Source organism: Flammeovirga agarivorans (assembly GCF_012641475.1).
GTDB classification, from domain to species: domain Bacteria; phylum Bacteroidota; class Bacteroidia; order Cytophagales; family Flammeovirgaceae; genus Flammeovirga; species Flammeovirga agarivorans.
On sequence record NZ_JABAIL010000006.1, the window covers coordinates 346,028 to 403,698 of the forward strand.

Genomic DNA, 57,671 nt, shown 5'->3' on the forward strand with positions numbered 1-57,671 from the left:
ATACATTACAGTAAGATGTACACTTATAGATGATTTTACCCCCTTTTAAAAACTAAAAAAGAGCCTCTTTTTCATTGTTGAACCTTGATATTTGATGTGTAAATGGAATTAAATGTTCTTTTTACATTTTAGTTTTTTGTACGAACTATCATTTTTTTATGAAACAGATATTATTACTTTTTTGCTCATTAATACTGGCTTACACAAGCTTTGCTCAGAGCCCAGTGACCATTACTTACTCCTTCGATAATCGTTTTGATGGACAAACTACAGGACTTTCTTCTTCCAATATTATCTACCCACAAAGGGCTATTATTGGTGGTACAAAATTGAATAAAATTGGTACTGTTATAGATGATACTGATAGGGTAGTTGCTCAAACAGTAATCGATAATAACAATGCAACGAATTACAAGACGACCTTTTTTAGGTTTGATATTCATACTGCAAGTGGTGTAAAATTCAAAATCAATAAAATAAGCGTTATCCAAAAATCTGAAATAGCTGGAGATCCAAATGCTATTGACGAAGAAGGGAATGGTGATACCTATAGATTTAGAATAGGTACAGCTTTAAATGGAGCAACACCAGATAATACAGATAGTAACCAATCTTCTGATAATATCTTGTTTTCTGATCAATACACAGAAACAGAGTATATTCCAGGTGAAGGATTTAATTATGCTCAGAATAAGGAATCGATCTCAGTGTATTTAACAGGTAGAGGGGAAAGAGTAGGAGGAAACCCAATTCCTGAGGAAGATGGGGGTGGCGTCTATGAAGATGACAAATTTAATTGGTTTGTAGATCAAGTAGTGATCGAAGGCGAATATGTTCAAGGTTTAAACTTGCCCAACTTTAAAGTGGAGTATGCCTTTAATCAAAACAACGGTGACAATACAGACCAAATGAAAGCTGTTTCTTCCAATCCTAATAAAATCAATGGAACGGAAGCCTACAGACAAAAAGGTTCATCTCAAAATAAAAAAGAAAATACTTTTACTTTAGTTTTGGCGGATAATGATAATAACTTAGGCTATAGCCCAACAAACCGCACAGGGCTTGCTTATTCTTTAGTGGCAAGTGATGGTTATAAGGCTATGATCCATAATTATCAATATAAAGTAGCTGGTTCAGGTGAATTTGGTTCGTCTAGAGCACACAGAACAGCTGTTTACAGAGATGCTACTAGAGATGGAGCAGGTATTAAAGTAGACAATAATCATTTTGAATTTGGTACTACTATTTTGGCTGGACTTGGTGTTTGGGGAGAAAGCGTTAAAGGGATTAACTATGCATCTGTTTTCTTTAAAGATAATTTTGTATTTGATGGAGAACATTCATTTCTAATTTCAGCGAATAGAACAGGAAATATAGACGGGACTTCTCAAAAAGAAAGAATTACTTTCGATCACTTAACGATTAGAGGTACAATAATTCCAACGAATGCTTATTCATTAGTACAAGAATTGCTAGCTGGTCAGGATTTATTTATCAATGCAGAGGTAGGCGAAGGAAAATACTCACAAGAAGCAATTGATAGGTATATCACAACTCTTCAAGCGGGTGTTGATTTTGCCTTTGATGAATCGAAAACTCCAGAAGAATTAGAAAGAAAGCGAGTAGAAATCGAAGCTTTGAATCAGGTATTTGTAAATAATTCGAAGCCAACAGCAAATGTTGCTTCATATACAACTAACATTAATGAAGATCTCTCTATTACATTGGAAGGGAGTGATTCTTCTGATGATAAAATATCATATATCATAATAGATCAATCAGGAAACGGTATTCTATCCGGTGATTTACCTCAGCTGACATATTCACCAAATACTGATTTCGAAGGTGAAGATACATTTACATTTAAAACATTTGATGGTATTGAATATAGTGATGTCGCAACAATTTCTGTAACTGTTGAAGGACTCCCCAATACGGCCCCAGTAGCGAATACCGGTACAGCAACAGTTACTTCAGGTGAGACGGTAGAAATTACATTGACAGGCAGTGATACAGACGAAGATATGCTTTCATATATTATAGTAAGTCAACCCGAAAATGGTATATTATCGGGTGAAGCTCCTAATGTTACATATACTCCTGATGCTGATTTTGTAGGCGAAGATACCTTTACATTTAAAGTAAATGATGGTACAGAAGATAGTGAAACAGTAACAGTTATAATCACAGTTGAAGCAGCAGCTCCTGTAAATACGGCCCCAGTAGCGAATACCGGTACAATTACAGTTACTTCTGGAGAGACGGTAGATATTACTTTAAGTGGCAGCGATGCAGACGAAGATATACTTTCATATATTATAGTAAGTCAACCAGAAAACGGTACATTATCGGGTGAAGCCCCTAATGTTACATATACACCTGATGCTGATTTTGTAGGCGAAGATACTTTTACATTTAAAGTAAATGATGGTACAGAAGATAGTGGCACAGCAACAGTTACAATCACTGTAGAGGCAGCAGCTCCTGTAAATACCGCCCCAGTAGCGAATGCTGTTACAGCAAAAGTTACTTCAGGAGAAACGGTAGATATTACTTTAAGCGGCAGTGATGCAGATGAAGATATACTTTCATATATGATCGTAAGTCAACCAGAAAACGGTACATTATCGGGTGAAGCCCCTAATGTTACGTATACACCTGATGCTGATTTTGTAGGCGAAGACACTTTTACCTTTAAAGTAAATGATGGTACAGAAGATAGTGGAACAGTAACAGTTACGATCACAGTAGAAGCTCCGCAGGTAACAAATATTGATGATCATCCTACCCCTTCATTATCACTTAAAACTACTCTTCATAAAGTAATCATTAGTGAGAATGCTCAGGAAAATCAACAAGTATTAATTTTAATTATGGACTTAACAGGTAATGTATTATTTGAAGAGACCGTAATTGTTGGAGCGAATTCAACTTTCGAACTTCCATTTAGATTCAAAAAGAACTTATTATACCTTTTAAGCATTAATGGTTCTAAGGATCGTCTGATGAATAAAGTCCTATTCCATTAATAAGAATCTATTGACGATATACTCATTTGTTGTTATATTAATTCGTGTAAAATCAGTTAAAGGCTAGGCATATTTGCTTAGCCTTTTTCTATTTTGATCGTATATATTTTCTTTGATGTACACATACAAAACATTTAAAATTGTATTATTGAAATGTAAAAAAACTGTTTAATAGTAAACATAATAATTGATATGAATTACAAGAGGTTATTTTTCGTCATACTTTCTATTTTTGGACTTAGTTCTTGTGAGTCTTACGAAGATTACCTTACTGACTTTGATTATTCAACAGTATACTTTCCCTACCAAAGACCTGTGAGAACATCCATTGTAGATAGTGAAGAGAAAATTCATGTAGGTGTAGTATTAGGAGGGGTGAGAGAAAACGAAAAGCGAATTATTTCTAAATTCGAAATACAACCTGAGTTATTAGAAAATACCCCATGGAAATTATTACCCAATGAATATTATACTTTAGGGCATGATTCAGAAATGATGATAGAACCAGGTTCCTTCCAAGGGTTAATTGAAGTAAAATTGAATGATTTATTCTATCAAGATACCCTTACTCTAGATAATTATTATGCATTACCATTTAAGATATTAAGTTCAACCGCTGATTCAATTATTGTTGGAGATACAGATAGGGGTGTAGCTTCAAGGGATTATATGATTCCAGTATTTAAATACATCAATACATTAGAAGGCAATTGGTATCATCAAGGAGAAGATATCATGTTTAATACAATTGGAGATACGCTTTATCATCAAGTATACAGGAACAAAGATCTAGTAAAAAATAAAGTGACCTTTTTCAAAACGGAATCTAGGTATGAAATCTCTACAAATACTGTAGGTGGTGCTGAAAATGGGGAAATAATACTCCACTTTGGAAACAATGAAGAAGTGATAATTTCTCCCACAGAGGTTTCAAATATTCAAGAAATCACAACCAATATGGCCCGCTATCAGCAAGATGGAAAAGTTTTATTTCTAGATTACAATTACCAAGATCTAGATGGTTATAGACATCAAGTAAAAGATACCCTAACATTCAGAAATCTTGATATAACATTAGAGTTATGGGAGGTAAGTGAATAGATTTACACTTTACAAATAACTTGATTCTCTCTATTATTTTAATGGAGAACTTAACTCCCATAATCTTAAATAATTCTCCTTGTTTACATATAATCATCCCATCTGATAAATACTATGATTAGAATAATTTATATGCTACACTGATATTAAAGGTATTTAGTGATTGAGGTTGATAGGGAGTATTGGATGTTCTTGCTTGGCAACTGTAATTTGCCATAAAGGAGAGTCTCTTCAATTGATATCCTAAACCGATCATCCAGCCTAAATACATGGAATTATCATTATTATATACCCCTGTTTGAATTTCGTTTTGTATTCTTCCATGAGATGTAGTGACACCAGTTCTAATAAAGAAGTCTTCATTTGGTAGAATAAATTTTATTCCCAAAGTATGATTAAATAAGTAAGACATCATTAGGTTGTTTCCTTGTGTATGTTTTGGTAATTCTACATCATTATATTTCCTTTTTCCTGATAACGATACTTTGTTGTCAAGAAATAAATAGGTTTTGTTAATTGAAAGGATTAGAAGAGGATAAGATAACTTGAAAAGTATTATGTAAAAATTGAACTGCACAATTACATATTTTTTTTTAAATTTAAATAAATATCAACTTTCAGTTAAAGCAAACTCCTTCAATTTTGAATAAAATATTATCATCAGTATTCTTTTTTTTATTATTTAATGTATCAGTGGCTCAAATAAATCTTCCATATTTCAATGATTTTGAAGAAGAAGATTCAATAACTTGGACTTCATATTCTCTACATGATGATATTAAGGTTTGGGAATTGGGTACACCTACTAGTTATATTTTAAATAAACATTCCTCTGGTGTTAAGGCATGGGGGACAAATATAAATGGAAGACCTACTACTACAGGAAGGTATTATTTAGAAACACCTGATTTCAATTTTTCTGATTCATCAAATTATGTATTAAGCTTTACTCATAGTTTTCATTTTTATGTTACTAATTGGGGTTATATCGAATATTCCATTAATGAAGGTGAAAGTTGGCAATTATTATTGGATGATTTAAGTGAAAAAAACCTTTGGATGTACAAACATTCTAATAATGGATATTATTATGGTTGGAGTGGTTTACAATCAGATAGAATCCATTCATCAGCCTATAATTGTACTTTTCTAAAAGGGGAAGATAAGGTGAGATTTCGTTTTGGAGTAAATATTTCACCTTCTAGTGAAGGGTGGTTAATTGATGATTTTAAAATATCAGAATTAGAAAGGAATTATGAAGGTAATAATCACCCTAATAATTATATTACTATTAATGATACTTCAATTATAGGGTCGTATTCTTTTGACTATCATGGATTAGTAGGAGATAATTCTTCTCGTAGAAAAGTAAATATTTATTTATCCACTGAAGAACGTTTTGATATCAATAAATCAATACTTTTAGCTGAAAGCAATTCGATAAAAAATTTAAAAAACAAATATAGTTTACCTGAAAAATTAAATGTAGGAAATTACTATCTACATGCATTCCTAATTCCTGATTCTATTGCATTTGAAACAAATGCAGATGATAATATATCTACAATGCCTTTCTCAGTTGATACTGTTTATTCATTACCTTATAAGGATGATTTTCAGAATAGTGATACATTTTGGAAATCTATGAATCAAAATTTTAAAGAGGATTCAGTTTGGTTTCATGGAGATCATGTATTAGGGTCAAAATATGTAGGTGCCAATTCACGCGAAAATATTATGTATACAGATATGACTTATTATTCCAAAAATGAGTCACTGAGTACGCTTGAGTCCCCATCATTTGATTTATCTGGGAAAGATCAAAAGATGGTAAGCATTTATTTTAATTATCAATCTGGAATCTTTGAAGATAAAGTTAGTTTAGGACTTAATATTAAAAAATCACCAACATATCCATATGAAGAATATAAATTTTCTTATAAGTTTGACAAGGGTTATAGTTTAGATTTAAAAAATAATAATGAATGGAACTATTTCTCAACTCTAATAGATTCCACATTTTATGGCGAAAACATAAAGTTTTATTTTAAATTATATAGAGCAAGTAATTACCCAAATTACATTTATGGTGATGTGGCTATTGATGACTTCTACGTAGGAAAACCATTAGCCGATTTATTGATCATTCCACAGAGTGAAATTTTTGCGTATAATAATGGAAGTACTCATCAAGTACAATTAATCTATAAAAACAATGGATTAGTAGATGCTGAAGGTTTTACAACAAATTTTTATTGGTCTGACGATGATAAACTTGACAATACTGATTCATTACTTTTTAGTTCTAGTATTGAAGGCTTATTAGCAAATGAAAATAAAATTGATACGTTATTAATTGATCTTCCTACCGATAGTATTGGGGTATATTATTTAATTTCTAAAATTGATCCTGATAATTTAGTAGAAGAGATTTGGGATCGAAATAATATCTTAGTCACTCCGGTACATATAAACGCTATACAAAAAACACCATATAGTATCGACTTTGAAAAAGAAACGGAAGGATGGTATCACACATCTTTATTTGGTAAAGATGATTGGGAACATGCCATGAGTACTGAAGGGGAACTAAAGTGGAATAAAGGAAAGGCATTGGTTACAAAACCAAATGGTCCAGTTTCATCTAATTCTGTTATGAGACTTTATACACCAACTTTTGATTTAAGTGAGATAGACAATCCTGTATTAGAGTTTGACTTATTGTATGATAATTACTCTAACACTATATACACTTATAATCAACCTCACTTAAACCTTAGCTATTCTACGGATAATGGTTTTACTTGGAACCTTCTTGATACAACTAATACTTCATTTAAAGGTTGGTATTATAAATCATATTTTAATTCTTCAAATGGTAAAGACTACCAAGATGGCTATAGTATTTCAAAAATACATTATCAAAATCAGGAGAGGTCATTTATAAATTCTAGAGATTATAAAACAAGGGATGCAATTAATGCTGAACAACAAATCTTAGACATAGCGTTCTTAAAAGGTAAAAGAAATGTAAAATTTCGTTATGATTTCATTACTCCAGAATTTTCATATAGTGAGGGAGCTTTAATTGATAATTTTAAAATCCAGGAAAAGTGGAAAAATTTAAAAGTGAGCACTAATAAGACATTATATCTTAGCCCTAAAACTGATCATATTGATTTAGAATTTAAAATTTTTAATGAAGGTAATTATATCACTGAAAAAACAGACATTAAATTTTATTTAGCTAAGGATAGTATTTTAAATAATTCGGCTCTTCAACTTGCCATTGAAATGGTCCCATTAATTAAACCAGGAAGCCAAGAATATTTTAATCTACAATTCCCTATTGAAGGAATTAATTTAGAAGACTATAGTTATATTATTTACTCTATTGATGATGGTAACCTTGTAAAGGAAACTAATGAAGATGATAATATTGGTGTATGGCCTTTGAACCTTTCTGGCATATTAGATTACCCATATTTTAATACATTTGAGGATACTGTTGTCAATGGTTGGACAGGTTATAGCATTTCATCATCAGGATATAAAAGTCATTTTAGGTTTAGAAATTTATTAGCTCCACATGAATATCGTCAACAATCTGGGCTTAGATCAGGAGTTATGTTTGCAGACCAAGTTAAAAGTGAGCAAAGTCTAACTTTTGTCCCAACAAATTATTTGGAAACACCTAATTTCAATTTCTCAGAAAAAAGTAAGATAATACTATCTTTTGAACTAGCATGTATGGGAGGACCTGAGATGGGTGGAGCTATTGAGTACTCTACCGATGGAGGGAAAAATTGGCAAAACCTTAATGATAAGAAAGGGACAGCATTAAATTGGTATAATATTAAAAAGATTGATGGTATCAATCAAGCAGGCTGGGGAGACTATCAATTCGAACTTTTACCAAGAAAAATAGATATCTCATTTTTAGGAGGAGAATCATCTGTAATGTTTAGATTTATCTATCGATCAAGTTGGAAATATTGGGGAGCACAGGTTGAAAAAGGAATTAAAATTGACAACTTTAAGGTGGAGGCTTTTGAACTTGATTATGAATTGGTAGCAGATACAGACATAATTGAGACTAATATTGAAAACCCTGAACTTGAACTCGAATATTCTATCTCTAATAATGGAAATATCTCTGGAGGATTAATTAATAGCTACTTTTATTGGTCATTAGATGATATACTAGATGAGAATGATAGTTTATTTTATATACAAGAAATAAATGATGTAAACGATCTTAAAGTTAATAACTTCGATATTACACTTAAATACCCTAGAGACTTAGATTCATTGATTTACTATTTATTTATCAAAATTGATGGTGATAATCAATATTTTGAATTGAATGAAGACAATAATTTACATAAAATAAAAGTAATTTTTGATGAATGTATAAACTACAGCATTGATGATGCCCCACAAGTCAAATTAATTTCACCAAGTGATGAATCTTTAGATATTAACTATAATATTATTAATAATACTTCAATAAATGGTGTCTCTACTAATACATCATTTTATTGGTCAGCAGATAGCATTTTTGATGAAAATGATACTTTAATAATCGATTTTCTCGAACAGGAGGTGAGTAGTTTTTCAGAAATCAATAAAACTATAACTATCCCAAACTTGAAAAATATCACGCAAGAGAAATATTATATATTTTATAAAATTGATGCAAGTGATCAACTTATTGAACAAAAAGAAAATGATAACATTGGATCAATTCAGATATTATATAAACTTCCTGATTTGACACTTTTAGATGATTCAAGGGATTTATTTATGAAATCTCATGAATCTTTTACTCTACCAGTTAGCATTTCGAATCAAGGTAAAGCAGATGGAAATAACGTAGATGTATCTGTATATATATCTTCTAATTTAAATTTTCACAAACGGTTAAAAATTGAAAATCTAAATTTTAATAGAGTAGAAGAAGGTGAAACAATTGATACAGTTTTAGTTATAGACCAACCTTTTGAATTACTTTATGACAAATACTACATTTTATATATTATAGATGAAGACAAAACAATACTAGAAAGTAATAATTTAAATAATATTGGTGTTGATACTATTCATGTAGAATATCCCAATATTATTCTTAATAAAGTTTCATCTGTTGATTCGATTTTAGGTGATAGTTTGTTGATTAATTATGAGATTTTTAATAAGTCAGACTTTCAATATGACTCAATAGATATTTCTTTTTTTAGTTCAAGGGATACACTTATTAACTCATATGAATTACCTCTCAAAAAAATAAATGTACAAATTAAATCAAATGAAGTTATTAGTGGTAAAGTGTCTATTCCAAGACCAATCTATGAAAATACAAGTTCATTTTACCTAAAAACTAAAGTGAATTACGATAATAAAATTTATGAAATAGATAAAGTAGATAATTATAAGTTTCTTAAATTAAATCTTGGTTATCCAAACTATAAATATATCAATGAAGTTATTGAAGTTTATCCCCAAGACATTAATAATCCTATTGATATTGACATACCGATAACAAATAATGGGCATTATATAGGTGACGATTCAATTGATATAAATATTTCATGGTCTGGATATAAGGATCAATATTATCATGATCTTAAACAGGATAAAATTTCTAGAATAGCAGTAAATGACACCACTATTTATCACCTAACATTCAACTATCCTGAATCAGGAAGGTCTAGTTACTATATTCGATATTCTTTGGATGAGAATAAAAGAATATTTGGAGATACTTTAACTGATAATCTTGGTTATATCAGAGTATATAAAGAATTAGTGAATTTTTATATAAGTGAATTTGAAGATATTACAGTTAAGAATAATCAAAATAGTATATCAATTCCATACACAGTGAATAGGGAGTATCATAATCCCTTCATCATGGATACTATTTCGACCCATTTTTATTTGTCTTTAGATTCAATTTACGATGATTCTGACCAACTTATTATAGCTAATGATAGAGTAAACTTTTTGCAATATAAATCGTCTCTATCTGATACTATAAATATTCAATTACCGACTTCTAGTATTGAAAATGATTATTACGTCATTTACAAAATAAATGACGATAATAATAGATTAGAATCAAATTATACTGATAACACTGGGTACATTAATATTGCTATTGAGTCTGTGTTAACATCACTTGATGATGCAAAGTATAACAGGAATCAAATATTTCTTTTTGATAGATATTTAAATATTAATCTTTATGAAAATGATCATCAAGGTTTATTTGATATTAAATTAATTAATGTAAGTGGACAGGAAGTATTTTCCATTTTAGATCAAGATCTAACTAGCCAAAGTGAATTTTTAATACCACAAAAAATACCTAATGGTATATATACAGTGATACTAAAAAACAATAGTACCAAGAAAATTCTTGTTGAGAAAATAGGCATTTTCTAATGATAGAAAATAAAATAATATTGATTATGTTAAATAGGGTTTAAATTCAAAAAACTTGTATTAGAAATCAACTGTTAACACCTATTACTATTTTATAGTATTGTTAGGTGATTATATATATAATAAGTTAGGGTCTTAATTTTGAGACATAGAATATTACTTACTGAACTATAGGATTACATCATTTGTCTTTTGCTAAATTAATGCAGAATTGGTAACTAAAAACTATCATTAAGTTACTTTAGTAAGCTCAGGTTTTAGGTTTACAAGATGTGATTATTCAAGATAATAAAATATGAAATACTCAATTTTTTTTATTCTTTTACTATTTGGATGCTCTAAAAATATAGAACCAAAAGATATTTTATTAAATGCTTTAACCAATACACAAAAACATCAAAACAGTAAATTTACAGTTACTATAGCTACTAAATATTTGGGAGATACTACGATTTATAGTGGTATTAAACAAAAAGGAACAATACTGAAAAATGAAAATGACTCAATAATCAATTATATTTTTGAAGCTGGAAATGATAAAGTAATAGGTATTGATACAGGAATTATTTCTATAGATTATTCTAAATCAAAAGCTGAGATCTTAAATAACAAACAGTATAAAGCTAAAAATGAAGATTATAGAAATGATATTTCAAGAACATATCCACCAATAACAGATAATGAGAAGATATTAAAAAGGGTGCTAGATTCTACAACTGTATTTACATTATTAGATTCAGGGAATTTTTATAGAGTTCTAACTAAAACTAATACTACTCTTGAAAACAAGAGTAATTCTCCCATTAAAATAAATAGTATCGAATATATATTTACAATAAATAAAGACAATAATATTATAGAAAAATATGAAGAAATTAGTAAAGCTAATTTTTTAGGAAAGCCTGATAAACAACATATTATAAAAGAAATATCTGATTATAGTTTTGATGAACTTGATAAAAAGTTATTTACATCACAAAATATTGAGGAGTTTATTACAATTTACACTAAAGATACTGATGAGATAATTGACTTAAGTATTAATGAAAATTATAAACTTGATTATAACTATCATAAAAAATATACTCTACTAGATTTTTCTTATTCTTCTTGTTACCCCTGTTTATTATCAATACCAATAATTTCAAATTTACATAATGACTTTAATAATGTTTTAGATATAGTTATGATTGATTTTGATGATAATGAAGAAAAAATCGATCAGCTAAAAAAAAATTATAAAATTCAATATAAAATACTGAATGATTCAACAAATGAAATAACTAACAATTATAATATTAAAGTCTTTCCAACTCTGTTATTATTAGACAAGGATGGAAATGTAATAAACCAGTATTATGGATATAGCGATGATTTATATGATGTAATATCCCAAAAGTTAATCTAATTTAACCTCCTATTTCTATGAGAATAAGTACTGTAGTTTAAGAGGATATTAGTATGTAAAACTCTTAATTATGATTAAGCCCCCTACTCCTTCTCAAAAATAATGTTTCTTTCAGAATCTTTTTTATAGATATTTTTTGCCTTAAGTCCTTTTTTCTTGTTTGGGCGGTAGTGATTATTATTGGGATTAAGGATACACTCGACTTGGTACTCAATCATTTTTTCAAATGGAAGTAGAAAGTCTGTAGTTTCGCATTGCTCTACATCGGCTTTATTAAGTAGGTTGAGTACTGTATGGACCGACTCAATTGTACTAAGACAAAGTGATTCAGGCTGTTGTTTAAGAATAAACTTTGATTTTATCTTATTGTCAAAACTTACTCTTGGTAAGGCTTGTAAATTTTTACTTAGTCTAAGCATTTTACGAGCACAAGGCCATGTACCATCAAGAATAAAAAGATGTGGAGCATCACCCAAAAAAGTATCGATTTCAGTACTGCTTCTTTCTGATAAATTGAAATTCTCTTTTCCTGGATAAAGTAAGAAAGAACTACTGGCTTCTTTCGTTAGAATTTCATTGACGCGTTTATTATTAGTAAAATCAACATCAACTATAATTTCTGAATTTTCAAGTTGAAGTTTTGTCATATGCCCTGTCCCATTTTTCTCTTTTCTATATTCCATAGGATGCATAAGAATGACAAAACGAGTCTTTGTTTGTAAAGGTTTTGTGTATTTACAAATACATGAGACAGAAGGTCTCATACATTTATAACATTTGACTCTAGGATTTTCTATATCAACGCGCAAAGTAAATATCTTTTTTTAATTGACCCTAACAGAACGATAAAGAATAAAAAGGCTAAACTTTATTACAGTTCAAAAGGTCATAAATTGAATTCGGCTGCTAACTTAATTATTTTCAAAGTTGAAGCAAAAGCTTTATTTGAAATATTTGTTTATTGGTGATGTACCAACGAAAAGTATTTTCCTTCGACTGTTTAATTTAACAAAAAAGCCAAAGGTTCTTCCTTCAGCTTTTTTGATTTCATCTGATGATGTATAAATGTTTACTTTTTAATGAACTTAATAGTACTCCCTTTTTCTATTTGTAACATATAGACTCCAGACGGAAGGTGGCTAATATTGACTGTTCTATCACTCCAACATTCCATCATTAATATACCCTGAAGATTGACAATATGTATTTGAGATGTTTTTTCTAGTCCTTGAATTGTCAATAGATCAGTAGCAGGATTTGGAAACACCTTAATAGTATTTTTTACATGATGAATATTCGTCACTGTAGATTTCCTCTCTTCCAAGTAGAGTGTGAAATTTGGTATATTAATATCATTAGAGGCGATCGAAAATACACCTACATTATTTGTGTTTTGCTTTTCATTATAATGAATTGTGATATCCAATGTTTCTTCTGGTCGTAGAAAAGTGATTTCTTGATTATACTCGGTCGTAAATGCCTTATTATTAATGTTTACGTTATCCAATTCTAGAATTTCATTTCCAATATTTTTCAAGGTCAGTTGATAGGACTCAATTTTGTCGAAATCTATTGTTGTATTTGTAGTTATAACATCTAGACTACTCACCTCTATAACAGGTACCTTATTGGTAAACTCAACATAAAAAGTAAATCTATTTCTATTTGGCTCATCCGTATTTATTTCGACCTTTGTTGAAAATGTCCCGGGAACTTTTGGAGAGGTAGCTTTCATTTTTACTTCTACTTCTTCTTGAGGTGCAAGTTGGATAGGGAACTGTGGTGTTTCAAAATTGAGGTCAAATTTATCTGTATTTGCCACAACCAATGATTGTATATTTAATGGAGCTCCTCCCCTATTTTTTAACACATAGGTATATTCACGATCTTGATCGATAGTTAAACTTCCAAATTTTTCGGTATCTCCATCCCAAACGGCCATTGTACCTGACGGATTACTAATATAAAGATCTGATTTTACAGGATTAGCTGTCAGTTTTACAGTCTGAATAGGGTATAAATAATCATTGGTTTCAACAGAAAGCACGACATCAATCAACTCATTAAATTTGCTTGTATTGCAGATGACTTTGATTTCTCCTTTTCCGCCTGAAGTGATCTCTGTTTGTGTAAAACTCTTTATTTCAAAATCTGTTTGGAGAGGATTCTTAAAATTCACATTATTGATGGTAACAGGTAAATTCCCTTCATTCTCTACAAGAATGACCACCTCCTTACCATGGTTGATATCAACCCGACCAAAATCTATGGGATAATCTTCGGTCACGGTATTTCCATTGTAGGTTAAAGTACTTTCGGTAAATTTATGAATTCCATTGACGACAAGTCGAATGTCTTTATCTTCAAAATTATTAGAAATAAGATCTATTGGAAAAGAAGTTACAGGATAGTTTCTGTGATGAGGCTTAAATGTAAAATCAAGTTTTTCTTTTTCATTAGGAGCAATCGTACTGCCTGAAAGGATAAATGACATTTCGTCAAAGTCATCATTTATCTTAATTACATCGGATATACTTAATGCTATGTTTCCAATATTTCTTATAAAAAGCTCTCCCTGTATTACTGTGCCATTTTGGGTAGATGGTAGATTATAACCTAATCTATAATCAATCTCATTTCCTTCTTTATCTTCAAATTGTAATATAGCCTCTTCCACAGTAGTCGAAAAATCTACGACAATCTTAGGTTGGTCAGGGTCAGTCGTATTGAATGTTAGGGATACATCCTTTTGGCCAATACTTGAAGGTACTAATGACAAGGTGTAAGTTAAAGATGCATTGGGTGGTATCGTTTTAAAAACACCACTGTTCGAAACGGTATATTCTTTTTTTGCTGCACCTTCAATGTTTACTCCATTAATAGTAAGATCGGTATTTCCAGTATTTTTGATCACAAAATCATAGGTCTGTACTTGGTGTGGAATAGGGTCTTTTACTATAGAGTTTTGAGTAGTTAATTTATTTCCTTCAAAATAAACTTCTGTTACGGGTGCCAAGACATTACCTGTTATCATAATATCAACCGCATCTTTTTGTCCACGTTGCAATACATGTTTAAGAGTTGCTTGTATAGGTCCCTTTTTCTTTGCTTGGAAGTAAATGTTGTTATTATAGTTCTCACCGGGAGCAAATACTTCTTTTGATTGAAACGAATAGTCTAAACGATGGGTATCATTATTAACTATTGGAGGTTCCACATACATATAACCTTCCCCATTATTCGTCATATTTAAGGTGAAATTTTTACTCTCTCCTATTTCCATATTCCCTAGATCAATCGTATTATTTGTGACGGGGTAATCGGACGAAGTGATTAATAATTCTCCTTCTTTATCATTTACTAATGTCGTAAATGTAACTACAGGTTCTTGAGTATCTGTCGTCGTAAATGTAACTGTAGATTCTTTTCTATCTATGTTATCTGATGGACTATAGAAACAGAAAATGGATGTTTTATTTTTGGGTTGAATAGTTAATACCTCATTCTGATAAAAGGTAAAAGCACTATTTTCTGATATTGAAATTTTTGAAATTATAAGTTCTTCATTATCAGATTCATTCTTTATAATTATTTGCCTTGCCATCAAAGATGGATGAACACCAGGATTCCCAAAATTGATAGAGGAATTATTAGAAAAAGCGATTTCTTCATTTTTATCATTCAGTGTATACAAAGCTAGTTTTCCTTGTGATAACACTGAGGTGGAAGTTGCTAAAATTAGGATAGATAAAAGATGGAGAGAAGTTAAATTTACTCTTAACATTAGGTTTTGATATTTAGTTGAAATGGAGAGTTAGTCCCTCTCAGAATTTCAGTAGTAATGGATTGAATAGATTGAAAATTATTTTGTAAGATTAATTTATAGGTGTTGAAATAACAACATATAGATCATCCTTTTAACGGATCTAATTCGTAATTGACAATTATTAATAACTCACTCAAATTATGACGGTTATTATATGTGTTTAATTGAAAGTAAGGTAGAATGCGACACTCTACCTTTCCTTGTTCTATCACTTAGATGTTGGTTTGTAGTTTGGATTTTTAGTCGGCATTTGAGCTCCCACTTCTTTTTTCCATACTTTCATCTTTTTCTTTAATTCTGAGAATTTTGCCTTTTCAGACTTCACTAGGTTATTTTGTTCACCAATATCATCTCTTAAATTGTATAGCTCATAATTTCCATTCTCGATATTATGAATGAGTTTCCAATCTTCTTGAATAACAACAGTATGAGGAACTGCACCTTGGCTATGATAATGAGGGTAATGCCAATACAATGGTCGAGAATAATAATGCTCAGTTTGGTTGAATTCTACGATGGAGATACCATCCCACTGCTCTTGAACATCCTTTTCAATTTTTAGATGTGCTAACTGTGCTAAAGTAGGCAAATAGTCTATAGAAGAGACTGCATAGTCGACCTTGTTAGGTGTTAAATTTGGTGCATAAATCATTGTTGGAACTCGAATACCACCTTCATAAATGGTACCTTTCCCTCCTTTTAATGGTGAATTATTAGTGACTTTACGTTTAGGCTTTCCTATTAATCCTCCATTATCAGAACTAAATAGAATAATAGTATTCTCCATCAAACCCAAAGCTTCTACTTTGTTTAATACTTGACCGATAGCTTCATCGACATGTTCTATCATGGCTGCATAAGTAGGATTACTATGGTATTTGCCTTTCTCTTTGTTCTTATATTTATCAACTTTTTCAGCCCTTGCCTGTAGAGGTGTGTGTACATTATAAAACCATAGATTAACAAAGAATTTTTCATTTTTATTTTCCTCAATATAAAGGCATACATCTTTGGCTAATCGCTCAGTTAGGTACTCATCCTGAGGTCCATCTTTTAACCTTGGGTTTCCGTAAGGCATAAAATAACCATTATAACCTTTCTTCTTATTTTTATGAGGAGCACCTTTGCTCCAACCTCCATGGTTTTTATCGAAGCCATGATTTTCTGGCCAGTATCCTTCATTTTCCCCTAAATGCCATTTTCCAAAATGAGCTGTTTTGTATCCGTTTTCCTTAAATAATTTACCGACGGTCGGTTGGCTTGTTTCTAGGTACATGGTCCATTCAGGAATAGAATACTTTGCATATGGCATCTTCCATCCTTCAATCCAATCGGTCAAATTCAGTTTTGCAGGGTACTTACCTGTAACAATACTTGCTCTTGTAGGTGAACACACATTACAAGATGCATAAGAGTTTGTATAAACAATTGATTTTTCAGCAAACTTGTCTAATGCTGGTGTTTCATAATAATCACTTCCATAACTACTTAAATCCTTCCAACCTAAGTCATCAACAATAATTTGTATTACATTATACTGTTTTTGTGAATATCCCACCTGAGTGAGCCCCAATAATAATATGAATAATACCTTTTTCATTTTAGAATGTCTTATGTTTTTTGACCAATACCTTAATAATATCTTTCATCACAATACTTTCATCATAACCATTTTCAGCGGTATACAATTGGCATGGAATATTTAATTCCCTACATTTTTCATTAAAATAGTACCCGTAATTTGCTGAATGTACGGGGTCTTTGATTTTAGGATTCTCTAGCTGAATTGAACTTGGGTAGTAAAGGTATAACGCAGGGTACCTCTTTCCTTTTTTCAGAAGATCATAGGGTGAATATTCATGAACTTCTTTCAAAATTTCATCCCTTTTATTTAGAAAGTTTTTATAGTTAACTTTCTTATTTTTTGGATCCAATTCTAGGTTAAATGCATGTGCTCCATATTTATTATTTTGAATCCATTGCTTTACCATTTTTGGATCTAAAGAAGTCTGCGCTCTTATCGCAAAAACTGCATTTATTGATTTTCGTAATTGCTTGTACTTTTTTTCATGGCTTACACTGCTATTCAAACCAATGATTAAGCTACTACAAGCACCGGCTGACCCACCACATAAAGCGATATTATTTTTATCGATATAAAATTCAGTATCATGATCTATTACATAATGTAAAGCTTTAAGAATATCATTTATTGGTATACTTACTTTGGGATAAATAGTATTATCTACGTCCTTCAATAAACGGTAATTCACAGTAATTACCGATATTCCATTGTCTAAAAAAGGCGAGAGATCTGGAAAAAACTTTTTCTGATGGATGTCTTTCTTATCTCCCCCTTTCCATGCTCCTCCATGAATAAAAAATAAAAGAGGAGTAGGTGCTGTCGATGTAGCTTGAAAAAAATCAAACACTTGTGCTTGCTCATTACCATATGCCACATTGGAACGAGTAGCTTCAACTGATATATTTTGGCCAATTACAGCTTGACAAAATAATAGGAGAAAAATGTGTACTAATATTTTCATTATAATTTTTGAATTTTTGATGTAAAGTAATCTGTAGGAGACTCAAACTTTATGATATACACACCTGTTTGAAGATGGAGAGTTTTAATATCAATGCTTTTCTGGTTTGTAATAAACTCCTGATAAAGAATATTACCCAAAAGGTCATAAATAGAGATTCTTCCAGATTTTGCTTCTTGGAATTTTACAAAGAAATATGAATCGAAAGGGTTTGGTCCTAAAAACCATGAACTCTTAAAATCATAAATATCAGTAGGTATTTGACCTTCTAAAGGAGGTTGTTCTGGATCTACATTTTCTTCTTCTTCTTTCACCTCAGATAAAAGAAAAGCTTTAATTGCTTGATCCAGTGAATCTATTGTAGCATTCACTGTATATTGTGGTGTACAGTTTTTGACAATTAGTGTTGCATCATCAATGTTAAGTAGTAAAGTATCCACAGCAGTCTGAGGGAAGTCACCTACTGAAGTACCAACGCTTATTGCTTTGATAATTGTGTAGGCTTCACTAATCTTATCATTTAGGGGTTGGTAATCTATTTTGTTTTTAATGTTTAATGCATCAAAGTAAATAGTACCTTCATTCTTATAGACTTTGCTAAAAGTAGAGACCAGTTTATCTATTTTTTCATTGATTACTTTAATTCCTTTTTCAACTAATAATCCATTGATATATATATCCAACGATTTACCTTCATAAATAGAAAGTTTGACTCTATAGTTTTTATTCTTTTCAAACTTATCTGATAATAAAGCATTTTCATCTAGAAATGTTGTGACCTGCTCTCCTTCTATAGAATTTGTATAAAAAATATTATATCTGTTATCACCTCCAATCAATAGAGAAAGAATATAATTTCCTTCCGATGAGATAAAATCTATAGTATTTGACAGGTGATTTTTACTAGCAGAAAAAGTGAAATTTAGTTCATAATTATCATCTAATTCAGTTGCGATTTGATATTGTATGGTAGGTATTGAATTTTCAGAACTAAGCTTATTCAATATCAAGTGCTTGTTTTCAACGAAAACTTCTTTTTCGGTTCCGTTGATGATGGACCAATTTCCTGACAATGATATAGATTCAAAGTTTTCTTCCTCTACCATACAATCATATCCATTGGTTTCCGGAATTGTTATTTCTTCTTTTTCAATATTTTTTTTAGCTCTCTCATTAATCATATACAAAGCACCTTTACAAGTCGTTTGCACATTATTTCTTATCGATCGATACAATTTATCGATATCATCCGAAGCAGGTAGATTATCAATAACTTCTTCATATAGACCAGTAAATTCATTCTGGTTGGTGAAGTAATCTTGTATATTTCTTAAAGAGTGCCACTGATGGAACAAATCCTCACCTTTTGCATATTCCTGAAGTAATTCAAGAGCTTTTTCGTTTCTTGTTTGCTGATATAAAATAGTGGCCGCTTCAATTCTAATAAAGCTTCTTTCTTGAGTATCAAAAGCAATTTTCTCGACTTCCTTAAGATAGGGAATCACATTAGACAGTTGATTTCTAAGTCCATAAATTGCCCAATAACGTACTAAATCTATATCACTATTTAAGGCTTCTACTTGTTCTTCAATCACTTCTTTTCCTTTTCCAGATAAGTTGGCTATCGGAAGAATTTTAGTTAATGGATATATGTCTTCATCAAATTTAAACTCGTAAGGAGTGAGCCCCGTTTTCAGGTAGATATTAATCATTTCCCCATATGGAATAAACTGAAGATCTCTTGTTTCCAAAATCTGTTGATTACAAAAATCCCTCATTTTTTCTAGCTGTTCTTTATACTGAGGATCATCAGCTAGGTTATTCATTTCCCAAGGATCATTTTTTGTATCATATAGTTTTTCATACTTCCTGTGATCATAGAAAAGTGAGGTTTGAAAATCATTTAATCTTCCATTCCATAAATCATTTCTAACCGTTTGATATAATTCCGATTTACCTGTATAGTTTTTAAATTTCATCTCAGGTAACGAAGTGTTATATACTCTTGAATAGCTAAAGTTATTGTCTGCTACTTCTCTTGTGATATCTCTAATCTCATCTGCTGCATCTTTAGCTCCAAAATACATTTCCTTAGTATAGTTTTTAGCTAAGAAATTTACTCCTTCCATATAATCAGGAACTTTTATACCCGTTAATGAAAGTACTGTTGCAGCTAAATCTTCAAAACTTATTACCCGATCAGATGTAGTTCCAATATCAATACCAACCAATGCTTTAAATTTTTCGGGAACATAAACATAAAGTGGCACTTGATGACCAATGTTTAAGCCATTCCCTTTTCCGCGAGGCATGGCTTCACCATGATCAGAATAGATAAATACAATTGTACTTTCTGTCAGTCCATCCTTTTCTAATTCATCGAGTATTTCTCCAATTTTAGAATCTGTATAGTTAATACAATTGTAAATCCTGGCGAAGTGTTCTTTCATTTCCTCCGATTCCTTTAAATAGGGAGGTACTATTGCATCTTCAGGTTTTGTCTGTAATTCATCAGGAAGATTATCCAATACTTCCTTTTTGTAATTACTATATGAATTGACATACTTTCTACTCGTATGAGTATACATTAGATTAAATACACTAAAAAAGGGTTGATCAGGTTTCCTATTTTTCCATGTTGCTGTAGCACTACTTTCGTTCCAAGCTTCATTCGTAAAATCAGAAGCATCAAGTACATTATAATCTGTCTTCAGATTATTGGATGTATAATATCCATGGTCTCTTAAGTAGGTTGGAAATCCTTTGATGAAGTTTGGAAAAGGAATATTACCTCTATGATTTCCTGTACCAATAGATGTCGCATGCATTCCCGTTATAATAGCAGATCTTGATGCAGAACATATGGTAGCTGTCGAAAAAGCAGAATTAAACCGGATACCCATTTCTGAAATTTTATCCATCACCGGTGTTATTGCCGCTTGGTTATTGTAGATCATATGAGGTGATGTATCCTCAAAAGTGATCCATAGAATATTAGGCTTATCATTCTCTGCTGTACCTAAATGAGGAAATAGGTGTGTTAGTATTAGTAAAAAAGTAATAATCTTGAAATTCATACTTTAATGATGATCAATATATAATGATTAAAAAATAAGTGAGTAAGTCAATTTCTTTTTTTACATGAGTGTATAACTTACACTCCAAAATTGGTGGTGTTGTATTAATAAATGAGAAAATAATTCCCTTTTAGGGAGGGGATATTTAACTAATTTGGATGAATACTCATTTATATTCAATAAAAAAGGGTATCAGTCCATTGAACCAATACCCTTCTTCTACTTAATGGATTATATTACCATAATTCCAACTCCATATCTAGGTTTCGGAATGTTAATGTATCCATTACATGATGTTTAATCCCATCGGTATCAGAATAGTTGTAGTCTAAATATAACTCATTAGTATTCGCATTATATTCTGATAAATTATTGGTTACTTCTGTGATAGGTGAACCTTCAAAAGGCTCCACTTCTACTACATTATCTGAAGAAATATTGATTTGTAATCTACCATTGTTTGTACTTCCAATACCATTGGTAGATACTTTATTTTTCGCTAAAGTATTTAAGATCCAAACATCATTCTTCACCATGTCTTTATGGCTGTATACATTAGATACTAAAGTATCTCCCTGAGGATCAAAACTTGTATCTACTCCATGATGGTACCAATTTCCCTCTAGGTAATGAATAAACTTAAACACTGGAATCATATAATTCTTCGCCAATACACCATTTTCTGTAGAACCTGTAAGTACTGAATCTGCTGTAGATTGTGTGATCAAAAGCGGTAATGCATAATGGTTAGTAATCGCTTTAGGATCATCATAAAATGCATCAGTAAAATTGATCTCCACTAACCCCTGAAAAGTACCAGGTTCAACCACCATTTCAGAAGTATGACCAAGAGTATAGTATTCTTCTGGAAGAAGTTCCCAAGATGTTTCATTCAACAGAGATTCATTGATTTCAAATTGAGTGACTACCCTATCCTTATTTTCTCTTTTCCCACCTAATACAACACCTACATTTGTTTTCTGTTCGCTATCTAGAACGACAGTTCTTACAGGTTGTTGATAAGGAAAATAGACAATAGAATAATCAAAGTCTGTTAGATAGTCTTCGTAAGGCTCACAAGAAGTAAAAGCTATTAATGATAAGCCGATGACCAGATACTTATTTATAAAATCTTTCATATTATTTAATTCTTACTACCAACCTTTATTTTGTACAATATTGTTACTTTTCATGATCTCATCGTAAGGGATAGGACCATACATCATATAATCCATATATAAACGTTCTTCCACATCAATTACTTGATAAGAATACTTCGTTTCTCCTTTTGTGATTTCTATCCCTTGAGCAGCTGTATTGATGACATCTAAATTATATTCCCATCTTCTTAAATCGTAAAAACGGTGACTTTCGAATGCTAATTCAATTCTTCTTTCATTATGAATGAGTTCTCTAAATGCATCTCTACCTTGGCTTGCTACTTCAGTAAGGTAAGCATGATCGCTTAGTGTAGCTCTTTCTCTTACTTTCTTCAATGCTTCAAATGCTGTGATTTTACAATTCGGAGGAACAGCATTCGGTCCTACTAATTCGTTTGCTGCTTCAGCATAATTTAGGTAAGCTTCCACTTCTCTAAATAAAGCATAGTAATGACGATCAGTACTTTCACTACCTGGAGTTAACGAGATGTTCGGGTTTACAAATTTCTTTAAATAGTACCCTGTTTTAGTATAGTACGAGTAATTTTCTTCGGTGTCTTTTCCTCCAACAAAAGTTTCAATTGAGTCTCCTCTAAACACTGCATTATTATAGATGATCATTGTGTAAAACCTTGGATCTCTACCTTCATAAGGATTTTCGGCATCGTAGTTACTCAACTCAGAAGTAATAGGATAACCGTTTTCCATTGGAAATGCATCTACCAAATTTTGTGTTGGATTTGTAAAACCTTTACCATTTAAACTTGGTGGATAGTTTTTCTTTTCAAAATCGTTAGTCGAACTCGAAGTCGTTAAGATAGGCTTTCCTTTATTTTGCCACCAAAACATATCAGGATCCCAAGCAGGTAAACTACCCACTTTGTCAATGAACTCTTGACTAAGGATTGCCGTTCTTAACCAATTCTCAGATTGAGTATTTCCTCCTGTTCTATCATAGAAGGCAGGACTTGCTGCATATAGTGCCACTTTAGAAGCCAAAGCAAATGCCGAATTCAAATTTGCTTTACCAACATTGTTGATAGCAAAACTTGGACTATCGTAATCACTTGTAAGGTACTTCTTAGCAGAGTCAAGATCATTTAAAATATAATCGACACATTCCGCATAAGTATTTCTTGGTAAATGTACCGAGTAAGGTCTACTTGTATCGATAATAGGTACACCTAATACAGCACCGTTTTCGTCTTTACCCGCATGATTTTTCAATAATTGGAAATTGAAAAATGCTCTTAAAAAAGATGCTTCTCCATACATTCTACATTGATACAAAGAATCTGTTTCAAGGTCATCAAAATAAGTGAATTCTATTGTGTTGGTATATTGCGTTGAGTCAAAATACTTTTCGTTTAAACCGTACTCTAAGAACTCATTTATATTTCTGATCGCTTGATAAGAATCATTCCATGTATTGATGGGGTTAAGGTCAGCATTCCAACCGCCTAAAGACATATTTCTTACCTCGGATCCAACCTGACTTGATACAGCATTATCTGTAGCACAATCTAAAATATCATCACCTAGGTAATCATACGATTTAGGAAATTTATTGTATACGTAGTTCAATACTCCTTCTGCAAAATCAGGATCTTTCCATACTTGTTCTGGAGATAATTGATTATCTGCATCTGGCTCTAGGTACTTAGAACAACTAGAAAATAGAGCAGTCCCAAGCAGTAATACTAATCTAATTTTATTGTTTAACTTCATCACTTACTCAATTTTAGATGTTCAAGTTGATACCCATTGTATAAGACCTCATAATCGGGAATTCTGTGATGCCACTGTTTGGTCTTTCAGGGTCTACATTTTTATTTTCAGCTGCAGAGACTTCAAAAAGATTATTAGCTCTGATGAAAAACTTCGATTCAAACTTTCTTGATTCTTTACGAGGAAGAGTGTACCCCACTTCTACATTTTTGATTCTAAAGAAATCAGCTTTTTCTAACCAGAAATCTGAGGTTACGTAGTTATTTTCTCCTTTTGTAGTAGTTAATGCTGGGTAAGTAGCATCTGCTCCAAGTTCTGGAGTCCATGAGTTTCTCGCTACTTCAGAGTAATTGTCTAGGCCACTCATCTGATAATACTTACTATCGTTATATCTGTAATGTCCTGCAAAACCAGCACCTGCAACAAATAGGTTGACATTTTTATAGCTGATTCCAAACTGTATTCCATAAGATAAAGTTGGGGAAGTATTACCGATATATTCTTGATCATCATTATTAATTACACCATCTCCATTAATATCTTGGTAGCGAATGTCTCCGGCTCCAACAGTACCAAAAGTCTGAGAAGGGCTAAATCTAGCTAAATTATCACTTTGGAATAAACCTTGGTTTCTGTATCCATACATTCCATCAATAGGTCTATTTTCTTGATTCATCCCTTCAGGTAGGTTTTCCATTTGTAAGACATCCTCCCACTTCGTTTGTTGGTACATTAAATTCGCTCCAATATTTAAGCGGATATCTCCAAATGTTTTGTTGTAACTGATGGCTCCTTCAATACCTTCACTTAAAGTACTATTGTTATTAAAGTAGGCTCCATCATTACCATAATAATCCGGATAAACGGCAGCGTAATTCGTAATCATATCCTTACGGGCATTATCGAAATAATTTACTTCCAATGCTAAAGCATCAAATAGTTCTACTTCAATCCCTAAATTTAATTCTAATGCTTGCTCATAAGATAGCTCCATGTTTTCTTCTCTATGAGCAATTAATGTATTACGACTTACACTATTATTTTCACCTAAAACGAGTACTCCGCCATCACCATATCTTTGAAGGTGCATATATGTCCAGATAGTAGGATCATAGGCCATTAATCCAGCAGAACCTTTAATTTTTAAATGTGTTAGAATTTTATTTTCTTCTAAGAATCCTTCATTAGAAATAATCCAACCTGCACCCACTGCTGATGAGTTGGCTACGCGTTTATCTTTTGCTAATTTATTTGTACCAACCCATACAGAAGAACCTTCTAATACATATTTGTTTTTAAATGTATAGTTGGCATTCAAACCTGCATGCAATGTTTTTATAAAATAAAACTGTGTACTAGTAGACACCGTTTGTCTATATCCTAACGCATTAACAGAAAGTTTATGTTTTTCTCTAAATGTTCTATCATAGTTGATGTTACCATAAAACGTATTACTAAAATAATCTGAATTCGTTTTTCTTACCTGATCATCCGTTTTAGCTCCTTGTTTTACTTGGAATAAATCGTAACCATCATCAGTTTTTGCGAGAGGCATATAGGAGTTGTAGCCTTCATCCTTACCGTATTCGAAAGTATTACTACCATCCACTGCTACATAAACATCAGCGGAAAGCCCCATAATATGTTCGTTAAAATCTAGATCAAAACCAAAACGGGTTTGGATACTTCTATCAACATTTTTGTCATAACCTGTATAATTCAACTCTCCATAGATATTCTTCGGTTGATGCAATGATCCCCCTAAAATATCTGTTTCTCTAGATCCTCCTTTATGAATAAATATTGGATACTCATTGGGTCTTGTTGTCGACAGAAGGTTAAAATAGTCCCCAGAACTAAGGTTAGGAGTATTGTAAAGTTCTACTCTACCACTTACATCTACTACACCAGTAATTACATCAGTTAGTTTCATTCCTAAGTTTGTTCTGATGTTAATTCGATCATAAGAGGAAGTTGTTCCTACATTTTCTAAACCATCTTGACCTACATACCCAAGGTGTACGAAATAATTTGATTTTTTAGATCCACCAATAAAGTTTAAATATCCCTTTCTGTAGGTAACATCGTTCTTCATGGCATATCCATAGTAATCATTATTGGGGTATAAAATGGGATCAGTACCATTTCTATAAGCCTTGATTTCATCATCAGTATAATGTGGGGCTAGACCATCGTTTGATCTTGCAGTATTGTATAGGGAGGCATATTCATCTGCAGCTAAAAACTCAGGTTTTGTGGTAGGCGTCTTAATTCCTTGCTCATAACCTACGGTGATTTTTAGTTTATTACTAATCCCTCTTTTTGTAGTGATTAGAACGACACCATTTGCTGCATTAAGGCCATAGATCGCTTTCGCTGTCATGTCTTTTAACACAGTAATCGATTCAATTTCTTCTGGATTTAGATCAACCCAGTCTCTAGCAATTCCATCTACAAGTACTAGTGGAGCATAATCTGTAGTACTCGATTTTCCTCTGATAGATAAATAGGAAGCATTAGTACCAGGCTCACCAGTAGTGCTCATCAATTGTAATCCTGATAATTTACCCTGTAAAGCATCACTTAAGTTTAAAAAAGAGGAGTTAGATAATTCATCTCCAGTGATGGTTGAAATAGTACTTACTGTCTCCTTTTTGTCGATATCATAAAATGGAGCATGGTAAACATCAGCTTTTGAATTTAACTCTAAACTATCTAAAATAAACCCGAGGTCTTTCTCTTGGGAAAAGACTTCCTCCCAAGAAAATAGTAGAGTTAAAAAGAAGATTATATATTTTAATTTTGACATTATTTCAAAGTTTTAGTCAGACAGAGAGATTACCACCCAGTATTTTGAATGTAATTATTGTACTTCGCGATTTCATCGATAGGTATCGGATACCAATAATTTCTTGGTCTAAAATTACGTACTCCTTTAAGGACCGGATAAGAATATTCTAGGCTACCATCTGATGACTTTTTAATCACTACTCTTTTGATTGTTGCCAATTTTTCTTCCGCAATTTTCCACCTTCTAATGTCAAACCAACGGTGTCCTTCAAAGCATAATTCTACAGCTCTTTCGTTTCTAATTCTATCTCTGAATAATGCTTTATCACCTGTGTATTTTGAATTGACATCAGGCATACCTACTCTATTCCTGATAATATTTACAGCTTGTAAAGCCGAAATACCAGCTTCTGGAACTACTGCAGTTGGACCATATACTTCATTGGCTGCTTCTGCAAAATCTAGATATACTTGACTTAGTCGAATATACACCCATGGCATATAATGCTGACTCCATCTTTTTTCCCAATGATTAGAACCTTTCGGCCAGAACTTCTTTACAAAATAACCCGTACGAGAAGCTTGGTTATCAGGTAGGTTATCTTCTCTTCCTCCAGTAAATGTCTCAATGTAGATCTGTTGTTGTCCATTTACACCCCATTCTGCACCATTATATAAGATGTTATTGTAGAATCTAGGATCTCTTCCTTCATAAGGTGATGTTGGGTCATAGTTGGAAGCAGGATCTGTAATAGGTAAACCACTTTCCATCTCAAACATATCTACCATATTTTGGGTCGGCCCTGTTGTAGCATTTGCTCCACCATAACTTTTAGGTATAAAATGGTTAGTTAGGTCTCCTTTAGATCTTGTTCCTCTGTTTTTCCACAATAACACTTCAGAACTTCCTGGATTACCAAATCTAAAAAAGATATCAGCGTAATTAGTACCTAATGAAACACCAAACTCACCTTGACGTTGTATCAGTTCAGATTGAGCTTTAAGAGATTCTAATAATAAATCATTGTTATATGCAGCAGCTCCGTTAGCATCTTCTTGCATAAGTGGACTACCCATATATAATAAGATCATCCCTTTTAATGCTAATGCAGATCCTTTTGTTACTCTACCATGTTGGTCACTTGGCCATGTAGAGGGTAATAATAGAAGTGATGCATCTAGATCTTCGATACAATCTTGAGCCGATGTAACAAAATCTCTTCTTTCTAAATCTTTGTAGTCTTCATCACTTTCAAACAAGAAGTCCATTCTAGGCTGTCCTCCCCATCTGATTAAGATCTGAAAATAATAAAATGCTCGAAAGAAATAAGCTTGACCTAATAGTTCATTCACCTGTTCTTCGGTTGCTCCTTCTAACATTTCTATATTTTTGAAAGTTAAGTTGGCTACTCTGATTGCTTGGATCGCATTCCAAATTGGCGGTGCCTCCGCTCCCCATTTTGGTTTTCCATCAGCAGTTTTTGCTTCCCAACCTGATTCATAAAGCTTACTTTTACTCGAAGTGGAGTAGTTACCACCGCTATTCATATCAGTACTGAACCCATACTCATAATTATTCTGAGTTTCATCTGCCACTGATCCTAAATCATCTCTTCTATCCCAATGTAACTGATCATCCATATGACCATACAAACGATCGTTGAATGCTCGAAAAGTGAAATAGTCTGTATATATGTCCTCTTCTACTAATCCTAAGTCGGGAGAACGATCTAAAAAACTTTCACAAGCAGGTAATGTAAAAGCAATTAATAAGATATATAAAATTCTTTTCATCTCTTTGTCAGTTATCTGATGTTTAATCTTGCACCTACTGTATATAACCTTACTAATGGGTACGATTTGTTTGAATTTGCAGGGTCTAGCCTAGAGTCAAATTCTGTAAAAGTAAATAGGTTATTACCCGAAAAATAGATGTATAATGACTTAAACAAGTTCTTATTCTTGGGCTTTAAATTGTAGCCTATATGTATGTTCTTCAACCTTAAATAACTTGTATTTTGCCAAGTGTAAGAAGTTGTATTTTTATTATGCGGTTCGTTAGCAAAATGTAACCTTGGGTTTGCATTTGGATCTGGGTTAGATGGCGACCAAGTATTTCTATGGGTCTCATCTACATTATTATACCCTTTTGTGAAACCCCACATCAAGTCACCGTTAATGTTAGCATAAGAGTTTTGAACTCCATAGAATAGTGCTGACATGTTGAAGTTGCCATAGTTTATTCCAAGTTTCAAACCATATGTCGTTGTTGGGAAATTCAACCCTTTTATAACAGTATTGTCTAATACGTCTACCTGACCATCACTATTAAAGTCAGTGTATTTAATATCTCCAGGAGTAACATTACCAAAGTTGGTTTGTGGTGAATTATAGATATCATCCCAGCTTTGATATAGACCGTCTGTTAGGTATCCATTCGTTGATCCAATAGGTTTACCCGCTTCTTTTAGATAATCTGGTAGATTAACAGGATCATCTCTATTAATAATTCTACTTTCATTAAATGAGTAGTTTGGAGAGAAGGTAAACTTAAGTCGTTTATTCAGTTTTAATACATAAGAACCAGAAATTTCAAAACCTCTAGATTTCACTTCACCAATGTTAGCGTATGGATCTTGAGAGAAACCGCTCAATGTCGGAATACTTCTTCTTTCCATTAAGATATCATAACGGTGTTCATTATATAGATCAAGGTTGAGTGAAATATTTTCGAAAATAGTCGTTTCAAAGCCAAGGTTTTGTTTTAGTGCCTTTTCCCAAGTGGCATCTTCGTTTGGAATCCTTCCTTCGAAATAGTGTGTACTTGGTTTATATGGTTTTTCACCTATTCTCCAATCTTTACTGTCTTGTGTGTAATACTGACCGTAGTATAAATATCTTGTATTGTCATTGATATGAGATCTACCTACAGTACCGTAGGAATATCTTACTTTAAAGAAATTCAACCAGCGTACATTATCTCTAACAAAAGATTCTTCCGATAATACCCAACCTAAAGCAAATGATGGAAAGATACCATAACGTTTTCCTGGAGCGAAGTTGTCAGATCCATTCACACCTAAGTTGATTTCAGCTAAGTACTTAGTGTTATAGTCATAAGTTAAACGGCCTGCCCAGTTTTCTTCGTATTGTGGAAAACTTGTTTGTGCTTCATTAATTCTTCTTGAAAATAATCCTAGAAGTCCGATATGATGCTTACCTATATCTTTAGAATATCTTGCTGAAAACTCATAAAAGACTGTCTTACGATAATAGCTATGATTCCATTTTTTATTTATTGCTGGTTTTTCAGTAAAATTTGGATGGTTGGTCATAATAGAATCTACCAAAATTTCTCCACCTGTTGCGGGATCATAGACAGGAACTTGTTGGTATGAATACGTCTCCGGTTCAAAAGTAATGTTTCTTGTGAATTGATTATAAGTATCAAAAGCTACCTTACCTTGGAGTGAGAATCCTTCTAATACTCCAGTAAAATTATGTCTTAACTGTACATTGGTATATAGTTCTGATCTTCTTGTAGATTTACTACCTGAACCGTTCAATTGCATTAATGGGTTAGTACTTCCTTCTACCCAACCATAGCTTCCATTATCAAATTGTGCTGGATGTAGGTCACTTGGTGCTCTGTAGATATCTTGGAAGAACTGCTCTCTATGCCAACTACTTTCCGAAACAGCTCTAGGAGAATTGTATTCTTTATTATTACCCGCGATACCAACTTTTAATTCAGTATTTTTTGTCAGTTTAAAGTTAACATTCGATCTGAAGTTGATCCTTTGGTTGGTAAATGACGGATCATATCCTGCTTGGGGAGCAGACTTTAAAATATCTTCTTCATTTACATAACCAATTGAAGTAAAGTAATTCACTTTCTTTGTACCACCCGATAAGTTTAAATTAGTTTTGTATTGGATGCCAGTACCTACTACTTCATCCCACCAATTCACATCTGGGTATTTTTCTAAGTCTCTATTAGGATCTTCCCACTGATTGATTAAGCTTTCAGGAATTAATGACTCCCAATTACCATCTGCCATCATGGCCTCATTCATCAAACGATAAGAATCCGGAACACTTAGTCTTTGGTAATTATTTGTTGGTTCTTTAAAACCTACTTCTGTTGTTATTTTAATAGATGTCTTTTCGCTTTTACCTTGTTTAGTAGTAATAAGTAAAACACCGTTGGCACCTTTCACACCAAAAACTGCCGTTGCCGATGCATCTTTTAGAACTGAGAAGCTCTCAATTTCATTGGGATCAATATCATTAAAGTTTCTTTCAATACCATCTACTAATACTAGTGGAGAGTTATCCGTCCAGCTTGATTTACCACGAATGAAAATACTAGTATTGTTCTCGCCAGGAGCAGCACTAGATTGTTGTACCGTCATACCTGCAACCTGTCCTTCTAAAGTCGAAGTGAAATCTGTACCACCACCAGCTTCTAATAAGTCTTCACCTGAAGTTTGTTCGATAGCTCCAACAACACTCTTCTTTTTCTGAACTCCATACCCAACAACGACTACTTCATCCAAAACTTCTTGATCAGGTACAAGAGATACATTAATAACGGTCTGACTATTTACCTCAATAGCTTGTGGTTGATAGCCTATATATGAAAAGATTAAAGTATCGTTGGGTTTTACATTAATTTTATAATTTCCATCGATATCCGTAATTGTTCCTGTTGTAGTCCCTTTTACAAGAATGGATGCTCCAGGTAGAGTAATTCCATTTTCATCTTTCACTATACCTGTAACTAAAATTTCATTAAGGTCAGACTCTTTATAATGTTCTTTATTATTTTTTGCTATTACATTGTTTGAAAAAGAAATAAAAGTCAAAAAACACAAAAAGAAGAAAAAGAGAATTGCCTTACTTACGGTAAAGCTATTGTTCATAATTTAACTTAGTTTTTACTAAAAAATTCATTTCAGTGTTGAATTAACAGTTAATTCAGTCGAAAAAAAACCTACTTTTTCGTCAAATAGGGGTGGTTAAATTCATAAACAATTGATAATGTGTTAGTTGAGATTTTATGTTTTGTTTATAAATTTTACTTAAGCTTAACTACTATATCCAAATATATTCTAAAATTTTTCATTATCAAACCTATTTCTGTTAATTGAATTAGAGAGATTTCACCTAAACTTGTCTGATAGAGAATAATCAATAAATAAGTAATTACAGTAGATATTTATTATTCATATAACGGTGTGCTCTTGGTATATTACAATTAGTGACAAGACTTAGTAGAAGAGAATTAATAATAGGGACTCATACTTTATGATGATATAAAATAAAATAGAGAAGGCTTTCCTATGAGTATAGGAAAGCCTTCTCTATTTTTTGAATTTATGGTGTTAAGAATCGAATGTTGTTATCTATTATGCAGTGGATTTTTGCTACTCCACTGATAAACTACTGTTGTAAAAGGAGGTACTTTTATCTCCATAGAAGCAGCAACATCTGTCAATTCAGACTTGATTATTGTTACTTCATTAGGCGTTCTATCTGAATTCTTTGCTAGAAAAGAATCTGCTTTTGTTTCCCATTTTGTTAATCTAACATTATCAGATGAGACAAACGGATAGTTTTCAATATTTAGTGATAGATTGAGTATTTTATTATCAGAAGTATTCGGTATTACTACTGTTATTGTCTTTCCATCATCACTGATTGTTGCTGTAGAATAGGTATTGTTAATTGTTTTCTTGTTGTATTCATAAGTTTCCCCTTCATAAGCAACCTTAACAAAAGTATCTTGATGTAACGTTGTAAACATATGGTATGCATGAGCCCTCGCACTAGTATAGCTTTTTCTAGTATCTACTAAAGGAGTATTATCCTTTTTAAAGTAAGAATGTACTAAAGCTGATCCTAAAACATCGGGATGATCATTTACAACATTATACCATAACGAAGATACAAGAGGAACTGACACTAAACTATTTCTTGCCCCAAATTCCGTTAGGTGGAGCTGTATATTCTTCCCTTTCAGTGCTTGATTCGGATACTTTTTCAACCATTTTCTATGTTTGTTTACCTTGGATTTAAAGTGTAATCCTTCCCAAATACTTCTTTTGTATAATTCATTATCAGGAAGGTTCTTAGCACTCATATTGGGATAAAAATGGAATGCTACACCATCAAATGGAAGGTTTTTCTCTGCCATTAATCTATAGAACTTTTCTTTTTCATAACAGCTGATTACCGTTATAGATTCATCAACGGATTTGATGGCATTATAGTAATCTGAGAAACTTGGATGATCACCTGATGTATAATCTAAAACGACATTGTAACCGGATACTGGTATCTGCCCTTTCACTCCATCTCCAAAAGAAATTTTACCTGTTTTACCATCTACTGTATAATGCTTATCAGAAGATGAAGATTTATTGAAATCTTTTACTCTTCTCCATTTTTTGCCATTGATCGTTAAGCCAAAATGTTCTGAGAGTTTAACTGGAGCAAATTTCACATATAATTCTTGAGATGGTAACCCTGTCGTTTTACAATCAGAGGCTAACCATGAAGTATCCGCACATGCTAATTGATTTGTAAAGGCTCTACTTCCACCATTGACATAATTTTTAGCATCACCATATATAATATTATCTCCACCTCTAGTTTCATCACCATCTGCAGGGTAATTAAAAACGCTTAACTCCCAATTACCAAACACTTCATTACCAATTTCCCAGTATTTAATATTGTAAGGTTCGTAACTGCCATTTTTTGCTCGTACTGCAGCCCAATCAATCCCTCCATTAGGATTTTCGCCTACCTTTGCATTCATATATTCAACATAATCGGCTACATCTTCCGGTGTTTCATATTGAAAGGCCACTACCATAATACCTTTATCAATAAAAGTAGTTTGTAAAAGCTTGCCAAATTCATCTGGACCAAATTCATTGCTTTCAGGGCCCGCTTTTCCATGAGAATTCATGTTTGATTTTCTCTGCTCTAATGGCCCAATAGCTCTCTTCCACTTATAAAGATTGGCCATGGTACCACCTGGAAATCTATAAAATGATGCTCCAGTATATTTAGCTCTCTCTAATACTTTTTGATCGGGGGCATTATTTTCTACATCCCATAAGCCTTGTCCTGCATCACTATAGATATTATTTCCTCCAAACCATAAAGGATTCTTTTTTGATAAAACTTGCTTAGTATCGATAGTCAAAGAAATATTCGTTACAGGATATATTTTACTCGACTTAAAGGCATTAAAATGCTCTTCTAATACTATTTGATATTTTTCTATATCCTCTGGTGTCGATGCACAGTTCTTTAATAGATCTTCTGCCTTATTCAGTACACCTACCAATTCTTTATATACAGATTTAGGGTAATTACCGTTTTCCTTACCAACGTTCACTTCATTTTGCAAGAAAGAGTGAATAGTACTAACAGTGTTCTGTAATAGACCAATATTGGTCGGAAAACTTCCTGTATTCACTCTAAAATGGTGCAGATAAAATAAAGCAGTTCCTTTATACGCAGAGATAAAATCAAATTGCACATCACTTAGTTGCTTACTTGGGAAAGGCAAATGAATATTTTCTGCACTTACATGACCGTCAACAGAAATAGTCAATTGATTACTCGCCTTAAAAGTCAATAAGATATTGTAGTTCGTATTCTTATAAAATGGAGTTGACAGGAGTTGATGACTATCAGTAAATGTTTTAGGTTTATCGCCGTTTTCACTGACAGCATATAAAATATTTCCTTTATCACCGACTTTTAAACTCAATAGGAAAGCACCCGTTTCAGAAAGAAAATCTATACGATTTGAAATTGTAGTTTTTGATGAAGACAGATCAAACATCACCTGAAACTCTTCACCTATATTCGTTGGAATTTGGTGCCTTAATCTTGGTGCTCGAATGGAACCATTTTGCTTTTTTCGTTCCATAACCAACGCTTTATTTTTTATATATACTGCCCCTTTAGTATTTTTTTCCTTCCATGAGATAGGAAGAGTTGATACATTGCTAAAATCAAACTCTTCTAAAATAGAACAGTTTTGTTTTAAAGGAACAGTAGCTAACTCATATTTAACTTTTGAGTTGCTTGCGTTGACAAAAAAGTTAGTAATCACACATATGGCTACAAGACAAAATAGACTTTTTCTTGTGATGTTATTCTTCATATTCATTAAAAAATAAGTAATGTACATTTCATAATGCAATCAACAATATAATATAGTGAAGACGAGCATAAGATTAGTTTTTTGTGAGGGGGTATTTCGTTTTATAACGTAGTTGACTCTTCCAAAATATTGTAATCCTTTAAAATAGTATCTGCAATATTCTCTTTTTCAATGCCTTTGTTGTTTGTTTTCTCCTCCTCCATTTCTAACCAAACATCAAACTGAAAATCATCAAGTAAAGGTTTTACTTTGGATTGATAGTGTTTGATATTTTTATCTCTTGCCTTAAAATAGACCTTAGGTCTATCTCCAAACTCTAACAATGCCTTTCGATTAGAGAGAAAATTCTCCTTTGCAGCTAGTCTCCAAATTTCCTGACTTTTTGTATTCAATAAAAAGCTTTCATGCATTTTTTTCATTTCTAAGTCAAGGAACATATCATTGACCGAAGAAGAATATTTTTGATCGATAGTTGAATTGATATAAAGTATCGGATCAAATTTATTTATAAAACCAGTAATAGCCTTTGGTGTACTATAATTTATCACTTCACTTTTCCCTCTTTTCACTTCTAACTGTATTTTTCCTTTTACTTTAGGAACATAGAATTCTTGAATTCCTGAAGTGGCTTGCCCGATATATTTTTTATTGATATATACATCGGCTGGTTCTTTTAATAAGGTGACTACCTCAATGTAATTATCGAAATTTTCATACTCTTTCTTATTGTGATATTTTATCGAAATACTTTGACCAGCTACAAGTTCATCATTGAAAAAATTCTTATATGCAACATAAGCCATTTCTTCTTTTACAGGATCTTGAAGGCCATTCCACCTGTTCTTATAATACTCTAAAATTGCTTTCATAGCATATCCATGGTGTATTTCTGGAGCCAAGTGAGAAGCAAAAAAGTACCGATTCCAAGATTCTATATTTAATAAAGAAACCTCAGTATCTACAGACTTCTCTAAGTTTCTTCTAAACCTATTGGTCATTTTTGTATTCGATCCAGATAAGTAAGTGGTTGCTAATGTCTTACTATCCTTATTGATAACAGCTCTTTTACCTGTATCTATATCTCTAAGTTCTGAAGTAAGATTTTCTAATGCGATATGAGGAATTAGACTGACATTATTTGCGGCACAGATTCTTTTCAATTTATCGATCTTATTTTCATTGGACCAAAAATTTAGCGTATGGGTAATGGCTTTAAAGTTTTTAGCAACAGCCTCATTGATGTCCTGCTTCCATGAAATTAGATGATACACAGGCATTATTTCAAAATTACATCTTGTATGTAAATCTTGGAACCATCTTGCCACATTTTGAACATCTTGTTTATTATATTTTTGCCCTACTTTATCCTCTAAATACGTCGATATATTTTGAGTGTTAGTCGTAAAGAATATGATTTCTCCTGCTTTTGACCTTAGCCATTTGTCTGATAATTTGGTCCTGCTATATACCGTATTCAAATCATTAGCGATAGAATTCATGAGTTCTTCTTCCGATTTCTGGTTTTGCTTATTTCTTGGTATTACAAACTCAAGACAAAATTTAAAATCTATGTTTTTCTTTTCTGTTGTATTTATTAATGCAATAAGTGCTGTTAAAATGTCTCTTTTGTATTCTTGAGAACCAAACGTACTATACTGAATTTTAAAAGCATCTATCCCCATTTTTTTGGCGGTAATTACTTCTAAATACATAGCATCTTCAGCTTCTAACAAATTTGTCATTAAAGTAGATTCTGGAATAGATGTATTATAGTACGAAGTCACGGTACTTACGTCTTTGCCTAAAGTGTGCTCGTATTTTAGTAAGGTCATATGACCAAATTCCGCACTTAATGTATTAAAGGGATTAAATGTTGCCATCATTATTTTTTTTGATAGCAATTGATACGGTTTATTATCATTTTGAGCTTGGGCATACTGTAGCATCCAAATACTCAAGAATAAAAAAGTAATTGTTTTCATTTTAATAAAGAAATAATCAGGAAAAGATGATATTTAATACAGTTTGTTTTAGTATCTATTTTTTATTTATACATAGCAGAGAAAAAAATAACTATGCAGTACCTCTAAAAATACTACATAGTTATTCTATTTAATTTAAGATGAGCTTTTGAAGCAATACACCATCTTTAGATTGAATTTTTAAGATATATAATACACCCTTGGTACTTCGATAATCAATAAATTGACTCGAATTTGACAATAAAGTGATGTTATCTTGTAATAAAATCTGTCCTTGAGTATTCAACATAACAATATCTAAATCTTGTCTAGCTTGTGATTTATCGAACAACCTTATTCCTAATGAAGTGAGTTTTACTTCTAATTTAGTGTTGAGGTTTTTCTCAATATTGGTAGGTGTATCCTCTTTTACATTAATAGTTACAGTCCCTATATTACTATCTAATTCTCCATCATTAGCAACATACTGGAAGGATACCTCGCCTAAATAATTTCCACTTGGAATATAGGTTACCACTCCGTCATTAATAGACAATTCTCCATCACTAACATTAGAGATAATGTAAAAGCTTAATAAATCATTTTCAGCATCTTGAGCCGTTAATGTAAACTCTAATGTCTCAGTGGCATACACCTCTTTCGACATATTTTCAACTATTGGTGCTGAATTATCTCCTTCAACTTGTACCACTAAAATGCTTACAGTGGCTTCGTCACTATCGTCGATACCATCGTTGACAATAAACTTCAAAGTATCCTCTCCAAAGTAACCCGCTTCAGGAGTATAAACAATGTTAGGCGCAGTTCCTGATATTGTTCCATGTTTAGGTTGATCCGTAATTGAGTACGACAAGTCTTGTCCATCAAAATCAGTACCTGTTAGAGTAATATTTACCGTTGCGTCTTGGTATAACCACTTGGCCATATCATCTACCTCTGGTTTAGTATTTCTTTTTTGTACAGTGATAGAGATTGTTGCTAACTCACTAAATCCGATACCATCTGTTGTTTTAAAAGTAAAAGAATCCTCTCCTAAATATCCTTCATTGTGTGTATAAACCAGATCAGGGGCAGTTCCTGATAGCGTTCCATATTGTGGTTGCGACTCCAACATAAATGTAATTGGATCTCCGTCTCCATCAGAACCTTTTAATGTTATGGAAAGCTCATCACCTTCAGTTACTTTATAAGTAGCACTTTCTGCATCTGGAGCTAGATTGCCACTACTTGTTACGGTAATTGCTATTTTAGCAGGAGTACTGTTCTCTCTACCGTCTCTTGCTATATACTCTAATTCATCTGAACCATAAAAATTTCTGGTGGGAGTATACACTAATTGATCATTAATGATTTCAACGGTACCGTTAGATGGAGCTGTTGAAATACCGTAAGTCAGTAGATCTCCATCATCATCATCACCATTAAGAGTAATTGTTAAGATTCCATCTTGAGTTACTTCTTCTGTTCGAGCAATAACAGTTGGGGCAGTATTAATACTTCTACTATTGGTGTTATTTCTAAAATGATCATTTATCACCTCGATATAAGTTTTCATGTCATTCAATTCATCCACCGATTTTGATTCATCAAAGGCGAAATCGACATGAGATTGAAGCTCTAAAATATAACGGTCCACAATTTCTTGTTGATATTCCGTATCTCCTTCACCCACAATAGCATTTACATACAATTCTTGTCCAGTAAGTAGTTCCTGTACAAGAGCATAGGCATTTTCTGGAACGACTGTACCTCGAATCGTGATATGATCGAATGTAAGGTATTCTTTCTGGTTGGCATTATCTGTCTTACCTGTACGGTTTATGGCATGAACAAAGGCATAAGAATCTTCAAAAACTAAATCATCTTTGAAAAAGACTGGAACATAGTCGATGTCCTTAACATTGTCACCATATACATCTACTCCAGTTAATACGATATTATTAAACTCAAAATGACTATCAGCTACTTTTACACCTGCGTCATCTCTCGTTTTATCTCTATAAACTGCAGTACGATGTGCTCTTGATTTACCATGCTGACCAGAACCTGCGATCTTATATTGGTAGTTATGTACCAACGTCTTATACCCACTAGCTGTTGTTAATGAATAAAATAAACCTACTCTGTTTGAATAGCTAAACCCTAGGTTATTGTCTGTGGTTTTAAGACGAACACTAAAAGTATTGGTTTGTTTCCATTGTGAGTCACCTTGTTGTCTTGCGATCTCAGTACCAGACACATTAGGATTTGACGATACTGCAGACATGTCTTTGTCATTCATCGCATAATCAACAGTAAATGTAGGCAGATCTAAACCTTTCACATACTCTCCTTCAATAACCACCTTATCTACATACCAATTGAAAACATCATTGGTATTGTTCTCCCCTTTTCCGGTAACAAAAACAGAGATATAGTCTTCGTTCTGAACATAGTTGTACCCTTCACCTGGAGTATATTCAGTTTCTTCAAACTCATCGGAAAATAAAGTATTTATCGTTGATTGATTTCTATCATTATTGTTGGGAATAGCACCATTAAGTTGCGTTCCTATTCTAAACATGTAGGTATCTCCATTGCCTTCTTCATCGATAAGATCTGGATCACCTGCATGATCACTTTTTTGTACAATACGTACTTTATTGATTTTAAACTTTACACCTCGGACAGTATGCAAGTCGAATCGGAAAAATGTCTGCTGATAGTTCGTGGCATTATTATTTGTAATCTGTGTTACTGCTACCTGACTACCATTGGCAGATTCTAATCCTTGATTGACTAACTTTGGTCCTCCTATTAAAGCTCTCTGCGGATAAATAATATTTTTATCATTGATATCCATTTTAGCTTCAAATGTATCATCAAAATCATATGTAATTGTAATTGGATTCTGTGCTATCGCTATAAACCCAACTAAACTGAAGAATATATATAAAACTATTTTTTTCATAACTCTATACTTTAGAAGAAGTTGTGTTTAATATTTGATAATCTTAGAAACCAAACTCTGATCGTCCATTTCAAGTCTCAATACATAAATTCCAGATCTTAATGCATGCATGTCTAGATGTAATGCATTTTCAGCATTCACTTGCTTAGTGTAAACCAATCTACCTGTTAGATCATACAGATTGAGAATACCACTTACATTCTTCGAAATTGTAACATTAACATCACTAACAAATGGGTTAGGATGAATGATCCAATCTAATTCATCTTTAAGGAAATCATCGTCAATATCTGTCACAGGAGATTTTCCATCACCCAAGACCACTCTAGCTTCACCAAAGATGGCAAAACAATTGATGCCCTCTTGAGCCACTGTCTCAAACTCTAGTCGTGCAACATTCGTTACATCTAACTTGATTTTTTCTTCAGGAGTATTTGGTCCGAATATTTGAGAATAAAGCAATTGATTATCACCATAAATATTGATTTCTGTTGATCCCTCTGTGAATGCATCATCGAGACCTACGGTTGCTGAGAAAGAAGAATAATTGCTATCTAAGTGATAGAAAACTCTTGATTCATTGAATAATGAAAATCCTTGATCGTAGATAAAACCATTTACTTTCATTACTGAATCAGAAGCAAAACCATGACCTTCTGCAAATAACCCTTCTGTTAATTCGCTCTTCACTTTAGTGATATCCATACCTTCTTTGATAGACCATTGGTAAACAGCGGTTGTAAATGCAGGTACTTCTGTTGTGAACTGAGCCTTTGCCTCAAGAGTATCTATCAAAACCAATTGCAGATTATCATTTTCACTGTTTGAATTGTTGGCAAATACATCTTCAGCTACTGTATGCCATCTCTTTAAGATCACCTCGTCATCATTCGAAAATGGATAATCTTTGATATCCACAGTAAGTTTGATGATTTCAGTATCTGTCAGGTTGGGTACTACTAAAGTAAATACATCGCCTGCATCGTTCACTGTTGCTGTAGCAAATGTTTTTTGTATCACTTCCGTTTCACCTCCTAATCCGCCATCATAAGAATAGGTATCCCCATCATAATCAACAGATACAAAAGTATCTTGATGTAGTTGACCAAAAATATGGTAAGCAATTGCTTTTGCAGATACAAAGTCATAGCGAGGGTCAACCATTGGTGTGTTATCATTCTTGAAATAAGAATGAATTAATGATGTCCCTAAATTTCCACTATGATAATTGGCAATATCATGGAACATTGTAGCTATAAATGGTATGGCAAGAAGGTCCTTTCTACCACCAAATTCTGTCATATGAATTTTCACATCTTTACCTGCTAGCGATGGGTTATCGTATTTTTCTACCCAACCTTTCTGTTTGGCAATCTGTCTTTTTACTCTAGTGCCTTCCCATACACCTCTTTTGTAATGGTCTTCATCTGGAATATCTCCTTCTTCTAATTGTAAGTTAGGATAGAAATGGAAAGAAACACCATCATATGGCTTATTGTCTTGGGCCATATATTTATAGAAATCTTCTTTTTCGAAACAACTGATGACCTGAATAGATGGATCAACCGCTTTCATTGCATCGTAATAATCTGAGAAGGATGCATGTGGTCCAGAAGTATAATCTAAATAAACATTACTTCCTTCGGCTGGAATCATTCCTCTTCTACCATCTCCAAATGTGATTGCACCAGTTTTGGCATCAACAGTAAAATGTCTATCTGTAGGTAACGAACCATAAAGGTTATCTACTCTAGTCCAAGATTGATTATTTATTCTTAGACTAAAAGTGGCTGATAAATCTACAGGAGCAAACTTTACATATAAAACTTGAGAAGCCTCGCCTGTTGTTTTTGTATCTGAATTTAACCAAGAAGCATCTGTTACGGCAGTTTGATTAGTAAAAGCTCTTGATCCTCCTCTAACATAATATTGAGCATCACCTTTCACAATTCTATCTCCACCTCTCACTTCATCTCCTGTTTCAGGGTAATTAAATACTGAAAGTTCCCAATCGCCATACATTTCATTACCAATTTCCCATAACTTGATATTGTAGGGTTCATAACGACCATTTTTTGCTCTTTCTAAAGCCCAATCTTTACCACCGTTAGGGTTATCACCTACTTTGGCATTCATGTATTCCACATAATCTCCTGCATCTTCAGGTGTTTCATATTGAAATGCAACAACAACAATTCCTTGGTTGATAAAAGTGGTATTTAATAGCTGACCGAATTCATCAGGACCAAAAGTATTGACCTGTGCTGCACCATCTTTGTGAGAATCCATATTATAACCTCTTTGGTCTACAGGTCCAATGGCTTTTTTCCATCTGTAAAGATTGGCCATAGATCCACCTGGAAAACGATAAAGACTAGCCCCAGTAAAGTTTGATCTATCAATTACATCATATTCAGCATGGTTCTCTTCTACATTCCATAGACCTTGACCGCCGTCGTTATAAATACTATTTCCTCCTAACCATAAAGGGTCTTTTTTTGTAAGAACCGTATTGGTATTTACAGTAAGTTTTACATCTGTATAAATTAAGATGACAGACTTTTTAAAACTATCGAAGTCATTTTGCAATTCCTCTTCTAAAGCCAAAACATCTTCTGCCGTTAAAGAACAGTCTGATGATTTTGTCTTTGCCTCCTCAATTTTTTGATGCATCAAATCAACATCTTCTTGTTTGTATTGACCACCATTATCTCCGACAGTTACTTTTTCATTTAAGTACGTTTCTATTTCGATAATCTTATTATTGAAAGAGAACATGTCGACTCTTGCTCCTTTAAATAGCTTAAAATCATCCATATAATAAAATCCATTATTACTATAGATGCCTGTCATCGCAGATTGAATCGTAGCAATTGGATCCACTAATGCTTGTGGTAATTGGATATCTGAAGCCTTCAATTCTCCATTAATATAGATGCTTAAGGTATTGTACTCATTAATCTTTAAATGGATTGTATATGGTGTATTTTTTACAAATTGATCAATTAGCTTATTTGAATTGGGAAAACTAGTCGGTTTGTCACCAGCGTTATTGATTCCATAAATAATGTTCTTTGTTCCTCCATCACCAATCTTTAGCGAGAACCAGTATTTACCATTCTTTGTTAAGAAGTCGATTCGGTTAGTAAACCAATCTCTTGATGCCATCGCAACAAATTCAATATCAAAACTATTACCCACATGATTAGGCATTGTATATTGAACAGTAGGCACTTCTCCTGATGTTGTTATTTCAGAAGTCAACTGATTATCAACGATAGTTACCAAGTTATTTTCGCCTACTTCTATCCAACCACTTGGCAAGACATCTCCATTTAAGTTGAAATTGTGATTGATAATTTCAGCACAATCTATCGAAGAATTATCTTTTACAATATTATTCTTAAAGTTATCTGTTGCTGCAGTAAGTGCATCATTTGCTACCTCTACTTCATCTTGGGTAATACAGTTGCCTACAATAGATTCTCCAACTAAAATCGCTGATTCCAACTCCACTTTATTATATTCTGGATACTCTCCGATATTATCTCCAATGGTAGCATTGGCTAACAAAGTTTTACTATCTGCGATGTTCTTTTCTAACGCTGTAAAGTCTGCTCCACAGTCGGCAGGGTTGGCTTTAAAGATATCAAAAGCTAATTGTAAGCTAATAATTTCAGCATCAATGATATCCTGGGTTACACATGTAGTGAGTACTACTTCAGCACTAGCTAGTTCATTTTGTAAAGTAATTACCTCCTCTTCAGGGTAAGCAATATCAATAAGATCTTCATTTTCTTCATCAAAAATAATTTCAGATCCTGAGATAATAATGATGTTCGAAATATACTGTTCTATATCTGTTTTTAAGCTCTGAAGTGCAAATGTATTCTGTGTACTTCCTTTTATAGCATTGAAGTATTCTATTTTGAAAGTATCGTCATCAAAACTTTCAGAGAAAGTAAATTCAACTATAGATAGCTCTTCTGTTAGTTCGGCTGGTAATGCTACTGATTCGGCTTCAAGTACACCATCAATAAAAATTGAAAATGTATTGTCAGATTTGAAGCTCACTTTTACTTCGTAGATCTTATTTTTCTGGATCTCCCCTTCTAACAATTTATTTTCATCAGGGTAATCAGTAGGTTTAGCTCCATTATTACTTTCTGCCAGCACGATATTTTTTTGGCCATTACCTCCCAATAGGAGTGATAACCAATATTCGCCTGAAGCCGTCTTAAAATCTACTACATTTTTGTAATAGTTTCTACCTGTCTCAAAGGCAAAGGTCACTTCAAAATCACCAGATAGTGATTCGGGCAAATTGTGTGTAACAGTAGCTTTATCTTCATCGCCCTTAATAAATTCCATTAATAGAGCGTCTTTATCTATATATACTTTGCCAGAAGAATTACTTTCAACCCATGTTTCAGGAAGAGTAGCATCCTCACTATCAAAGTTTTCTCTAACTATAACTTCGCAATCCTGACCAAATAGTAATGGAATTGTTAGAATGTAAGTTATAAATAGTAAGTATAATGTCTTCATCTAATAATATTCATTTCATCTATATCTACCTAACTAAATAAGAAGTTTAGTTAGGTAGATACTATAAAAAAATTGAGTTTGTTTTTGCCGTTATTAGCAATATACTAATGTGAATAGAAATTAAAAAAAACTTCTATAAACTCTCCTGATTACCTCTAACAACAAATTCATCAATAGCAAAAATTCCCGTTCCTTTATAAGCGTCATAAAATTTGAACTTTACTTTTGATAGTGGTGCTGTTAAACTAGAAGGTAGAGCTACATTTTTTACTGCTAATTCACCATCTATATAGATATTTACTTTCTTCTTCTTAGTAAATTCAAGCTTTACCGTGTAGATCTTATTTTTTACGATTTTATCTTTTAGAAGCTTCTCATTGGCTTCAAACGCATTCGATTTCGGTTCTTTTCCTTCATTATTCGTTGCATATAGAATAGTATATTTTCCTTGTGCCCCTAACTTTAATGAGATAAAGTTTTTGTTATTGGCAGTTTGAAAGTCAACGCGTGTATTAAAGAAAGCCTTGGATGCCTTGAAAGAAAATTCTACTTCAGATTTAGTGGTTGATACATTGACAGGCAAAGTGTAAACGGCTATAGGACTTTTTATTTTCCCTTCACTATTTTTCTTTCTTTCTATTTTCAAGAAGCCGCCATCAACTTTAATATTCCCTTTCGTAGATACTTCTTTCCAACCTTTAGGTAACTTACCTGTTTTGTCGAAGCTTTCATTGACCAATTCACTTTGTGCAGAAACAAAGTTGATGGACAACAAAGTTGTGATTAAAATATTGATTAAGTATTTCATAATTATTTATTTAACTTCTTACTAATTATATCCCCTGGGTAGGGTTTTGTGCTCTCTGGTTGAATTTGGAATGAGAAACGATATTCTTTTGCTGGAATCATATATTTTGTCAAAGGCATTCCTATAGTACTCCAGCTATCATTACCTCCCACTCCCATTTGTTTGTAATCAATGTTAAGAGTAAGAGTTTCACTTTCAATTAATTCATTGGTATGTCTTGCTTGATCGATAATTTCATCTGAATAAGGATAAACACTAAATTCAAAAGGAGTATTTGATGAAAATTTAAGCCCATTTGATTTTTTATCTTCTAATGAAACATATCTCACTTCAGTACGGTTAGCATATGCCTGTGGAAAAACATAAGATTGTTCGAAAGAAGCTAGAGGCAACTGATACAATCCGACCATTGCTCCAACGTTTCTATCTGAATAATTTTCTTCAGGCCCTTTGCCATACCAAGTGATATTATCAAGATTTTTAGCTACTTGAAGCTGTAATCCTATTTTTGGCATATTTGGTAATTCAACAGAAGGAAGAAAGTGACAATCCACTTCAATAAAACCATTTTTCAACAACGTATATGCTGTAGTCCATGATGCTTTATTTTCTGGTAATTGGTATTCTACTTTTATCACCACTCTATCTGCTAATTCTGAAATCTGTGTATTTTTCACCTCCGAATCTGAAGTAGCCCTTTTCCAATAACCTAATTTTTTTGAGGTTTTAGTCGTACGGATATCGTTATCTGTTGCTGGTCTCCAAAAGTTAGGGTGGATACCACCAGTAATTACCTCTTTACCTTTGAAAATCACTTTGCTTAATTCACCATTTGATAAAGCAATTTTGAAATCCCCGTAAGTAAATTCTTTCTTATCTAATGTCTTCCAAGGACCAATTGTATTGGATGTGTTTTGATGATCCACAAGGAATAAGTTGCCGTTTGGAAGTACAAACTGATCAACAGCGACTAGATGCCCTTTGGGAGCATATTTCGTATCTTTCGTTAATTTTACTTCTACCTGTACAAAATATTCTTTTGACGGTTCGAAAGAGATATTTTGAGTCGGAATAGTTACAATTGCTGATGCTCCTGCTGCTATATTTTTAACTTGAAGCGGCTCTTCTAATATCACTACACCATTTTCTTTTACTTTATATGTAAATGCATAATCTTTTGTATCGATAAAGAAATGTCTGTTTTCCACCTTTACTTTCATTTTCTTCAAATTATTGACAGAAATTGAAATGGGTTGGAATGCATGCTTTATCTCAAACATTGGTGCCTTAGGTTGCCCGTCAGAAGTAATTACGCCATTGATACAGAAGTTTTTTGTATGAATCTTTTCTCCGAAATCTCCACCATAGGCAAAATATTCAACTCCTTTACTATCTTTTTTAACCAAACCTTGGTCTCTCCAATCCCAAATGTAACCCCCAACTAATCGGTCTACATTTCTCATTAGATCCCAATATTCATGGAAGTTACCTACACTATTTCCCATAGCATGTGCATATTCTGTAAGAATAATTGGTCTTCCAGAAGGATCCTCATGGGCAAGGTTTTCCAAATGTTCTAAATTAGGATAGAAACGACCCAACATATCTAAATAATAAGGATCTGTACCATTTGGCGATAAACGGTTAGCATCTAGCTTTTCTTTCCATTCTTTTGATAATACTGATAAATATTCTGGATGATGTTGGTTGCCTTGACCACCTTCATAATGAATAAGTCTACTATTATCGTAATCTTTGATCCAGCTTGCCATTGCGGCATGGTTGGCTCCTCTTCCGGATTCATTACCTAAAGACCAAAAGATGATAGAAGGATGGTTTTTATCTCTTTCGACCATTCTTACAACTCTATCTAAGTAAGCTCCAGACCAATATGGCGTATTACTTATCGCTCCTGTAATACCATGAGTTTCTAAATTTGCCTCATCCATTACATATATACCATATTCATCACATAAATCGTAGAAAACTGGATCGTTAGGGTAGTGAGAAGTTCTTACTGCGTTAAAGTTAAATTGCTTCAACAGTTTCACTTCATGCTCCATATCTTCTCTACTTACTACTTTTCCGTTTAGATGATGGTGATCGTGACGATTTACCCCATAAATAAGAATAGGCTGACCGCTGACTAATATTTGACCTTTATCGTTTTTCTCAACAGATCTAAAACCAATATTTGCTGATCTTGCTTCTACTAACTCTCCTTTTGCGTTGTATAAACCCAACACAACCTTGTAAAGGTAAGGTGTTTCTGCAGACCATTTCTTGATATTTTCTAGTTTACCTTCTATCTGAGCAAATGGCAGTTGATCTCTTTGTGGACCTTTCTTTAATGTCTCACTTACTTTAATATCACCCTTGAAAATTTCGTTTTCTCCATCAAATAATGAAGCAACAACTTTGTAATTCTTCCAATTTTCTTTGTCAAACTTATTTGATACCTCAAAGTGTACTTTTAAATGACCATCTTGATAGTTATTTGTAAGATCACCTCTAATAAAGAAATCATTAATTCTATACTTTGCTTCCTGAATTAGTTTTACTTCTCTATGAATACCAGATAATCTCCAATGGTCCTGATCTTCCAAGTATGCACCATCAGAATAGCGATACACTTTCATAGAGATATTATTCTTACCCTTTTTTAAAAATGAAGTAATATTAAATTCAGAAGGTAATCTATCATCTTGACTATATCCTACAAATTGCTCGTTGACATAGACTTCAAATGCAGAAGTCACAGCACCGAAATACAAAATAATTTCATCGCCATTCCATGTTTTTGGAAGTGAGAACTCTTTAAAATACATTCCTACTTCTTGTTCTGAATGAGGAATATATGGAGGATTTACTTCACCCCAAGGATATTTTGTGTTAGTATAAATAGGTCTTCCGTAACCTTCCATTTCCCAGTTTGCTGGTACTTTAATTTTTTTCCATTTCCTTGCGTCTTCCGTTTTGATAGTTGCAGGAACTTTTGAGTAGTCACCCTCATATTTAAAATTCCATTGTCCATTCAGAGTTATTTCATTACTAACTTCCTGTGCAGCTTTTGCTTCTTCTATACTATTATAAGTAATAGAAGTAGCTCTACCTGGTAATTTATTCAACTGATATATAGTTGGATTTTCCCACATAGGATCTTGTGCAAACAAACTACTTAGGGTAGCTAGATATAAAACCAATAATAATTGCTTGTTCATTATCATCCTTAAAAAGTTATTTAATAGTGTAATATTAACTTTTCAACAAGTGATTAGAAACATGCATTTTCATTATTTATAGGGGTTTAATTCTGTTTCATTTTACTATATTACTGATTATCAATAAGTTGAACATTAATTTGTAATGCCTTGATCATCAGGTACTATTAATTTTTAGGATGCGTTTTTAAAGATTAATTTTAACAATTGAGTATATATTTTATATAAAAAAATAAAGCATGTAGTAATTATTAGATAACAATTTCTACATGCTTTTTTCATCTATAGATGATATGGAATCGTTAGTTGAAATCTCTATACTCTCTCTTCCATTTATGGTAATTGCCGTTTTGTTTAATACAAATGCCGGATAATGGTTTAGATTTAGTCTGAAGAACCGTACCACAGCTATCACACTTATAATATATTTCTCCCACCTCTCCTAGATTTTTCCAATAGTGGCGTTCGCCTTCTTTATTGGGACATTCTGTTCTAACAGGATAAGAAGATTTACGAACTATTATTGCACAATATTTACATTGAAACCAACGTAAATTTCCTACATAGCCCAAAGCTGAGACAGTAATGATTACACACACTGAGAATAATAATTTTTTCATAATTAGATGATTAGAAAGTTATGTTTGTTTGAATAGTATTTTATAATGTATCACACATAAAAAAGGATTAATAAAATATTCGCATAATTTATTAATCCTTTATTGTCAGTCGTCTCTCAATTGTCTAGAAATTAGTGTGATTTATTTCGCTTGTAAACAGGACGATAATTTTCAGGTGTCGGCTTCATTGCCAATTTAGCATCTGTTGCTTTCATCCATTCTTGAAGTTCGTTCACCAACGCATCTCTAATTTCTTTGTTATCCAAAGCAACATCTTTGGACTCTGATGGATCATCTTTTAGATTGTATAATTCCACCATATTATTTTTATCAATTTTAGCTATACCCCCATCCAATACATATTCTTCATGGAAGAACAGTAATTTCCAGTTGTCCTTGATTACTACAGTAACAGGGCGATTTCTAAAATATTCATCTCTTGCTCCTCTAGCTTTCGAACCATTTAAATAATTCGGATAATGATAGAACAAAGATCTTGAAGGCAGTTCTTTTGTTTTACCAAAAGTCAATCCTTTTAGACTGGCACCATCAAGTATTTTATCTTCCTTTGGAGTAATATTCGCGTAATCAAGGAAAGTAGGATAAAGATCCACATTGATTGTTCTCTCGTAGGATTTTGAACCTGCTTTAATATTAGTCGGATTCCAAACAATAAATGGCACTTTGATTCCTCCTTCGTATAACATGCCTTTAGATCCTCTAAGTGGTGTTTGTTTTACTTTTCCAATAGCACCATTGTCTGATGTGAAAATTACAATTGTATTTTTATCAAGTTTCAGATCTTTTAGTTTCTTCATAATCATTCCCATACTATCATCGGTATGTTTTACCATAGCAGCATACTTGGCACTTTTATGAATCTTTCCTTTTGGTTTCTCTTCAAAGTAATCAATCATTTCCTGACGAGCTTCCCATTTTGTATGAACAGTATGATGGGATAAGAATAAGAAAAATGGATTCTTCTTATTTTCTTCCATAAAATCACAGGCCTCCTCAGTCAATTTAAAGATATCTTTAGGATCATTTGTTTGTTTAAATTTTATTTCCCCGGCATCAGTCTCATGATCAACATCAAAACCTTGTAATGCTGGGGTACCTGCAATATGCCATTTCCCAAAAAGACCTGTTTCGTAACCTCCATCTCTTAATGCCTCTGCTAAGGTGTAGTTATCTAAAGGTAGACCTTTATCGGGTACCGGCTCTAAACGCATTTGCTCTTCAATACCTCGCTTAGAGTTCCAAACTGCAATTTTCCCATGCCTTGGTGTGTATTGTCCAGACATTAAACATGCCCTAGATGGAGCACAGTTAGGTCCTGCAGAATATGCATTATAGAATGTCATTCCTTCTTTGGCTAATGCATCTATATTTGGTGTTTCATGATAATCTGAGCCCATAATGGCAAGATCTTTCCAACCCATATCGTCTACAAAAAATACGATAATATTTGGTTTTTGCGGGTCTTGTTTCGCTATTCCATTTACACTCGAAAGTATAAATGGAATAACAAGTAATAAATATTTCATTGTCCGTTATTAGGTTTATTAAATCCCTTTGAGTTTTTCACCTTGAAAAGGAAATACTGCAGAAGAAGTACGAGCAGTAGCAAATATTTCTTTTGCTTTTTGTACAATCTCTGGTTTTTGATCCGCTAGATTATTCGATTCTTTAGGATCCTCTTTTAAGTTATAAACCTCAATTTTAGATTTGTTTGGCTTATTTAAACGGTATTGTACTGCTTTCCAATCACCAATTCTAACGGCTCTTCTGCCACCTGCTTCATGAAATTCCCAATACAAGTAGTCATGTTTCTTCTGTTTTTTACTTTGTCCTTCTAAAGTAGGTAAGAATGATATTCCATCAATTTCTACAGATTTAGGTACTTCAATGTCTAGAATATCTGCTACAGTAGGTAATAAATCCCAGAATGCTGAAGGATGAGACGAAGTAGAATTAGGTTTAATTTTACCAGGCCATGAAACAATGTAAGGTACTCTGATGCCACCTTCATATAAGTCTCTTTTTACTCCTTTAAAAGGTCCAAAAGAATTAAAGTAGTAAGGGTCTGCCCCCCCTTCTTTATGAGGGCCATTATCCGAGCTAAAAATAACAATGGTATTTTCATCAATCCCCAATTCCTTAAGTTTGCTCATAACATCTCCTACAGAATTATCTAAGTGATGCATCATTGTAGCAAATGCTGCTCTAGGATACGCTTGATCAGCATAAACACCTCCATAAAACCTATCTTCATGTGACAAACTTGGATCGTGATTCTTCTTATGAACGAAAGGCTTTCCTTGTGGATAAATCTCTTTGTATTTTTGGAAAATTGAATCCTCTTCCACAGTCATCTCAGCATGTGGAATAGTATAAGGTAAATATAAGAAGAATGGATTATCTTTATTATCCTCGATGAAAGCCATTGCTTCTTGATGAATTAAATGATGTGTATAAGTATTTTGACCTTTTTCATTTTCAGGTAACGGAACTTTTACCCCATTATGTCTTAAGTATAAAGGATAATAAGTATGTGCTAACCTTTGGCAATTGTAACCATAGAACTCATCGAAACCTTGAACATTAGGTGCTCCCTCAGATTCTGGATAACCTAATCCCCATTTTCCAAACATACCGGTAGTATATCCTTCTTGTTTTAACATCTTAGGTAAAGAGTATACATCTGCTGGAATTGGAATTTGTCCTTCGGGCATTACTTCTTTGTTTCCTCTTATAGGTGTATGACCTGTATGTTGTCCAGTTAGTAATGCAGACCTTGAAGGAGCACACACACTGCTACCTGCATAATGATCTGTAAATTTAATTCCAGAACTTGCTAAAGCATCAATGTTAGGAGTAGTAAATTTTTCTTGACCATAGCAGCTAAAATCACCCCATCCTGCATCATCGGCAAGGATAAAGATAATGTTAGGCTTTTTCAACGTCCCTTCTTTTACTACGGCCTTTTTTGTTTTAGGGGCACAAGAAAAAAGAAAGAAGCCTACTATAATTGATAGGACTAACTTTTTCATATATAAAAAAATATTCGAGTTTATGAATAAATTAACTTTTGCTTATCTAAAGATAGATAAATGTTTAAAGTTGTATAGGTTACACTTTAACTAGATTGAGGGGGTTAATTAATCAATAAACTATAAACATCTAATTATCAATATTATACCATTATCAAAAATAGTGATTTTTCAAGTTTCAATAACAAAAAATGATCAACTTTATGATGAAATATCATAAGTAATCAATAGTAAATTTCCCTTTATTCTAAATTGAAGGCCCCAAATTTAAATAACTATTTTCCATTCAAACTCACTAATAACAATTTAAAAACAATGCAGTGATTGACGATAAACTATAACACCTTGACGATTTTCTCTAAATGTTTGGTGGGCAAATGAAGGACCTTTGTAAGGTAATCAATCGGTAATTGATTCCTTTTAAATCACTTAAACAAATAGAACAATGAGTATTATTAAAAACGAACAAGTATTCCCTAATCAAGAAATGACACAATATTTTCCTAATAATACGGGTGAATATTGCAAGCCTACACATATCATCGTAGAAGGTTCTTGGAAAGATATGGGTTACGATTTAGCGAAAATAGGTAAAGAACAATTTGGTGTAACACTAAAAAAATACTTTGACCCTATGTATGGTGAAGCTCGACGAAGTTACATGCAAAAACATTACCCCGAAATGTTTGAGATGCAAAAAGGTGTTTTTAAAGCATTCGGTCTACCTGAAGATAATAACGATTATGATGGAACAAGTTTAGCTTTCGATTGGTATGATGAAAACTATGATGGTTTTGACATGGGATCATTAAAAACTTGTTCAAATGCTGTATTGCCAAAAGAAAAAACAGATAATGGTGCCACTTATGTTTCTAGAAACTATGATATGAGTGCTCTTGTATTATGGAGTCCTTTATTTGGAAAACCAGCTCCAGAAGGTGCTTGGGGGCATGCAGAACGTTGGGTTGTTGTTGAATTCAGACCTGAAAATGGTACTAAAACTATTATGAGTGGAACCAATGAATTACTCACTCCATATGTGGATACCATCAATGAACATGGTTTGTTTGTTACCATGTTAAGAGATCCAGAGACAATAGGTTTAGAAGCTTCCCCGTCAAGTGGAGGAAATATTGCAGGAATTACAAATACTCAAGTTTTACATCAATTAGTCAGTACTTGTAAGACTGTTGATGAGGCTAAAAAGGTACTTCTTGAAAGTAGGGTCACACAAACCTTCTTAAACTTCCATATTCCAATTGTTGATAGAGACGGTAATGCCACTGTATTTGAAATCGACAAACATTCTGGAGCCTATATTTTTACAGATAGAAAAAAAGGTGAACCTTTCTTTGTTACCAATCATGCAGTACACCTACACCCAACACCAGATACGTATCCGGAAACACCAGATAGTGCAGCACATAACACATATACAAGACAAAGAATCTTAAGAGAAACTTATAAAAATCTTGATTTGCCTTTGACTCGAGAGGATGCAACAAAATTAATGGATGCTGTTCATTGTGCTTTTGTGGATGAAGAATTAGCAGAAGCAGGGCCAAGCGAAAGATCATTACAAGAAATTAATGCCGATTTATCCAAAGCAGAAATGAGAATACGTTGGTATTTAGGTGACAAAGGGCCTATTGAGGGAACGGAAAATGATTTGGAAGATATTAGAAGCGAATGGGTGACGTTCGGGTTTTAATACACTCAATTCTATCTCTAGAGGGCAGTACTCTGCTCTCTAGTTCTTCTATAATTTATGACTCAACACTATTCACATTCCAAGAAATATGGAAAATACTGACAAATTAATATCACCGAATGAGGATCGCTTCAATTATGTCTGTGATTTTATTCGTAAAGTTGGAAAGGCAGCCCATCGGTATGGGTCTACATCCATACAATTAGAATCTTATTTAACGAACTTGACGAATAGCTTAGGCTATCAAGGTATAATAAAGGTAACTTCCAATGAAATTATCTTTAGTTTTCAGCTCGATAAACATAGTCATCCTTTGTTATATTTAGACCTTTTGGAACCTTCTGACTTCAATATGCATCGTTTATCATTAATAGAGCATTTAATACAAGATGTGATAGATCAAAAAGTAGAGTTAGCGGTAGCAATAAATCAACTTTTAAAGATAGAAGAAGCTGTATCACCTTGGGGAATCATCCCTTTAGCTTTGAGCTTTTCGGTTGCTGGAGGAAGTTTTGCGTTAATGCTTTCTGGTAGTTTAGCTGATGTGATATTATCTGCAGTTCTTGGTTTAGTTGTATTCGTTTTACAACCTGTCATTAGTCAATATGGAGGAAAAAAGGCATCAAAATGGTCCCCTATTATTACATCTTTTATAATTGGTGTATTAACCGCAACTGCAAAAATATATTGGCAAGAAATTAATATTGTTACTTCAACAGTCAGTGCTTTAATCATTTTGATTCCGGGTTTTAGTATAAGTATTGGCTTAATTGAGGTTTTTAATAATCATGTCCTCTCTGGATGGTCCAATATCATGAATGGTCTCCTTTATCTTGTCAAACTTTTTGTGGGTACTTGGTTAGGTGTGTTATTAATCTCTACTGTTCACCAATTACCTGTTACTAACGAAAGTACTCCAATAGATATAGTTTACCTCTACTCAATGTTGCCATTTATTCTTTTGGCACTTTGTATCGTTTTCCAGATTTCTAAACAACATTTATTGGCTGTCTGCCTTATTTGTTTGAGTTCTCTTCTCGGTATGGTTGGAGGGAGTATATTACTAGGGACAAACTTTGGGAATTTTATAGGTACGGTTTTACCTGTGGTACTCTCAAATATTTGGAGTAGAAAAACTAGGCAACCAAATTCTATCCCTTTGCTCCCATCATTAATGCTTATTGTTAGTGGAAGTATTGGTTTCAGAGGGTTAGCCTACTTTTCATTAGGGGAAATTATCGCCGGACAGCAGAGTGTTGTACAAATGTTTATTGTTGCCGTAACCATGGGAGCAGGAATCTTGGTGGGAAATACCTTATCTAGAACTTCAATTAGTCTATAACTCTTTATTCGCTTTTTTCCATTCTAAGAGATATAAAAAGGCTGTGGACTGATGAGGATGCCAATGATCAATAATAGTTTTCATTTGTGCTTTCAAACGAGATTTAGAATCCAATTGATAAAGGGACGTCATGATTTGTTTGATATGAAAGTCGTCCAATGAAAAGATATTTGGTCTATTGAGTGTATACAATAAAATCATATCAATAGACCATTTTCCTATTCCTTTAATTTTTGAAAGTTCATGTACTACTTCTTCATCAGAGCACTGATGCCAAGGAATATTATTTTCAGTCCAAAACTCAATTACGTTAGCAATAGTGGAAAATTTACGCTCAGATAATTTGGCATCTTTCAAAGCCTGATCTTCAAAAATGGAAAAATTCTCAGGAGTGAGTTCTTGTAAATCCGCTTTATCTAATAACTTTTTGAACTGTTTTTTTGTACTTCTATAATGAATCTGTTGTTCGATGACACAACTTAGTAAATCATTAAATACATTATTTGTCGTACAAATTATTGGATCATTTACTATTGGTATGATCTTTTGTAAAACTGGATCGCAACGCATTAAGAACTTTTTCCCTTCGACAATCATTCGTATAAATGTGTTTTTTCCAAAAAGTAACAAGAAAAGCCAGTTATTGTTTTCCTTTGAGGTACTTTTGGGGCAATGGCTTTCCTTCTACCTCGTTGGTCCAGAGAATATTTACAATCCACCATCGGTTTTCCATTTGTACCAATTGATAGCTTGTAATTCCCCTACCACTTTCTCCTTCAGAATCTTTAGCTTTAAAACTCTGAAATACCTGAGCCATGCCGTTGTATTGATCAATTACCCGATGAATTTCTTTTTCAGAATACCCTTCTTCGTAATAAGGATCTGTAATCAGTTCTAGGAAATCATTTAAAGTGACCGTTTCAGCATATGCAGAATCAGTTTCATTCATCAAAATAGTTAACTGAGCTGTGGGTATAAATAAATTTCTTACCGCGGCTGTATCCATTTTATCTCCTTTTTTGAGAGATATTTGGGTAAGTAATTCTGTTATTACTCCATCTATGGTTTGGAGATTACTTTGAGCAGAGCTGTGAACACTCCATTGAAGTGCAATTAAGAAGAGAGATAAACGTAACATGTGCTTTTTGTTTATTATTCTTGACACTAAACAATTGAATTAGTTGCAATTATACATCACAAAAGCAGAAAATAGTTCAATTAATTGACCATTTGACGGTATTCATTTGGGCTCATTGACGTCTTCTTTTTAAAGATCTTACTGAAATATTGAGGGTATTCAAAGCCTAAAGAATAGGCAATTTCAGAAGCACTATTCTTAGAGTTTAATAACCTGTTTTTTGCTTTTTCTATAATGAAATGATGAATATGATCTTGAGTACTTTGGCCGGTCTCCTTTTTTAATAAATCACTTAGGTATTTTGGTGATAAGTTCATTTGTTCTCCACAATATTGTACAGAAGGTATGCCTAATTCCAGCTGTTTTTCATCTTTATAATATTGCTTTAAAAAAGTTTGGAAATCTGCTACAGTATCCTGATTTAAATTCGATCGAGTATAGAACTGACGATCATAAAATCTCACACAATAATTCAATAAAAGTTCGATATTACTGATAATTAAAGTCTGACTATGAGCATCAATATTATTTCTAAGTTCATTTTCAATCTTATGAATAATATCTGTGACTGTTTCTCTTTCGTCATCAGAGAGGTGAAGTGCCTCATTAATAGCATAAGAGAAAAATGAGAAGTCTTCTATTCTTTTTCCCAATTCCGATTTTCTTATGAGGTCGGGATGAAAACATAACGTCCACCCTTTGTCTTCCTTTACCTTTTGATTTTTTTTGAATTCAAGAATTTGATTTGGAGCGGTGAAGATCATCGTTCCTTCCTGATAATCATAAGAGTTTCGTCCATAATTCTGAATAGTAAACACACAATTATCCTTTAAGCTAATCTGAAAGAGATCGATAGCGTATTTGATGTTATCTACTTCTAATTTTTGAAGTTTATCACCCAAACGAAGTACAGAAACCAAGGGATGTTTAGGCTTTTCGAAACCTAAGAATTCATGGATCTCATGTATTGAATTTATTTTTAGGATATCTTTCAT

Annotated in this window: 29 protein-coding genes; 6 read left to right on the top strand and 23 right to left on the bottom strand. The window is 32.8% G+C overall.

What is annotated here, in order from left to right:
* Positions 1–158 precede the first annotated feature (158 nt).
* Both HGP29_RS19805 and HGP29_RS19810 read left to right on the top strand, forming a co-directional pair.
* Positions 159–3,029, top strand: coding sequence for an Ig-like domain-containing protein (locus HGP29_RS19805; protein WP_168884164.1), 2,871 nt, complete (start codon positions 159–161; stop codon positions 3,027–3,029).
* A 192-nt stretch (positions 3,030–3,221) separates the two neighbouring features.
* Positions 3,222–4,130: a DUF1735 domain-containing protein gene (locus tag HGP29_RS19810; RefSeq protein WP_168884165.1), complete on the top strand. Its 909-nt coding sequence runs from the start codon at positions 3,222–3,224 to the stop codon at positions 4,128–4,130.
* 118 nt (positions 4,131–4,248) lie between these two features.
* Here HGP29_RS19810 and HGP29_RS19815 read toward each other — a convergent pair whose 3' ends face one another.
* Positions 4,249–4,707 (bottom strand): hypothetical protein, encoded by a 459-nt coding sequence (locus tag HGP29_RS19815; protein ID WP_168884166.1) that lies wholly within the window; start codon positions 4,705–4,707, stop codon positions 4,249–4,251.
* A gap of 65 nt (positions 4,708–4,772) precedes the next feature.
* Here HGP29_RS19815 and HGP29_RS19820 point away from each other — a divergent pair, with 65 nt between their 5' ends.
* A complete protein-coding gene (locus tag HGP29_RS19820) occupies positions 4,773–10,577 on the top strand; it encodes a CARDB domain-containing protein (RefSeq protein ID WP_168884167.1) in 5,805 nt (1,934 codons plus the stop codon).
* A 295-nt stretch (positions 10,578–10,872) separates the two neighbouring features.
* A complete protein-coding gene (locus HGP29_RS19825) occupies positions 10,873–11,985 on the top strand; it encodes a TlpA family protein disulfide reductase (RefSeq protein WP_168884168.1) in 1,113 nt (370 codons plus the stop codon).
* An 83-nt stretch (positions 11,986–12,068) separates the two neighbouring features.
* Here HGP29_RS19825 and HGP29_RS19830 read toward each other — a convergent pair whose 3' ends face one another.
* The 19 genes from HGP29_RS19830 to HGP29_RS19920 form a co-directional block, all read right to left on the bottom strand.
* Complete coding sequence (locus HGP29_RS19830) at positions 12,069–12,794, bottom strand: tRNA-uridine aminocarboxypropyltransferase (protein WP_262889541.1); 726 nt, start codon at positions 12,792–12,794, stop codon at positions 12,069–12,071.
* 260 nt (positions 12,795–13,054) lie between these two features.
* A complete protein-coding gene (locus HGP29_RS19835; RefSeq protein WP_168884170.1) occupies positions 13,055–15,769 on the bottom strand; it encodes a choice-of-anchor D domain-containing protein in 2,715 nt (904 codons plus the stop codon).
* A 250-nt stretch (positions 15,770–16,019) separates the two neighbouring features.
* Entirely contained in the window at positions 16,020–17,411 is a 1,392-nt protein-coding gene (locus HGP29_RS19840; RefSeq protein ID WP_168884171.1) for a sulfatase, read from the bottom strand.
* 1 nt (position 17,412) lies between these two features.
* On the bottom strand, positions 17,413–18,357 hold the full coding sequence (locus HGP29_RS19845; protein ID WP_168884172.1) for an alpha/beta hydrolase: 945 nt from the start codon (positions 18,355–18,357) through the stop codon (positions 17,413–17,415).
* On the bottom strand, positions 18,357–21,434 hold the full coding sequence (locus HGP29_RS19850; protein ID WP_168884173.1) for a sulfatase-like hydrolase/transferase: 3,078 nt from the start codon (positions 21,432–21,434) through the stop codon (positions 18,357–18,359). Before HGP29_RS19850 ends, HGP29_RS19845 begins: the two co-directional genes overlap by 1 nt.
* A 236-nt stretch (positions 21,435–21,670) precedes the next feature.
* Positions 21,671–22,573: a DUF1735 domain-containing protein gene (locus HGP29_RS19855; protein WP_168884174.1), complete on the bottom strand. Its 903-nt coding sequence runs from the start codon at positions 22,571–22,573 to the stop codon at positions 21,671–21,673.
* A gap of 15 nt (positions 22,574–22,588) precedes the next feature.
* Positions 22,589–24,322, bottom strand: coding sequence for a RagB/SusD family nutrient uptake outer membrane protein (locus HGP29_RS19860; RefSeq protein ID WP_168884175.1), 1,734 nt, complete (start codon positions 24,320–24,322; stop codon positions 22,589–22,591).
* A 13-nt stretch (positions 24,323–24,335) separates the two neighbouring features.
* Positions 24,336–27,131, bottom strand: coding sequence for a SusC/RagA family TonB-linked outer membrane protein (locus HGP29_RS19865; RefSeq protein ID WP_168884176.1), 2,796 nt, complete (start codon positions 27,129–27,131; stop codon positions 24,336–24,338).
* Between the two features lie 29 nt (positions 27,132–27,160).
* The gene (locus HGP29_RS19870) at positions 27,161–28,906 is read right to left on the bottom strand and encodes a RagB/SusD family nutrient uptake outer membrane protein (RefSeq protein ID WP_168884177.1); all 1,746 of its coding nucleotides are present in this window, start codon (positions 28,904–28,906) and stop codon (positions 27,161–27,163) included.
* 11 nt (positions 28,907–28,917) lie between these two features.
* On the bottom strand, positions 28,918–32,037 hold the full coding sequence (locus tag HGP29_RS19875; protein ID WP_168884178.1) for a SusC/RagA family TonB-linked outer membrane protein: 3,120 nt from the start codon (positions 32,035–32,037) through the stop codon (positions 28,918–28,920).
* A 479-nt stretch (positions 32,038–32,516) separates the two neighbouring features.
* The gene (locus HGP29_RS19880; RefSeq protein ID WP_168884179.1) at positions 32,517–35,303 is read right to left on the bottom strand and encodes a hypothetical protein; all 2,787 of its coding nucleotides are present in this window, start codon (positions 35,301–35,303) and stop codon (positions 32,517–32,519) included.
* A 101-nt stretch (positions 35,304–35,404) separates the two neighbouring features.
* Positions 35,405–37,285, bottom strand: a complete 1,881-nt coding sequence (locus HGP29_RS19885) for a hypothetical protein (RefSeq protein ID WP_168884180.1) — start codon at positions 37,283–37,285, stop codon at positions 35,405–35,407.
* A 130-nt stretch (positions 37,286–37,415) separates the two neighbouring features.
* Entirely contained in the window at positions 37,416–40,235 is a 2,820-nt protein-coding gene (locus HGP29_RS19890) for an Ig-like domain-containing protein (protein ID WP_168884181.1), read from the bottom strand.
* Between the two features lie 27 nt (positions 40,236–40,262).
* Positions 40,263–44,783: an NPCBM/NEW2 domain-containing protein gene (locus HGP29_RS19895; RefSeq protein ID WP_168884182.1), complete on the bottom strand. Its 4,521-nt coding sequence runs from the start codon at positions 44,781–44,783 to the stop codon at positions 40,263–40,265.
* 133 nt (positions 44,784–44,916) lie between these two features.
* Positions 44,917–45,591: a hypothetical protein gene (locus HGP29_RS19900; protein WP_168884183.1), complete on the bottom strand. Its 675-nt coding sequence runs from the start codon at positions 45,589–45,591 to the stop codon at positions 44,917–44,919.
* Positions 45,592–45,593: 2 nt separating this feature from the next.
* Positions 45,594–48,812, bottom strand: a complete 3,219-nt coding sequence (locus HGP29_RS19905) for a glycoside hydrolase family 2 TIM barrel-domain containing protein (protein ID WP_168884184.1) — start codon at positions 48,810–48,812, stop codon at positions 45,594–45,596.
* A gap of 302 nt (positions 48,813–49,114) precedes the next feature.
* Positions 49,115–49,432: a hypothetical protein gene (locus HGP29_RS19910; RefSeq protein WP_168884185.1), complete on the bottom strand. Its 318-nt coding sequence runs from the start codon at positions 49,430–49,432 to the stop codon at positions 49,115–49,117.
* 131 nt (positions 49,433–49,563) lie between these two features.
* On the bottom strand, positions 49,564–50,979 hold the full coding sequence (locus tag HGP29_RS19915; protein ID WP_168884186.1) for a sulfatase: 1,416 nt from the start codon (positions 50,977–50,979) through the stop codon (positions 49,564–49,566).
* Positions 50,980–50,997: 18 nt separating this feature from the next.
* Positions 50,998–52,485, bottom strand: a complete 1,488-nt coding sequence (locus tag HGP29_RS19920; RefSeq protein WP_168884187.1) for an arylsulfatase — start codon at positions 52,483–52,485, stop codon at positions 50,998–51,000.
* A gap of 445 nt (positions 52,486–52,930) precedes the next feature.
* Between HGP29_RS19920 and HGP29_RS19925 the strand changes: the two genes are divergently transcribed.
* Positions 52,931–54,196: a C45 family autoproteolytic acyltransferase/hydolase gene (locus tag HGP29_RS19925; protein ID WP_168884188.1), complete on the top strand. Its 1,266-nt coding sequence runs from the start codon at positions 52,931–52,933 to the stop codon at positions 54,194–54,196.
* 88 nt (positions 54,197–54,284) lie between these two features.
* Entirely contained in the window at positions 54,285–55,538 is a 1,254-nt protein-coding gene (locus HGP29_RS19930; protein WP_168884189.1) for a threonine/serine exporter family protein, read from the top strand.
* Here the strand turns inward: HGP29_RS19930 and HGP29_RS19935 are convergent.
* The 3 genes from HGP29_RS19935 to HGP29_RS19945 all read right to left on the bottom strand — a co-directional run bounded on the left by HGP29_RS19935 (position 55,533) and on the right by HGP29_RS19945 (position 57,671).
* Entirely contained in the window at positions 55,533–56,135 is a 603-nt protein-coding gene (locus tag HGP29_RS19935; protein ID WP_168884190.1) for a DNA-3-methyladenine glycosylase family protein, read from the bottom strand. The two genes, HGP29_RS19930 and HGP29_RS19935, sit on opposite strands and share 6 nt — an antisense overlap.
* Positions 56,136–56,178: 43 nt before the next feature.
* Entirely contained in the window at positions 56,179–56,676 is a 498-nt protein-coding gene (locus HGP29_RS19940; RefSeq protein ID WP_168884191.1) for a hypothetical protein, read from the bottom strand.
* Between the two features lie 80 nt (positions 56,677–56,756).
* On the bottom strand, positions 56,757–57,671 hold the full coding sequence (locus HGP29_RS19945) for a helix-turn-helix domain-containing protein (protein WP_168884192.1): 915 nt from the start codon (positions 57,669–57,671) through the stop codon (positions 56,757–56,759).

Bases quoted from the DNA above. Each gene is read 5' to 3' on its own strand.
- HGP29_RS19805 (WP_168884164.1), top strand. From the start codon at position 159: ATGAAACAGATATTATTACTTTTTTGCTCATTAATACTGGCTTACACA.
- HGP29_RS19810 (WP_168884165.1), top strand. From the start codon at position 3,222: ATGAATTACAAGAGGTTATTTTTCGTCATACTTTCTATTTTTGGACTT.
- HGP29_RS19825 (WP_168884168.1), top strand. From the start codon at position 10,873: ATGAAATACTCAATTTTTTTTATTCTTTTACTATTTGGATGCTCTAAA.
- HGP29_RS19835 (WP_168884170.1), bottom strand. From the start codon at position 15,769: ATGTTAAGAGTAAATTTAACTTCTCTCCATCTTTTATCTATCCTAATT.
- HGP29_RS19840 (WP_168884171.1), bottom strand. From the start codon at position 17,411: ATGAAAAAGGTATTATTCATATTATTATTGGGGCTCACTCAGGTGGGA.
- HGP29_RS19845 (WP_168884172.1), bottom strand. From the start codon at position 18,357: ATGAAAATATTAGTACACATTTTTCTCCTATTATTTTGTCAAGCTGTA.
- HGP29_RS19850 (WP_168884173.1), bottom strand. From the start codon at position 21,434: ATGAATTTCAAGATTATTACTTTTTTACTAATACTAACACACCTATTT.
- HGP29_RS19855 (WP_168884174.1), bottom strand. From the start codon at position 22,573: ATGAAAGATTTTATAAATAAGTATCTGGTCATCGGCTTATCATTAATA.
- HGP29_RS19860 (WP_168884175.1), bottom strand. From the start codon at position 24,322: ATGAAGTTAAACAATAAAATTAGATTAGTATTACTGCTTGGGACTGCT.
- HGP29_RS19865 (WP_168884176.1), bottom strand. From the start codon at position 27,131: ATGTCAAAATTAAAATATATAATCTTCTTTTTAACTCTACTATTTTCT.
- HGP29_RS19870 (WP_168884177.1), bottom strand. From the start codon at position 28,906: ATGAAAAGAATTTTATATATCTTATTAATTGCTTTTACATTACCTGCT.
- HGP29_RS19875 (WP_168884178.1), bottom strand. From the start codon at position 32,037: ATGAACAATAGCTTTACCGTAAGTAAGGCAATTCTCTTTTTCTTCTTT.
- HGP29_RS19880 (WP_168884179.1), bottom strand. From the start codon at position 35,303: ATGAAGAATAACATCACAAGAAAAAGTCTATTTTGTCTTGTAGCCATA.
- HGP29_RS19885 (WP_168884180.1), bottom strand. From the start codon at position 37,285: ATGAAAACAATTACTTTTTTATTCTTGAGTATTTGGATGCTACAGTAT.
- HGP29_RS19890 (WP_168884181.1), bottom strand. From the start codon at position 40,235: ATGAAAAAAATAGTTTTATATATATTCTTCAGTTTAGTTGGGTTTATA.
- HGP29_RS19895 (WP_168884182.1), bottom strand. From the start codon at position 44,783: ATGAAGACATTATACTTACTATTTATAACTTACATTCTAACAATTCCA.
- HGP29_RS19900 (WP_168884183.1), bottom strand. From the start codon at position 45,591: ATGAAATACTTAATCAATATTTTAATCACAACTTTGTTGTCCATCAAC.
- HGP29_RS19905 (WP_168884184.1), bottom strand. From the start codon at position 48,812: ATGAACAAGCAATTATTATTGGTTTTATATCTAGCTACCCTAAGTAGT.
- HGP29_RS19910 (WP_168884185.1), bottom strand. From the start codon at position 49,432: ATGAAAAAATTATTATTCTCAGTGTGTGTAATCATTACTGTCTCAGCT.
- HGP29_RS19915 (WP_168884186.1), bottom strand. From the start codon at position 50,979: ATGAAATATTTATTACTTGTTATTCCATTTATACTTTCGAGTGTAAAT.
- HGP29_RS19920 (WP_168884187.1), bottom strand. From the start codon at position 52,485: ATGAAAAAGTTAGTCCTATCAATTATAGTAGGCTTCTTTCTTTTTTCT.
- HGP29_RS19925 (WP_168884188.1), top strand. From the start codon at position 52,931: ATGAGTATTATTAAAAACGAACAAGTATTCCCTAATCAAGAAATGACA.
- HGP29_RS19930 (WP_168884189.1), top strand. From the start codon at position 54,285: ATGGAAAATACTGACAAATTAATATCACCGAATGAGGATCGCTTCAAT.
- HGP29_RS19935 (WP_168884190.1), bottom strand. From the start codon at position 56,135: ATGATTGTCGAAGGGAAAAAGTTCTTAATGCGTTGCGATCCAGTTTTA.
- HGP29_RS19940 (WP_168884191.1), bottom strand. From the start codon at position 56,676: ATGTTACGTTTATCTCTCTTCTTAATTGCACTTCAATGGAGTGTTCAC.
- HGP29_RS19945 (WP_168884192.1), bottom strand. From the start codon at position 57,671: ATGAAAGATATCCTAAAAATAAATTCAATACATGAGATCCATGAATTC.